Source organism: Streptomyces sp. NPDC002328 (assembly GCF_042890065.1).
Classification (GTDB): domain Bacteria; phylum Actinomycetota; class Actinomycetes; order Streptomycetales; family Streptomycetaceae; genus Streptomyces.
Genome location: NZ_JBIARQ010000005.1, coordinates 458,083 through 508,756, shown reverse-complemented (window position 1 = coordinate 508,756; position 50,674 = coordinate 458,083). Strand labels below are relative to the sequence as shown.

Below are 50,674 nucleotides of genomic sequence, written 5' to 3'. Positions count from 1 at the left end.
CCACCCCCCAGGTCATCCGTTCGACAGGGGGACACAGTCATGCCGGGCCCGGAGGCCAGCGGCCCTCTTGCAGGACCGCGGAAAACATAACGGGGGGGGCGCGAAGCCGGACCGCCGGTGGCCGCACGGCGTCGGACGGCTCCACGTCCTTCACTCCAGTCTCCGCCGTCACCCGGACGGCCGCAAATCACCCCGGCTACGGCCGGTCACCCCGGCCACGGCCGCGAAGCACCCTAGCTGGGGTCCAGCCTGACCAGCGGCTCGCCGGACATCGTGCGCACCTCGTACCAGGCGACCTCTTCGGGGTGCCGGGCCCCGCCGCCCTGCATCGTGTTGGGGCGGGCGTCCTGCCGGGGCACGTTCCAGCTGGTGATGGTCTCCTCCGTGCCGTCGTGGCCGACGGCGATCAGGTGGCAGGCGCGCGGGCCGGCCGCGTCCTTGACCTTCAGCTCGACGTGGCTGCCGTAAGCCTCGTCCTCGATGGTGACCTCGGCCCACACGCCGGTCTTCTCGTCGGTGGCCGTCACCCGTACGGTGTCGTCGCCGCCGCCTCCCGCCATCATGGCCAGCGCGGGCGCGGCGAGCGCGACCACCACCGACGCGGCGACGGCGAACAGCAGCCGGCGCCGGAAGGCCCGGTGCCGGGCGGCCACCTCGCCCAGGAGCTTGTCGAGCATCCTGGGCCCCGGCCCGGCGAAGGGGTGCACCGTGCGGGGCGTCGCCCGCCGGTACAGCATCAACTGCCGGGTGGTGGGGCCGAACTCGGTTACCTGAGCCGCGCATTGAGGACACTCCATGAGGTGGTCCTCGAAACGGAAGGACTCCGCCTCGTCCAGCACGCCGAGCGCGTACGCGGCGACGTCGCGATGCCTCTCCAGGGACCTCATGCCGAAACCTCGTGCCGTTGAGTGCCAGTGGGGTTACTCCTTGCTCCCACCGGTACGCACCCGACAGCCGAATCACTCAAGGCCCGTACCAAATCGTGACCGAGACGTTCGGAGCGGTCGGGCCCCCGGATTGGTCGGAATCTAAAAAAGATGGATGGCGAGGTGCCCGAGGGGGAGTCCGAGCTGCCAGGCGGGGGTCCAGACTTTGGGTCCCTCGTCCTCGCCGACGCCCGGAGCGCCGCCCGGGACCGCGTTGAGATCGGGGGCGAGCAGCTCGGTCTCCTCCAGCCAGCGCCAGGCCGCCGCCGCGAGTTCGAGATCGGGTGCGGGACCGCCCGACTCGGCTGCCTCGGCGGCGAGTTGGGCCATCCGCTCGGCCACCCAGTCCTGCCAGGGCTGGTCGTACGCGGTCAGGGAGAGCCAGGTCTCCAGCTGCGTGACGACGCGGATGCCGGAGAGTTCGCCGTCGGTGTCGGACAGGAAGACGGTCAGCGCCAGGGCGTCGCGCCCGGCACGGAACTCGAAGGACGTCGGCGGCATCAGATCGCCGGTCCGCAGCAGTTCGTCGGCGATGTACTCGGCGTACAACCAGGCCATGGGGACGGTGAGTTCGCCGTCGGCGCCGTCCGTGCTCTGATGACCTCTGTGCTGCATCCCTTCCTGCCTTCCTCCGGTGCGAGCGCGTCACCCGATGCCGGGGTGCGGGGCGACGAGGGCCCCATCCGGAACACGGATAAGGACACCCGATTACTCAACCGGGGTCCTCGGCAAGGCGCTTTACGGAGGCTTGACCCGCCTTTGCGTTTCAGCGCAGGTCGGCCGCGTATCCCGGAAGCACCCGGCGCAGGGCGCGCAGCGCGTAGTACGCGCGGGACTTCACGGTACCGGGCGGGATGCCGAGGGCTTCGGCGGCCTCCGCCACACTGGCCCCATGGAAGTACACCAGCACCAGTACTTCACGATGCTCCGGAGTGAGTGTCTTCACAGCCTCGCGCACGTCGAGGGCGGCGGCGGCCCGCTCGGCGTGGTCGGCGCACACCGGCGCGTTCTCCAGCACCGCGTCCCCGACCTCGGCCGGCCGGGCCTGCCGGGCCCGCCGTGCGTCGATCGCGAGCCGCCGGCCGACGGTGAGCAGCCAGGGCCGCACGGAGTCGAAGGCGTCGGCGCGCAGGGCCTCGGGGTGCTGCCAGGCGCGCACCAGCGTCTCCTGGACGAGGTCCTCGGCGCGCTGGCGGTCGCCGTCGCACAGCCTCAGCAGCAGCGCGAAGAGCGGCCTGCCGTGCTCGCGCTGGAGCGCGGCCAGCTCGTGCTCGGCGGTCGTCGTCCTGGCGGTGAGGGTCGTTCCGGCCGTCATGCGCGTATGGCACCGCAGGGCGGCCGGAAGGGACAGGCCGCGCGCACGGATCTGCGACGGACGGTCGATCGCGTCGACGAACGGTTCGACGAACGGTCCGGGCTACGCCGATCGCGCGCATCGCGGCGGACGCCGGGAGTGCCGGACCCTACGCATCCCGTACATGAATTACTAGTAATACGTGCTCACATATGACGAATCATGGGAAACGGGGTGAACCGGTGATCGCCCGCAGACATCTCGTGGCGCTCCTCCTGACAGGAGTCCTCACGGCGGCGGCCGCCTGCCAGGCCGAGGACGACGGGCCTGCCGCACGGTCAGGACAGCCGGCCCCCTCCGCCGCCCGCGCCTTCACCCTCGTCGCCTCCGGGGACGTCATCCCGCACACCTCGGTCATCGAGCGGGCCCGCGCCGACTCCGGCGGGAGCGGCTACGACTTCCGGCCGATGTTCGAGGGCGTCCGCGCCCTCGTCTCCGGAGCGGACCTGGCGCTGTGCCACATGGAGACCGTGTACGGCGCGAACGGCGCGTACTCCGGCCACCCCGTGTTCAGGTCCCCGCCCGAGATCGCCGACGCCCTCGCCGCCACCGGCTACGACGGCTGCTCCACCGCCTCCGAACACAGCCTCGACGACGGCGCCGACGGCGTCCGCCGCACCCTGGACGCCCTCGACGGCGTCGGTGTACGGCACGCCGGCACCGCCCGCAACGAGGCCGAGGGCAACGGGATCACCTTCCTGCGCGCCGGGCCCGCGCAGGTCGCCCACCTCGCCTACACCCACGACACGGGCGGCACCCCCGTCCCGCCGGACCGGCCCTGGATCGTCGGCCGCACCGACGAGAACCGGATCATCGCCGACGCCAAGGCCGCACGGCGGGCCGGCGCCGACGTGGTCGTCGTCTCCCTGCACTGGGGCACCGAGTGGCAGAACGCGCCGGACCAGCAGCAGACCGCCCTCGCCCGGGCCCTCACCGCCTCCCGCACCGACGGCCGCCCCGACATCGACCTCATCCTCGGCACCCACGCCCACGTCCCGCAGCCCTACGAGAAGGTCAACGGCACCTGGGTCGTGTACGGCATGGGGGACCAGATCGCCGGCGAGATGTTCCGCGACGGCGTCCCGGACCCGCGCGGCAACCTGTCCAGCCTGGCCCGCTTCACCTTCACCAAGCCCGCCCGGCCCGGCGGTCGCTGGGAGGTGACCAAGGCCGCGTTCTACCCGCTCCAGTTCGACATCGACGCCGGCCGCGTCGTGGACCTCGACCGGGCCCTCGTCCAGGGCGCCGACGTCCGCGGCGTCCGCGACCGCATCCGGGACGTCGTCCTCAGCAGGGGCGCGGCCAAGAACGGCCTGACGACGGACTGACGACGGGTCAGCGCCCCCCACCGCCCCTGCCCCCACCGCCACCGCCTGCCCCCGCCGTCCACCCCGTCACGGCACCACCGTCACCGGCCAGCGCCCCGCCTTCACCAGTCGCACCGCCACCGACCCCACGAGCCGGTGGCCGGCCTGCTCGGAGGCGCCCACCACCACCGCGTCGGCCTTCAGCTCGTCCGCGGCCCGCACCAGGCCGGAGTAGGGGTCGCCGCGGAACGTGTGGAACTCCCAGCGCACCTCGAACGTCCCCCGGTGCCGCTCGGCGGCCTCCCTGATCTGCGCCACGAGATCCTCGGCGATCTCCTCGGTGACCTCCGCGACCGGCGCCCCGAGCACCGCGCCCGCCGCCGTCACCGGCTGCACGTACACGACGGCGAGCAGCGCGTGCTGACGCCGGGCCAGCCCCCCGGCGTAGGCGGCGGCCCGCAGCGACGAGTCGGAGCCGTCCACCCCCACCACGATCACCTTCGGCCCGTCCGTACCCCGCTCGAACCCCTGCTCCCGCTGCTCCGTCACCCCCCGAGGCTACCGAAACCCCCTCCCCGCCCCTCCGTGGGCTGCCGTGGGCCACCGTGGGTCTCGGGTGGGTCCGGGTTGGGCCGGGCGGGTGGAAATTCGGGGGTGGGGCGGTGTCGTCGGGGTGGGGCGGGAGGCGGGCGGGCGACTGATGGGGCATGCAGAAGGATCAGTTGTTCACGCGGCGCCGGCTGCTGGTCGCCGGGTTCGCCGCCGTCGGGGTGGCCGGCGCGGCCGGACTGTTCACGGGGGGAGCCGGCGACGAGCCGGTCCGTCCGACCGCTCCCGTCGGCGGAGCCCCCGCCCGCCGCCCGCCGGCGAAGCCCTCCGCCCACCGTCTCCAGCCGCTCACCGGCTACGGCCCGCCGAGCACCGGGCCCCGCCGCCCGCCCGTGCGGAGCACACCGCTGCTGAGCGTCCCCGGCCGCGGCCGGACCATGGTGCTGACCTTCGACGACGGCCCCGACCCCCGCTACACCCCCGACATCCTCGACACCCTCGCCGAGTACGAGGTCCCCGCCATGTTCTTCGTGTGCGGGGAGATGGCCGCCCAGCACCCCGGCCTGCTGGCCAGGATGGCCGACGAGGGCCACGTCGTCGGCAACCACACCTGGTCCCACCCCCTCCTCACCCGGCTCGGCCGCCGCCGCATCCACTCCGAGATGTCCCGCACCTGCGACGTCATCGAGGACGCCTACGGCCGACGCCCCCGCTGGTTCCGCGCCCCCTACGGCGCCTGGAACCGCGCCGCCTTCCAGCTCGGCGCCGAACTCGGCATGGAACCCCTCGCCTGGACGCTCGACACCCTCGACTGGGCGGGCCCCGGCGCCCGCACCATCGTGGACCGGGTCGAGGACGGCGCCGCCTCCGGCGTCGTGGTCCTCTCGCACGACGCCGGGGGCGACCGCACCGCCAGTGTCCGCGCCCTGCGCACCTACCTCCCGCGCCTCCAGGACGACGGCTACCACCTCTCCGTGCCCCGCCGCCCCCACGCCTAGCGGGACGGGCCCCGCCCGCCCGGCCGGGGACCGCTCAGCGGACCTCGACCAGGCGGGCGAAGGCGACCACGTTCCCTTCGTAGCCGTTCGCCTTGGAGAAACCGCCGCCGCAGGTGATCACCCGCAGTTCCGGAGAACCCTTGGACGCGTACACCCGGTCGCCGGGGAAATTGTTCTTCTCGAACACCTCGACGCCGTAGATCTCGAACACCGCGGTCCTGCCGTCCCGCCGCGGAATCTCCACGCGATTGCCCTGCTTCAGCGCGCCGAGCCCGTAGAAGACGGCCGGGCCGTGCTGGTTGTCGACATGGCCGACGACCACCGCGGTCCCCTTCTCGCCCGGCGAGACGGCGCCGGTGAACCAGCCGGCCAGGTTCGGGTCCTCGGGCGGCGGCGCGCCGACCCAGCCGTCCTGGTCCAGTCCGACCGGCATCACCGGGGCGTCGACGCTGATGGCCGGGATCCGCACCCGGTCGGGCTCGGCGTACGGCAGCGCCTGGGGAGCGAGACCGTAGGCGCCCTGGGCGCTGCCCTCCGCGGCCGCCGCCGACGCGGGCTGCGGCGGGCCGGCGTCGAACTCCCCCGAACCGTTCCGGATGAGCGCGAGGCCGGTCAGCAGCACCAGCGCTATCACGCCCCACGGGGCACGCTTCTTGGGCGGCCGCTCCTCCTCTTCCGCCATCTCGGACAGCTCGTACCCGTACATTCGCCATCCCCTTTCGACGCGGCCGTCGCCACGTCCTTTCGCGCATACGAGAACGCGCATACCGGAACGCTAAATGCCGCTCGGGAAACCGGCGACGGGGCGAAAGCGAACGGGTGGCGTCCCTCTTCCCCGGTGCGCCATCCGAGTTGCCGCGGAGAGGAATTTTCTGACGGTCCGTGACCTGCGGCGATATCCGATTGTGTGCTTTTCCCTCGGCGTGTCCTCTCACCAGGACGGACCATTCCCGAAATGCGGGTGTCCGCACGGCATCTGAGGGTCTATTCGGGAGGCGTTCTCTCGCCGACAGACCGGGGACGGGCCCCGGGGCGCCTTCCGCGGAGGAGCACATGCGTACGACTCGTCTTCTGCGGGCCTCGGCGGTCTCGGCCGCCGCGGCCGCCGCCCTCTCGATGGCCGCCCCCGCGGCCGTCGCGCGGGACGGCATGCCCATCAGCCCGAGCAACATCGTCGCCCTGCCCAGTGTCATCGCCCGCGGCGGCCAGCTGACCGTCACCGTCGACGGCTGCCCCAGCGGCGGAACCATGAGCTCCAGCGCCTTCCGGACCGCCAACCTCACGCCGATCAGCGGGGCCCGGGGCACGGCCAAGGGGATCGCGACCGTCAACCCGAACGCGGGCCCCGGCACGCACGGCATCACCGTCAACTGCAACGGACGCACCCTGACCAATCCGGCCGCCTTCACCGTCATCGGCGGCGTCCGCGGCGGCATCGGCGGCAGCACCTCCAACGGGGCGACCCCGACCGACGTGGCGATCGGCGGCGGGCTGGTCGCCGCGGCCGTCGTCGGCGGCGGACTGTTCTGGATGCGCCGCCGGGCCGAGCGCCGCGCCTGAGGCCCGCGCGTTACCCCGGCCGGGGACGGCGGCGGCGCGGAGCCCGCGGCCGTCCCCGGCCGTCCCCGGCCGTCCCCGGCCGTCCCCGGCCGTCCCCGGCCGTCCCCGGCCGTCCCCGGCCGTCCCCGGCCGTCCCCGGCCGGACGTCAGCCGGTCGGCCCGGTCGGCCTGGTCAGCCCTGGGCGTCCGGGAAGAGATACAGGAAGGGCTCGGCCGAGGCGGTCACGCCCCGGCTGTAGGGGGCGTCGAAGTCCCAGATCAGGAAGAGCAGAAAGGCGATCAGCGCGGAGAACAGCCCGGCCAGGACCAGTTCCCGGGCGGTGCGCCGGATCTGTAGTGCGAAGACCATGCCGATGGTGATCACGCCGCCGGCGATGAGCCCGAACCACACCACGCCCGGCATCGTCGGCCCGGTGGAGTCCGCGCGGATGTTGCGCGCCTGGTCCGCGGCGGCCATCTGGTCGAGGAGCGGCTGGTAGGCCTGCGCCTCGAAGTCCGACGCGGGCCGGTAGTCGGTGAGGTCCACGCGGACCTGCCGCAGCAGCGTGTCGCCGCGCTCGCTCATCCGGCCCTCGTCGGCCATCGTCCGCCACTCGGTGGTGACGACGTGTCCGACATAGGAGTTGACATCCTCCCGAATCCGGTCACGGACTTCGGCCGGGTACACCCGGACCCGCTCCGAGATCTCGTGCAGCGCCTGCGCCTCCGCCTGCACCTGGTCCTGGGCGGCGCTGCGGGCCTCCCAGACGCCCGCGATGGCCAGACCCAGGACGATGGCGTAGACCACGCCGATCCACATCGTCATGTACTCGATGACGTCCGGGGTCTCGGAGGGATCCTCGTCCTCGGCCGCCCTGCGGTGCCGGACGAGGGTGATGACGACCACCACCGCGCAGGCGGCGAGCATCGCGAGGGTGAGAACAAGCCATTCCGGCAAGAGAAGCCTCCTGGAGGGGCGTCAGCGGGGCCGCAGGGCGGCGACGGCGATCAGCGCGGGCACGGTGACGAGCAGCAGATAGGTGACCGGCGACTTGCCGCCGCGGGTGGGCCGCTGGCGCGCCGGGGCGTGGTACGCCGGGTAGTTCACGGGGGTGATGGAGGGGCGGGGGGTGGGCTTCGGCGGGGGCTTCGGGGCGGGGGCCGGTGGCTTGGGCTTCGGGGTGGGGGCCGGCGGCGGGGGCGGGGGAGTCGGCGCGGGAGGCGCGGGCGGTGCGGGTGCGGGTGGTGGTGGTGCGGGCGGAGGTGTCGGCCGGGCCTTCGGCGGAGGGGCCGGCTTCGGCGGTGGCGGCGGTTTCGGGGGCGTCGGCTTCGGCGTCGGCTTGGGTTTCGGCGGGGGCGGCGGCTCCGGTGCGGGCGGGGGCGGCGGCTCCGGGGGAGGCGGTGGCGGGGGTTCGGGCTTCGGCGGTGGCGGGGGTGTCGGGCACGCGGGCGGAACCGGCCACGGGGGGCTGCCCGCGACGGCCACCGCTCCGGAGCCCGCGACCGCCACCGCCCCGGCGCCGTCCGGGCCCGTCGAGGCGTAGGCGCAGGCGTCGGCCACGGCCGTCCCGGCCGGCGCGCCCACGAGGATCCAGGCCGCGGTCACCAGGGCCAGGGCCCTGGCAGTCCGTGCGGCCCCCGCGGCACGGGCGGAGCGGGTCGTTTCGGGTCCATGCACGACGGAGATCATGAGGCCTTCCGCACGGGTGCACGCCCGCGGGCGGAGGTGATTGCCCCGAACGGGGGAAGCCCCGCTCCCCGCGGATCCGCCGAGGGCGCTCGCCCGTCCGGCTTGTCGTACATGCGTGCGAAATGTGCCGCCCGGGGGTGGCTTGAAGGGGCCCCGTCACAGGTGGCGAAAAGAATTTTGTGCCGCGTTTGAACACAACACCCACCGACATGCGTACTCATGGCCGTGCGGCGGCGCAGCAGGGCGCTGCAACACCCTTGTGATGATCGGGGAGTTGTTGACGATGAAGACCTCCTGGCGGAGCGCCTCACTCGTGGCGAGCGCCGTGTCCGTGCTGGCGCTGACGACGGCGTGCGGCCAGGAAAGCGGCACGTCGGCGTCGAGTCAGAACGTGGGCGTCACGGCACCGGCGGGCGGTATCGCGGGCGTCGGGGCCGGTATCGGCGGTGTCGGCACGGGCGTCAGCCCGAGCGCCAGCACCCCGGCGGTCGGCGGCGGCGTCGGCGCGGGAACCGGTACCAACACCGGGAACGGCGCCGGCACCCAGGGCTCGGCCGGTGAACTGGCCGTCTCCGCCAACGCCGAGCTCGGCAAGGTGCTGATCGACGGCGACGGCAAGACTCTCTACCGCTTCGACGCCGACCTGGCCGAGCCGCCGAAGTCGAACTGTGACGGCGACTGCGCGAAGGCCTGGCCGCCGGTGCCCGCCGACGACGCGACCGCCGGCGACGGCATCGACAAGTCGCTGCTCGGCGAGGTCACCCGCTCCGACGGCAGCAAGCAGCTGACCGTGGACGGCTGGCCGGTCTACCGCTACGCCAAGGACGCCAACTCCGGTGACGTCAACGGCCAGGGCGTGGGCGGCAAGTGGTTCGCGCTGGCCCCCGACGGCAAGAAGGCCAAGGCCGATTCCGCGCTGCCGGGCCTGTCCGTCCGCAAGGACCCCAACCTCGGTGACATCGTCGTCGACAAGAACGGCATGACGGTCTACCGCTTCCTGAAGGACAAGGCCTGGCCCGAGCCGGTCTCGAACTGCAACGGCGCCTGCCTGGAGAAGTGGCCCGTCGTCGCCCCGGTCGCCACCAACGACACCGAGGGCGTCCAGAAGAAGGGCCTGATGAGCTTCACCCGCGGCGACGGCACCAAGCAGATGACGGTCAACTGCTCGCCGATCTACACCTTCTCCGGTGACAAGGCGCCGGGCGACATCAACGGTCAGGGCGTCGGCGGCACGTGGTACGCCGTGGCCCCCGACGGAAAGCTGGTCGGCGCGCCCAAGCAGTAGAGATCACCTCCCCAGGGCTGATCCCCGCATACTGCGACGGCACGTCCGGCCCCCGGTCCGCCCCCTCCGCGCCGCACGGAGGGGGCGGACCATTGTGCTGTCGCGCCCGCCGCGCTTCGGGTACTTTTCCACGGGCTCCGACAGGGGCGCCGATTCGGCACGTGCCGCAGGCAGTGACCGGGAACGGACGGTCAATTTCCGGTTCCGCTCGCCCGTTTGGCAGGCGATCAGTAGCCTCTGCTCGAACACCGGATCGCCTACGCCGGAACGCCCGGTCCGGCTCGCCCGAGCCGGACAGCCCGAGCCGGATCGCCTACGCCTTGGAGAGTCAGATGGATCGTCCCGCCTGGGCCCCACGGAGCATCGACGTCTCCGTGCCCAGTGTCTCGCGGATCTACGACTACTACCTGGGCGGTTCGCACAACTTCGAGGTCGACCGGCAGGCGGCCCGCAGGGCCATGGAGTTCATGCCGGGCCTGCCGAAGATCATGCAGGCGAACCGGGCGTTCCTGCGCCGCGCGGTGCGGTACGCGGCCGGCGAGGGCATCACCCAGTTCCTGGACGTCGGTTCGGGCATACCGACCTTCGGCAACGTCCACGAGGTGGCCCGGGCCGCCGCCCCCGGAGCCCGCGTCGTCTACGTGGACCACGATCCGGTCGCCGTCGCGCACAGTCAGGCCGTCCTGGAGGGCGACGCGGACACGGGCGTCGTCGCCGCCGACCTGCGCAAGCCGCGGGAGATCCTGGCCAGCCCGCAGGTGGAGCAACTCCTCGACCTGGAGCGGCCGGTGGCGCTGCTGCTCGTTGCCATACTGCACTTCGTGGAGGACGAGGACGACCCGTACGCGGCGGTGGCCGAGCTGGCCCGCGCGCTCGCGCCCGGCAGCCTGCTCGTCCTCACGCACGCCTCGTACGAGGGGATCCCGCTGCCGCAGCAGCGGGCCGAGGGCGCGGTGGACGTGTACAAGGACATCCGCAACCCGCTGATCATGCGCTCGCGTGACGAGATCGCGCGGTTCTTCGAGGGGTACGACATGGTGGAACCGGGACTGGTGCCGATGCCGCTCTGGCGGCCGGAGACAGCACCGGAGGACGAGGATCCGTACGCCTTCTCCGGGTTCGCCGGCGTGGGACGCACCTCGTGATCGCCGAGCCGGACGGACCGGAGGACAGACTGCGGCGGTTCGCGACGATCTGGAGCCGGGCCGTGTTCCCGGTGACGTCCACGTCGCTGACCCGGCCGGAGTTCGAGGAGCAGCTGCTGCCGCTGGCCCGACGGCTGAGCGAGGCCCTGCTGGCCAGGACCTTCGACGCCGGCGCCCCCAGGCAGGTCGGGGCCGCGCTCGTCGACGTGCACTGCACCGACCCGGACGCGCTCAGCCACAGCCTGGACTGCGTCGACGCCTACCTGGTGCTGTACTGCGGCGAGGACGGCTCCCCGGAGGACCTGCGGGCCCGCTGCTCCCGCCTACAGCACGCCATGGCGGCCGGCTTCGCGCAGGCGCTGCGCGAGCGGACGCTGGCCGAGCAGGAGGCCATCGCCCAGGCCGCGTTGCGGGCGCAGGGCGTGGTGGCGCAGGCGCTGCACACCAGCGAGGCCCGCTTCCGCGCCGTCTTCGAGGGCGCGGCGATAGGGATCGGCATCGCCGATCTGGAGGGCAACGTCCTCCAGGTCAACGGGGCGATGCTGCGCATGTTCGGCGGCGGCGAGCAGGCGGTGCGCGGCCGCAACGTGCGGGCGTGGACGCACGCGGAGGACGCCCCGCAGGTGTGGCGGCTCTACGAGGAGCTGGTGCGCGGCGAACGCGAGCACTACCACGTGGAGAAGGCGTTCTACCGCCCCGACGGAACGGCCCTGTGGACCAATCTGACGGTCTCCCTGCTCCGGGACGCGGACGGTGAGCCGCAGTACCAGCTGGCGCTGATGGAGGACACCACCGAGCGCCGGCTGCTCAATCTGCGGCTGCGCTACGAGGCCACCCACGACGCCCTCACCGGGCTGCCCAACCGCACCCTCTTCTTCGAGCGCCTGGAGAAGGTGCTCGCCGCCGGCGGGGACCAGCGCTTCGGCCTGTGCTACCTGGATCTGGACGGCTTCAAGACCATCAACGACAGCCTCGGCCACGCGGCCGGGGACCGGCTGCTCGTCGAGGTCGCCGACCGCCTCCAGGGCTGCGCGACCGCGCCGGGGGAGATGGTCGCCCGGCTCGGCGGCGACGAGTTCGTGGCGCTGACCACCGGCCCCGACACCCGCCGCGAGGTCGACGACCTCGCCGCGCGCATCCAGAACGCGTTGCTCGCGCCCGTGCGCATCGACGGCCGTGAGCTGACCGTGCGCGGCAGCATCGGCATCGTGGAGGGCCCGGCGGCCGAGCGCAGCCCGGCGGAGGTGCTGCGCAGCGCCGACATCACGATGTACCGGGCCAAGTCGGCGGGCGGCAACCGCTTCGAGCTGGCCGACCCCGAGGCCGACGCCCGCGCCATCACCCGGCACGGGCTGACCACCGCGCTGCCGGCCGCGCTGGAGCGGGGCGAGTTCTTCATCGAGTACCAGCCGCTGGTCCACCTCGGCGACGGCAGCGTGCGCGGCGCGGAGGCCCTGGTGCGCTGGCTGCACCCGCAGCACGGCGTTCTCGGCCCCGACCGCTTCATCCCGCTCGCCGAGCACACGGGGCTGATCGTGCCGCTCGGCCGCTGGGTGCTGGAGCAGTCGGTGCGGCAGGCCCGCGACTGGCGGGAGCGCGACGGCCGGACGGGCCCGCTCCGGGTCAACGTCAACCTCTCTCCGTGCCAGCTCACCCATCCGGGGCTGGTGCAGGAGACCGTCGACATCCTGGAACGCGCGGGCGTCGAGCCGCAGGCGCTCTGCCTGGAGGTCACCGAGTCGGCCCTGATCGGCGCCGACGACGATCTGCTCAAGCCGCTGCGCCGGCTCGCCGAGATGGGCGTCGACATCGCCCTGGACGACTTCGGCACCGGCTACTCCAACCTGGCCAACCTGCGCCGGCTGCCGGTGAGCGTCCTCAAGCTGGACCGCTCCTTCACCCAGAGCATGCAGCAGTTCCCGGCCGACCCCGTCGACCTCAAGATCGTCGAGGGGATCGTCTCCCTGGCCCACAGCCTGGACCTCGCGGTCACGGTCGAGGGCGTGGAGACCGGCGCCCAGGCCGACCAGCTGCGCATACTCGGCTGCGACACGGCCCAGGGCTGGTACTACGCCCGCCCCGGCCCCCCGGACCGCCTGCACGAACTGACCTTGGTGGACGCGACAGGATGAACCGGATGCCGGAAGAGACGACCGTGGCAGACAGGACGGAAGAGGCGGACGAGCCGGACGAGGCGATCAGGGAGGCCATCCGGGGCGAACTCGCCCTGATGGACCCCGCCGTCCGCGCCTCCCGCGCCGCCACCGTCCGCCTCCTCGACCCCGAGTTCATCGAGGTCGGCTCCTCCGGCCGCCGCTACACGTACGACGAGATGGTCACCGAGCTGCCCGACCACCCGGGCAGCGCGGCGACGGGCCCCCACTACGAGCCGTCGACGATCACAGGCGTACTCCTGGCCCCCGACCTGGTCCACCTCACCTACGAGACGCACTTCGACGGCCGCAGGGCCCGCCGCAGCTCGATCTGGCGCAAGCGAGACGAGACGACAGGCTGGCGCATGTACTACCACCAGGGCACCCCGGTACCCCCGAACACACCCTGACGAATTCGACCCACGGGACTGCACCCCCCCAAGGGGCGCGGGGAACTGCGCGCCCAGCCACAACGAACCCGCACCCCGAAGACCACCCCCGCCCAAAACGGCGCGACCGCCCGGCAGCCCCCTTACCGCTCGAGCAACATCCGCTGCAACTCCCTAGCCGCCCGAGGCGGAGCCACATCGCTGCGATGGGCCAACCCGATCCGCCGATGCAACCCCGGCCGAGCCAACGGAGTGACCCTCAGGCCCCGCCCGGATCGTGCCGCCACCATCCGGGGCACGACCGCGATCCCCAGCCCCGCCCGCACGAATCCCAGCACCGCGTCCATCTCCCCGCCCTCCACGGCGAAATCCGGCTCGAACCCCGCGGAGCGACACGCGGCGACGGTGAGTTCACGCAGGTCGTAGCCGTGCCGGAACATCACCAGCCGTTCCCCCTCCAGATCGGCGATGCGCACGGGCCGCCGCCCGCCGTCCCCCGGCTTGGGCGCCTCCGGCGAGGACACCACGACCAGGTCCTCCCGCAGCAGCTCCACCGTCGTCAGCGCCGGCGACGGGGACGGCAGAGGCAGCACCACCAGCGCGAGGTCGAGCGCGCCCCGCGCCAGCTCACGCACCAGGTCGTGGGATCCGCTCTCCTCGATCAGCAGCCGGATGCCGGGATAGCGGTCGTGGAAGGCGCGCAGCACGTCCGGCAGCAGACCCGTGCACAGACTGGGCGTGGCGCCCAGCCGCACCCGCCCGCTGCGCAGCTGCACCAGCTCCTGCACCTCGTACCGCGCCGTCTCGGTGTCCGCGAGGATGCGGCGGGCCAGCGGCAGCAGCGCCTCCCCGGCGTCGGTGAGCGTGATGTTGCCCCGCGCCCGCAGGAACAGATCCGCCCCCAACTCCCTTTCCAGCGCCCTGATCTGCTGCGACAACGACGGCTGCGCCACATGGACGAGCTCGGCGGCCCGGGTGAAGTGCCGGGTCTCGGCGACCGCCACGAAGTACTGGAGCTGCTGGAACTGCATCCCGCCATGATAGGCCGCTCCTATCGAAACAAGCCGGACCATGTCTTGGACCGATGGGGTGAGCGCGCTCTAGCGTCTTGAGACATGGCTCTGGCAACGAGGGCGGACCGACGGCCGTCCATGGCGCGTACCGTGTGGGACTCGTCCGTCGGCAAGAAGACGGTGATGGCCGTCAGCGGCATGATCATGCTGCTGTACCTGGTCGTCCACATGATCGGCAACCTGAAGATCTTCTTCGGGGCGACGGAGTTCAACCACTACGCCCACTGGCTGCGCACGGTCGGCGAGCCGTTCATGCACTACGAGTGGACGCTCTGGCTCGTTCGCGTGGTGCTGGTCGTGGCGGTCGTCGCGCACGCCGTCTCCGCCTACCAGCTCAGCCGCCGTGACATCAAGGCACGCCCGAGCAAGTACGTGCACAAGAAGCGCCGGGCGAGCTACGCGACCCGCACCATGCGCTGGGGCGGGATCATCCTCGCCCTGTTCATCGTGTGGCACATCCTCGACCTGACCACCGGGACCGTGCACACGGGCGGCTTCCAGGAGGGCCGCCCCTACCAGAACGTGGTGGACACCTTCTCCACCTGGTACGGGAACGCCGTCTACATCGTGGCGATGCTCGCGCTCGGCCTGCACGTCCGGCACGGCTTCTGGAGCGCCGCCCAGACCCTCGGAGTCGGCAGCCGCAGCCGCGACCGCGCGCTGAAGATCACCGCCGACGTCCTCGCGCTGCTGCTCACGGCCGGCTTCATCGCCGTGCCCGTGGCCGTCATGACCGGAGTGGTGAGCTGACATGAGCACCTATGCCGACTACCCGACCGGTGAGCCGGTCGTCGACGCCAAGGCCCCGACCGGGCCGGTCCAGGAGCGGTGGGACAAGCGCCGGTTCGAGGCCAGACTCGTCAACCCGGCCAACCGGCGCAAGCACACGGTGATCGTGGTGGGCACCGGCCTCGCGGGCGGCTCCGCCGGCGCGACCCTCGCCGAACAGGGCTACCACGTCGTCCAGTTCTGCTATCAGGACTCCCCGCGCCGCGCCCACTCCATCGCCGCGCAGGGCGGCATCAACGCGGCGAAGAACTACCGCAACGACGGCGACTCCGTCCACCGGCTGTTCTACGACACCGTCAAGGGCGGAGACTTCAGGGCCCGCGAGTCCAACGTCCACCGCCTCGCGCAGATCTCCGTCGAGATCATCGACCAGTGCGTGGCCCAGGGCGTGCCCTTCGCCCGCGAGTACGGCGGTCTGCTCGACACCCGCTCCTTCGGCGGGGTCCAGGTCTCCCGGACGTTCTACGCCCGCGGCCAGACGGGCCAGCAACTGCTGCTCGGCGCCTACCAGGCGCTCTCCCGCCAGATCGCCGCCGGGAACGTCGAGATGCATCCGCGCACCGAGATGCTCGACCTGATCGTCGTCGACGGCCGGGCGCGCGGGATCGTGGCCCGGGATCTGATCACGGGGCGGATCGACACCTACTTCGCGGACGCCGTCGTCCTCGCCAGCGGCGGGTACGGGAACGTCTTCTACCTGTCGACCAACGCCATGAACTCCAACGCCACCGCCGTGTGGCGGGCGCACCGGCGCGGTGCGTACTTCGCCAACCCGTGCTTCACCCAGATCCACCCCACCTGCATCCCGCGCACCGGCGACCACCAGTCCAAGCTGACGCTGATGAGCGAGTCCCTGCGCAACGACGGCCGCATCTGGGTGCCCAAGGCCAAGGGCGACACCCGCCCGGCGCACAGGATCCCCGAGGACGAGCGCGACTACTACCTGGAGCGCATCTACCCCTCCTTCGGCAACCTGGTCCCGCGCGACATCGCCTCCCGCGCCGCGAAGAACGTCTGCGACGAGGGCAGGGGAGTGGGCCCCGGCGGACAGGGCGTCTACCTCGACTTCGCCGACGCCATCGGGCGCATGGGGCGCAAGGCCGTCGAGGCGAAGTACGGCAACCTCTTCGACATGTACCAGCGGATCACCGACGAGGATCCGTACCAGGTGCCGATGCGCATCTACCCCGCCGTGCACTACACGATGGGCGGCCTGTGGGTCGACTACGACCTCCAGACCACCGTCCCGGGCCTGTTCGCGATCGGCGAGGCCAACTTCTCCGACCACGGCGCCAACCGGCTCGGCGCGTCCGCCCTCATGCAGGGCCTGGCCGACGGCTACTTCGTCCTCCCGGCCACCATCAACGACTACCTCGCACGCAACCCGCACCAGAGCGAGGTCACCGACGAACACCCCGTAGTTCAGGAGGTGTTGGCGGAGACCCAGGACCGGCTCAACCTGCTCCTGTCCGTCGACGGCGACCGCACCCCCGACTCCTTCCACCGCGAGGTCGGCGAACTCATGTGGGAGTTCTGCGGGATGGCCCGCTCCGACGCCGGACTGCGCAAGGCCCTCGAACGCATCCCGCAGATCCGCGAGGAGTTCTGGCGGCGCATCAAGGTCCCCGGCAGCGGCGAGGAGTTCAACCAGTCCCTGGAGAAGGCCAACCGCGTCGTCGACTACCTCGAACTCGCCGAGCTGATGTGCCTCGACGCGCTGCACCGCGCCGAGTCCTGCGGCGGCCACTTCCGTGAGGAGTCCCAGACGCCCGACGGCGAAGCCGCCCGCAGGGACGACGAGTTCTCCTACGCGGCGGCCTGGGAGTTCGCCGGCACCGGCGAGGCCCCGACCCTGCACAGGGAAGACCTGGTCTTCGAGTACGTCCATCCCACCCAGCGGAGCTACGCATGAAGCTCACCCTGCGCGTCTGGCGGCAGAAGAACGCCGACGCCGACGGCACGATGTCCACGTACGAGGTGGACGGCGTCTCACCCGACATGTCCTTCCTGGAGATGCTCGACACGCTCAACGAGGACCTCATCCTGCGCGGCGAGGACCCGGTCGCCTTCGACCACGACTGCCGCGAGGGCATCTGCGGCGCGTGCTCCCTCGTCATCAACGGCGACGCGCACGGCCCCGAGCGGACGACCACCTGCCAGCTGCACATGCGCTCCTTCCGTGACGGCGACACGATCGACGTCGAGCCGTGGCGGGCCTCGGCCTTCCCCGTGATCAAGGACCTGGTCGTCGACCGCTCCGCCTTCGACCGGATCATCCAGGCCGGCGGCTACGTCACCGCGCCGACCGGCTCCGCGCCCGAGGCCCACGCCACCCCGGTGCCGAAGCCGGACGCCGACTTCGCCTTCGAGCACGCGGAGTGCATCGGCTGCGGGGCGTGCGTGGCGGCGTGCCCCAACGGCGCGGCGATGCTGTTCACCTCCGCCAAGGTCAACCACCTCAACGTGCTGCCGCAGGGGGCGCCCGAGCGAGAGACGCGGGTGCTGGACATGGTGGCGCAGATGGACGAGGAGGGGTTCGGCGGCTGCACGCTCGCCGGCGAGTGCGCGGTGGCTTGTCCCAAGGGGATTCCGCTCGTTTCCATCACCGGGATGAACAAGGAGTGGCTGCGGGCCACCCGGAAGGTCAAGCGGTAAACCAGACGTTCGCCGAGGGTGCGGACGGGCGGGGCCGGGAGTGGTGCTCACCGGCCCCGTCTGGTTTTTCCGGAGCGCCTGGCATTCAGCATTCCCACATCCGTTCTCCCGGCGCAGGTCACGTGCACGCCAACCGGCGTCGGGAGAAACAGGGGGAGCGCCACCGTCCCCGAAGTGGCCCGTGCCCAGGAGAGAGCCATGACCGGCGTTTCCACCCTCGCTCGTCCCCCGCAGTCCACGGCCCCCGTCCGCTACACCGTCACCCTCGCCCGCGACGAGGCCGACGTGCGGGCCGCTCAGCGGCTGCGGCACGACGTGTTCGCCGGGGAGATGGGCGCCCTGCTCACCTCCGCGCAGCCCGGCCTCGACGTCGACCCCTTCGACGCCTACTGCGACCACCTGCTGGTGCGCGACGCCGACACCGGGCAGGTCGTCGGCACCTACCGGCTGCTGCCGCCGGAGCGCGCCGCGGTCGCCGGACGACTTTACTCCGAGGGCGAGTTCGACATGACCCGGCTGGACGGGATCCGGCCGGGACTCGTCGAGGTCGGCCGCTCCTGCGTGCACCCCGACCACCGCGACGGCGCCGTCATCGGCCTCATCTGGGCCGGGATCGCCCGCTACATGGTGGACCGCGGCCACGAGTGGCTGGCCGGCTGCTGCTCCGTCCCGCTCGCCGACGGCGGCGTCCTCGCGGCCGGCACCTGGGACCGGGTGCGCGACAAGTACCTCGCGCCGCAGGAGTTCCGCGTCCGGCCGCTGCTGCCGTGGTCCCCGCCGGCGGACCTCGCGCCGCCCGCCCGCACCGAGCTGCCCGCGCTGTTGCGCGGCTACCTCCGCCTCGGCGCGTGGGTGTGCGGCGAGCCCGCCCACGACCCGGACTTCGGCGTCGCCGACCTGTACGTGCTGCTGTCCATGCGCCGGGTCGACGCGCGCTACCTGCGGCACTTCCTCTCCCTCGTCCCGGCCTGATGAGCGTCTGGCTGCCCGGCGCGCCCTGCACCCCGCGGGCGTGCGTGGAGCCGGCGGGGTCGCGCGCCGCCGTCCCCCGGGCGGTGCTGCGGCTCACGGCGGTGCTGGCGCTCGTCCTCGGCGGGGTCCTGCTGTCGCCGCTCGGGGGCCGGATCCCGGCGGGGGCGGTACGAGGGTGGAGCCGGACGGTCGTGCGGGCGGCGGGCGTCCGGGTCCGCACGACCGGCGCCGCCGTACCCTCCGGCGGGCTGCTGCTGGTGGCCAACCACATCTCCTGGCTGGACATACCGCTGCTCGCCGCCGTCCGCCCGGCCCGGATGCTCGCCAAGGCCGAGATACGGCGCTGGCCCGTCGCGGGCGCCCTCGCCGCGCGCGGCGGCGTGCTGTTCATCGACCGCGACCGGCTGCGCGCCCTGCCCGGGACGGTCGCCCGGATCACCGAGGCACTGCGGGCAGGGCAGGCGGTGGGGGTGTTCCCGGAGGGCAGCACCTGGTGCGGCCGTGCCCAGGGCCGCTTCCGCCGGGCCGTCTTCCAGGCCGCGCTGGACGCCGGAGTCCCGGTCCAGCCGGTGCGCATCCGCTACCGGTCGACGACGGGCGCGTCCAGCACCGCGCCCGCCTTCGTCGGCGAGGACTCCCTCCTCGCCTCGCTGTGGCGGGTGGCGACGACCCGGGGCCTGGTCGCCGAGGTGGAGGTGCTGCCGGCGCTCGCGGCGGGGGACCACGCCGACCGGAGGGACCTCGCCACCGCCGCCGGCGCCCGGGTGCTCGGCGGGACCGGGGAGCGCCGCGAGGCGTACGCCGTACCGGACTCCCATCCCCGACTGGCCGCCTGATCGAGGAAATCCCGCTGTACGGCGGGCAGTTGACGGTCCTGGTGGGATCATGACAGCTCTCGATCCCACCTCCCGAGGAGAGCGCGTGAGCGGAAGACCCGACGGCGTAACGGTCCTGGTCACGGGCGGCAGCGGCTTCGTGGCCGCCCATCTCGTACGGCAGTTGCTGGAGCGCGGGTACCGGGTGCGCGCCACCGTCCGCAGTACGGCGAGCGCGGCGAAGACGCGCCCGCTGCGCGCGCTGGGCGACGCCCACCCGGGGCGGCTCGACCTGTTCGAGGCCGATCTGCTCGTGGCCGGCTCCTTCGACGAGGCGATGAAGGGCGCTTCCGTCGTCTTCCACGTGGCGTCGCCCTTCCTGATGCCGGAGAAGATCAAGGACGGGCGGCGGGACGTGGTGGAACCCGCCCTTGAAGGCACCCGGAACGTGCTGGCGGGCATCGAGCGCACGGAGACGGTCGAGCGGCTGGTGTTCACGTCCACCGTCGGCGCGGTCTTCGGCGACTACGCCGACGTCCTGGAGATGGACGACCGGATCCTGTCGGAGAAGTACTTCAACTCCACGAGCACGGTGGACAACAACCCGTACCACTACGCCAAGACGGTGGCCGAGCAGGCCGCTTGGGACGCGGCTGCCGCCCAGGACCGCTGGGACATGGTCTCCGTCAACCCCGGCCTGATCCTCGGTCCTTCCCTCACCCCCGCCTCGGACTCCGGCAGTCTGTTCCTCCTCGACGAGCTGTTCAAGGGCTACTTCTTCTACGGCGCACCTGACTTCAGCTTTACGACCGCCGACGTACGGGACGTGGCCGCGGCCCACATCGCGGCGGCGGAACGGCCCGAGGCGCACGGCCGTTACCTCGTCGCCGCCGAGGAGATGACGTCGTTCCACCGGATGTCGGCGATCCTGCGCGCCCGGCACCCGGGCAGCCTCCGCCTGCCCCGAACGGCCTTGCCGCACTGGCCCGTTCGCGTCCTCGGCCCCGCCTTCGGCCTCAGCCAGGACTACATCCGCGGCCACCTCGGCATCCGCTTCCGCGTCGACAACCGCAGGAGCGTCGAGGAGTTGGGCGTGGTGTACCGGCCGGTCGAGGAGACGCTGCTCGACCACTACGAGACGTGGAACGCGCAACGCCGGGCCCGCAGTTCACGCGCCCGACCGGCCTGAGAGGATGGCGCGGGCCGCGTGGATCACCGGGAGACGCGGGGAGGAGAAAGGGGACGGGCATGGCCTTGCTCGTACTGACGGGCGTCCTCGTGCTCGTCGTCGGAGGGTGCGTGTGCGTCGTCTGGGCGGCACGGGGCGGCCCGCGCTGGGTGCGTGTGGCAGCCGCCGTCACCGTCGGCCTGGGACGGCTGGTCAGCGCGTCCGGGCGCGGCGGCCGTGGCTCCGGCGGCTCGGGCGACGGCTCGGACGGCTGACCCCGGCCTTCCTGGTCTCCTCGTCAGCCTCTCCCCGTCAGCCGAGCCGGAAGCGCCGATCAGCGGAGCCGGACGAGGTCGGCCAGCCGGCGGTAGGAGTCCAGCAGCGCGCGCCGGTCGTAGGTGCTCGTCGTGACGAGGACCTCCTGCGCCCCCGTCTCCTTCAGCACGGTCTCCAGCTCCTCGGCGACCTGCTCCTCGGTGCCCGCGAGCTGCCCGGCGAGGCCGGCCTCGTAGAACCCGCGCTCCTTCGCGGTCATCTCCAGCGCCTCGACCCGCTCGGCGGGCGGCAGCGGCGGGAAGGACCCGTGGGTGCGCGAGTACGCCATCGACCAGGCCTCCGGCACCAGCAGCCGCCGGGCCTCCTCGGGCGTCCCCGCGACGGCGACCGTGCCGGACACGACGACGTACGGCTCGGACGCCCAGGCGGAGGGGCGGAAGCGGGCCCGGTAGAGGTCGATGCCGCGCCGCATCCGGTCGCGGTCGCGCAGATCGCCGACGACCATCGGCAGTCCCGCCTCCGCCGCGATCCGCGCGCCCTCGCCCATGGCCAGCACGAACGGCGGCACGGACAGCCCCTCGGCGGGACGCGCGTGCACGCCCGTCGGGGACGCGCCCCGGAACCAGTCCAGCAGCTCGCGCAGTTGGGCTGCGAAGTCCTCGGCGTCGTCCTTGCCGCGCCCGAGCGCCCTGCGCACCCCGTCGGTGAAGCCGACGGACCGGCCGAGGCCCATGTCGATCCGGCCGGGGAAGAGGGACTCCAGCACCCCGAACTGCTCGGCCACCACCAGCGGCCGGTGGTTGGGCAGCATCACCCCGCCCGTGCCGACCCGGATCGTGGCCGTCGCGGCGGCCACGGCGGCGGCGAGGACGGTCGGCGCGGAGCCGGCGACGCCGGGCACACCATGGTGTTCGGACACCCAGAACCGGTGGAACCCGAGCGCCTCCGCCTCCCGGGCCAGCGCCACGGTGTCGCGCAGCGCGGAGGCGGCGGAACGCCCCTCGCGGACCCGGGAGCGGTCCAGGACGGAGAAACGGACGCCTTCGATCACAGAGCTCACACGGTGTTCAACGCGAGCGGACCGCCGTGATTCCCCTGCCTCTAAGGTGGTGATGTGACCGACAGCAGCAACCGCCCGCTCGCCGTGTTCGACCTGGACAACACGCTCGCCGACACCTCCCACCGGCAGCGGTTCCTGGAGCGCAGCCCGCGGGACTGGACCGCCTTCTTCGCCGCCGCGCCGCAGGATCCGCCGATCCCGGAGGGCGTGGCGCTGGCGGTGGAGAGCGCGCGGGAGTGCGAGGTCGTCTATCTCACCGGCCGGCCCGAGCGCTGCCGGCGGGACACGCTGGAGTGGCTCGCCCGGCACGGGCTGCCGGACGGGCCCGTGCACATGCGGCGCAACGACGACCGCCGGCCCGCCCGCCGCACCAAGCTGGACGTGCTGCGCCGGCTCGGCCGCAACCGGGAGGTGCGGGTCCTGGTCGACGACGACGAACTGGTGTGCGACGACGCCGAGCGCGCCGGTTTCGCCGTGCTCCGGGCGCGCTGGACCCTCCCCTCGGCCGCGCTTCGGGTGGCGCAGGAGCGGGAGGGGCGTACCTGAGTCGTACCGCCCGGCGGGCGGGCGTCAGTCCGACCCCTCCAGGCGGAAGCCGACCTTCAGTCCCACCTGCCAGTGGGCGATCTCGCCGTCCTCGATCTGCCCCCGCACCTGGGTCACCTCGAACCAGTCCAGGTTGCGCAGGGTCTGCGAGGCCCGGGTGACGCCGTTGCGGATCGCCTGGTCGACGCCGTCCGGCGACGTTCCGACGATCTCCGTGACCCGGTAGGTGTGGTTCGACATCGGGTGCTCCTCTCGTGGGTCACTCCACCGTGCCCCAAGTCGCCTCGGACCGCGAGACGTCGGGGCGCGGGGGAGGGTGCCGCACGGGTGTCGTGTCCAATATTCCCGATATTCGTATCTATCGGATGATATAAGGATCACGATGTCAGGGGTGCGGCGGCGCGCGTCGATGGTCCGCGCGGTCGCACCCGCTCTGTGCGACTGGGGGTTTGAAGGAGACCATGCGGCGGTTCAGAATCGCGATGTCCCGGCAGGCGCCGGTACCTGTGGCGCCCCGCCCCGTCCACCGTGAGGAGACGAGGGCGCGTTGGTACGTTCCCCTCTCGGTATCCGTAGACTTCCTCGGCGCGGCCCTGCCGGTCGCCGCGACGATCGTGGAAGTCCAGGAGCCCCACCCGCTGCGCCTCGCGGCGGCCGCGGCCCTGCTGTGGCCGCTGATCGGAGTGGTGAGCAAGCGGTACACCCCCCTGGCCTGGGGGGACGGCGGCGGCCTCCGGGCCGTCATACGGGACTGGCTCGTCCTGGTCGGCGCGCTGGCGACGCTCCGCGTGGTCTGCGGACTGGGCAGCGTGCCCGCCGAGGCGTTCACGGCCCTCATCCCCGCGCTGGTCCTCACGGGCGTCTGCCAGAAGGTGATCCACCGTCATCTGCTGGCCGCCCGCCGGGACGCCCGCGCGCTGCGCCATGTGGTGGTCGTGGGCGAGACGCCGACGATCGACGCCGTGGTCGAGCAGCTCGCCCAGCGCACCGACCACGAGTACGTGATCGTCGGAGCCTGCCCGGTCGGCGACGGCGAGGTCAGCTCCGGGGTGCCGGTGTGCGTACGGCTGCCCTGCGAGGTCCCCGAGGCGCCCGACGCGGACGCCGCGGCGGTGCTCGCGGCGGCCGACGACCTGGCGGCCGACCTCGTCTTCGTGGCGCCGGGCCGCCACATGTCCGGCGAGCGCGTACGCAGGCTGTCCTGGATCCTGCACGACCAGGGCCGCTCGCTGATGGTGCTGCCCGGCATCGTCGAGGTCGCCCGCCGGCGCGTACGGCTCACCTCGGCCGCCGGACTCACCCTGCTGCACATCGCCCCGCCCCCGCAGCGCGGTGTGCACACCGTGATGAAGTCGGCCGTCGACCGGGCGGGCGCGCTCGCGCTGATCGCCCTGCTCTCGCCGCTGCTGGTGGTGCTGGCGCTGGCCGTCCGGCTCGGCTCGCCCGGCCCGGTCCTGTACCGGCAGACCAGGGTGGGCCGCAACACCGAGCCGTTCCCCATGTGGAAGTTCCGCACGATGGTGGTCGGCGCGGACCGCCTCAAGAGCGGGCTGGAGGCGGAGAACGAGAACGACGGACACATGTTCAAGATGCGCCGCGACCCCCGGGTGACCCCCGTCGGACGGGTGCTGCGCCGCTACTCGCTGGACGAGCTGCCCCAGCTGTTCAACATCCTCTTCGGCCACATGTCCCTGGTCGGTCCCCGCCCGCCGCTGCCCGAGGAGGTCGTCAAGTACAACAACGTCGAGATGCGCCGGCTCAACATCAAGCCGGGGCTCACCGGGCTGTGGCAGGTGAGCGGGCGGTCGGACCTCTCCTGGCGCGAGACGGTCGCGCTCGACCTGCGCTACGTGGACAACTGGTCGCTGGCCGGGGACATGAACGTCATGGCCCGCACCCTGCGCGCCGTGCTGGACGGTCAGGGCGCCTACTGAGCGAGGGATGTGGCCCCGCGGGGCCACATCCGCCATCCGGGCAAGTCTGCCGCCAACACGCGGCCATCGCGGGTGCTCCCTCCCGGACGGCGTGAAGGATCGCGGCGTGGACGTCTTGGGCCCCCGGAAAGGGACACCGTCATGGCACAGACAGATGCCGCACAGACCGCATCCGCACAGACCGCATCCGCGCAGTTCACCTCCGCGCACATCAGCCCCGCGCACACCGAAGCCGCGCAGCGTTCGCTGCGCGGCTTCACGGGCGCCGGGTACGACAAGGGGCGCCCCCTCCTGCACCAGGCCGCCTGGTACGCCGCCCTCCATCTGCTCTTCGTGAAGTGGTGGTTCCCCGCCCGCTGGCGGCCCCGCCTGCTGCGCGCCTTCGGCGCCCGGGTCGGCGAGCGGGTGCTGATCAGGCGGGGGGTGCGGATCCACTGGCCGTGGAAACTGGACGTCGGCGACGACGTGTGGATCGGCGAGGACGCCTGGATCCTCAACCTCGAACCGGTCACGATCGGCAGCGACTGCTGCGTCTCCCAGAGCGCGCTGCTGTGCACCGGCAGCCACCGCCGCCGCTCCGCCACCTTCGAGTTCGACAACGGCCCCATCCGGCTGGAGCCGGGCAGCTGGGTCGCCGCCCGCGCGGTCGTGCTGCGCGGCGTCACGGTCGGCCGGGGCGCGGTCGTGGGCGCCGGCGCCATCGCCCACCGGGACCTCGCCCCGGGCGCGGTCCTGACGGCCGCCGCACCTGCCGCGCCGACCGCGACCACCATGCCAGTCAAGGGAGTTGCACCGTGAGACTCGTCCATGTGGTCACCCTCGTCAGCGACGACGGGGCCTTCGGCGGACCCACGAGCGTGGCCGTCGCCCAGCTCCAGGAGTGCGCCGCCCGCGGTCACGACGTGACGCTGGTGTCGCTGTGGCGGGGCGGGAAGCGGGCCGCGCCGCGCATCGGCGGCGTCCGGTTCGTCTCCCGCCCGGCCCGGTCCCTCGTGCGGAGCCGGGGGCTGCTCGGCCTCATGCACCCGCTCCTGCTCCGCGACCTGTGGCGGGCCATGGGCGGCGCCGACACCGTTCATGTGCACGCCGGACGCGACCTCGTCTCCCTCGCCGCGCTCACCGTGGCCCGGCTGCGGCGCGCGGACTTCGTCGCCCAGACCCACGGCATGGTCGAGCCCCGCACCGGCACGGTCGCGCGGCTCTTCGACCGTCTGTACGTGCCGTTGCTGCGCCGCGCCCGCTGCTGTCTGGTGCTGACCGATCATGAACGGCGGTCCCTGGCCGCGGTGTTGGGGCCGGACGGGCCGCCGCTGCTGTCCCTGCCCAACGGCCTGCGCACCTCCGGCGACGAGGCGCTGACGCGCCCCCGCGACGACCACGAGGTGATCTTCCTCGCCCGGCTGCACCCCCGTAAGCGCCCCGAGGCGTTCGTCGAGATGGCCGCCCTGGTCCACAAGGAGATCCCCGAGGCGCGCTTCACGCTCTACGGCGCGGACGAGGGCTCCCTCCCGACCGTCAACCGGCTCGTCGCGGAACGGGGGTTGACCGACGTCGTCACCTACGGAGGCGCGCTCGACCACCCCTCGGCGCTGGAGGCCTACCGCCGTGCCGCCGTGTACGTCCTGCCGAGCGTGCGCGAGCCGTTCCCGATGACGGTCCTGGAGGCCCTCGCCGAGGGAACGCCGGTCGTGTGCACGGACAGCAGCGGCATCTCCGATGAACTGGAGCGCCGCGAGGCGGCGTTGGTCACCGACGGCAGTCCGGAGTCACTCGCCGACGCGGTGGCCGCGCTGCTCGTCGACGAGGACCTGCGCCGCCGTCTTGCCGAGGCCGGCCGGCGCGCGATCGACGAGGTCTTCTCCATCCGCGCGGTCGTGGACCGCCTCGAAGGCGTCTACGGGGACCGCGAGCCGCGTCGCGGCTGACGAACGCGCGGGCTGCCGGCCCCGTCGAGGCGGCCGGCAGCCCGGATGCGGACCCGCTTCAGCGCGCGGTGTGGCGCACCGACCGGAGGATGTCCTCGAAGCGGGAGGCGCAGTCCTCCAGGGCGAACTCCCGCTCGGCCAGGGCCCGGCTCTCCTTGCCCAGCGACTCGGCCAGCCCCGGTTCGGACAGGACCTCCCGGACCCAGGCGGCGGCGTCCTCGATCGAGGACTCCTCCGGCGGGAACACCGCCGAGCCGGCCTGCCGCAGCAGCCCCGCGGCCAGGTTGTCGGCGGGCATCAGACCGAGCACGGGCCGCCCGGCGCACAGGTACGACAGGGTCTTGGACGGCACCGAGAACCCGCCCGCGTCCGCCGCCAGCAGGACGACGAGGACGTCACCCGAGCCCAGCACCTGCGGAAGCCGCTCGTAGGGCTGGAAGGGCAGCAGCGTCAGCTCCACCCCGCGGGCGGCGGCGGCCTCCCGGAGGACGGGCACGGCCGGGCCGTCGTTGACGACGACCAGCCGCACCGGAGTGCCGCTCTCCCGCAGCCGCTCCGCCAACCGCACGAGCAGCACCGGGTTGTGCTTCAGACCCAGAGTCCCCGAGTACAGCACCGTCCGCACGCCGTTCAGACCGTGCCCCGTGGACCAGGCGTTGGCCCGGTCCACCGGGACGATCTCGTCCAGCGGCGCCCAGTTGGGGATGACGGAGACCTTCCCGGCGGTGCCCCACTCCTCGTGGATCCGCACGAAAGACTCCGCGATCACCACGATCGCCGAGGACCTGCGCGCCGCCCACTTCTCGCCCGCCCCGAACACCTTGGCGGCGATGCCCATCGCCGGCGCGACGTCGGCGGCGGCGAAGTTGCGCAGCGCCACGGCGGTGACGTCCTGGTGCCACAGCACCCAGGGGACGCCCATCCGCCGCAGCACGGCCGCCGCCACCACCAGCACCGGGACGGGCAGGTTGGACAGCATCGCCACGTCGGGCTTCTCGCGCCGTACCTGGCGGGCCAGTTCGAAGCCGAGCAGGGTCTCCTGGCTGAGCCGCCGGACGTACGCCTCCTTCTTCAGCGCGGTGCCGTTGCCGATGGTGACGAAGCGGAGCCCGGGGGCGTCCCCGGCGAGGTTGCCCTTGCCGGAGACGTAGGCCGTGCACGTCGAGTGGACGACGTCATGACCGCGGCGGGCGAGCTCGCGGCTCAACTGGGCCTGGAAGGGATGCCCGCTGTAGTCGTGTACGAGAATCCTCATCGGCTCTCCCCGCCCCCCTTCTCGTCGGTGTCGGCGCCGGTCACTGCTGGGCGCGCTTGACCTGGTCGTAGACCCACGCGTAGGTCTTCTCCAGGCCGTCGGCGAGGGCCACCGACGGTTCCCACCCGTAGATCTCGCGGATCAGGGCGTTGTCGGAGTTGCGGCCGCGCACCCCCTGCGGGGCGTCGAGCCGGTAGGTGCGCTCGCAGCGGACACCGGCGATCTCCTCGACGATGTCGACGAGCTGATTGATCGTCACCAGTTCCGACGAGCCGAGGTTGACCGGGACGCCGCTGTCGCCGTTGAGGATCGTCTGGCTGCCGCGGACGCAGTCGTCGATGTACATGAAGGAGCGGCTCTGCTGCCCGTCGCCCCAGATCTCCAGCCGGTGCTCCCCGGAGACGGCCGCCTCGGCCACCTTGCGGCACACCGCGGCCGGCGCCTTCTCCCGGCCGCCGGTCCAGGTGCCGTGCGGGCCGTACACGTTGTGGTAGCGGGCGACGCGGGTGACGAAGCCGAAGTCCTCGGCGTAGTGGCGGCACATGCGCTCGGAGAAGAGCTTCTCCCAGCCGTAGCCGTCCTCCGGCTGCGCCGGGTAGGCGTCCTCCTCGCGCAGCGCGGTGAGGTTGGGGTCGGTCTGCTTGGCGGCGGCGTACACGCAGGCGGAGGAGGAGTAGAAGTAGCGCTCCGCACCGGCCTCGTGCGCGGCCTGGAGCATGTGGGTGCTGGTGAGCACCGACATCATGCAGGCGGCCTTGTTGTTCTCGATGAAGCCCATGCCGCCCATGTCGGCGGCGAGCATGTACACCGTGCGGGCGCCCTCGACGGCCGTGCGCGCGCTGTCGAGGAGCGACAGGTCGGCGACCGTGTTCTCGGCGTCCTCGTGGGCCTGGTACCACTCGTGCCGCGGCTTGATGTCGACACAGCGGACGGTCAGTCCCTGGGCAAGCAGGTCGCCCACGAGATGACCACCGATGAATCCGCCGCCTCCGGCGACGACGACGTCGACCTGCTGGCTCATGCGCACAACTCCTCTGAGGTCACGGGGATGTGATGTGCGATAAGTTATGCAGATTTGTCATGATTTGGGACAAATGGCACGCCGTCGGAATATCCACAATCACCCGATGATGTTCCGTGCGCGCCTGGGGCGAATTGCGCAGTATGGGCGCTATATATCTTTCAGTGATGTTTCAGCCTGAATACTCGCTCGGCAGAGAGGTCGGGATGCAGGACGCTCGCGTCCGCAGTGTGGCTGCGGTCTCCCTCTGGGCCGTGGTGCTGACCGTCCTGCTGCCGGGGCTGATCCTCCAGTCGCAGCCCGTGCAGATGTCGGTCGCACTCGCTCTGCAAGCCGTCGTCGTGGCGCACACCGGCGGCGCGCTCGCCCGGGTGCTCACCGCGCCCACGGTGCGGCTCGTCGCCTTCGGCTTCTGGGTCTTCGCCTACATCTGGCTCGGTCTCGCGCCGGTGGCCATGCTCGCCTCCGACGTCTACCCCTGGCCCTACCGGACCGGCGAGCGCACCGCCGTCGCCGCCGTGGCCGTCGTCGAACTCGGGCTCCTCGCCTACAGCGCGGGCGCCGCCCTCGCCGCCCGGCGCGAGCGCGACCTCGCCGCCCGCCCGGTCCCCGCCCCGCCGGGGCTCCTCGAACGCGGCCTCTCCCGCCGGATCGCGCCCTGGCGGCTGCTGGCGCTCTGCGTGCTCGCCCTCGCCGGCACGGCCCTGCTCATCTCGGGCCAACCCGGCCGCCTGGCCGCCTACTTCACCAGCCGCCAGGCCATCACCGAAGTCGGCGCGATGAACAACGGGCAGGACGCCTTCATGCAGTCCCTGCTCAGCTGGTCGCTGTCCGTGCCCGCCTTCTGGGCACTGCTCGGCCTGCTGCGGATCCCGCGCGCGCCCGGCGGCGACCGCTGGCTGCGCGGCGCGCGGTGGCTGCTGCTGCCCGCGCTCGTCGCCCTCAACGTCGTCGTCAACAACCCCATCAGCAAACCGCGGTTCTGGGCCGGCATGGTCCTGCTCGCCCTGCTGTTCACCGTCCCCCGGCTGTGCCGGACGCGGCCCTTCCGCGTCACCGCGGCCGGACTGCTCGCCGTCCTGCTGTTCGTCTTCCCCTACAGCGACTACTTCCGCTACAGCGACCGTGAGGACGTCGCCGTCGTCTCGCTGGCCGAGCAGTTCACCGTCAACGGCGACTACGACGCCTTCCAGCAGGTGCAGACCGGCCTCGACTACGCGGGGGAGCACGGGTTCTCCCCCCAGGACGTCCTCGGCCCGCCGCTGTTCATGGTGCCCCGCTCGATGTGGCCGGGGAAGCCGGACGACACCGGCAAGACCCTGGCGGAGTACGCGGGCTATGAGTTCCTCAACCTCTCCGCGCCCCTGTGGGTCGAGAGCTACCTGTGGGGCGGCCCCCTCGCGGTGGTCGTCGTGTTCTCCCTGTTCGGCGCGGCCGCACGGCGGGTGGACGACATCCGCCACCGGCTGCGCGACCGGGCGGGCACCGTCGCCGCGCTCCTGGTCCCCGCCTTCGCCTTCTACCAGATGGTCTTCCTGCGCGGCAGCCTGCTCGGCATCGCGGGCCCGCTGACGCTGCTGGTGGTCATCCCGCTGCTCATCAGCACCCCCACCGCCCGGGCATCCCGGCTTCCCTCATCGGCGGTGCCGAGCGCACCCATCCGTCAAGCATCGATCCCCGGAACAGGAGGGCACCCGTGACCGGCCCCATCCACCTCGACGACCGGTACGACGAGCCGGACCAACTACGCGATCAACTGCGCCGGCTCCTGCGCCACCGCGGCCTGATCGCGCTGGGCGTCCTGCTGGGACTGGCCGGCGGCTCGGCCCTGTCCCTGGACCGCGCCCACACCTACACCTCCACCAGCGAAGTCCTCGTACGCTCCACCACCGACCCGTTCGGCTCGGTCGGCGTGGCCGCCGACAACCAGGTCAGCATGAGCACCGAGCAGCGGATCGCGTCGAGTGCGACCGTCGCCCTGCGCGCGGCCCGCGTCCTCGGCCGGCCGGAGAGCGACGCCGGCACGCTCGGGGCCCGGCTGCGGGTCACCAACCCGCAGAAGTCCCAGGTGCTGCGCTTCGAGTTCACCGCCCAGGCGCCCGCCCGCGCCGCGCGCGGCGCCAACGCCTTCGCCGAGGCCTACCTCGCCGACCGCAAGACGCGCAACGACGCCACCGTGCAGCGGGCCACCGAGGCGCTGGAGCAGCAGATCACCGTGCTGAACCAGCGGCTGGCGAAGGAGCAGCTGGACAAGGCGACGGCGAAGCCCGCCGCGCAGAACCAGCTCTACAACCTCCAGAAGCGCGTCCTGGACATCCGCGCCCGCGACACCGACGGCGGCGACGTCGTCCGCCGGGCCGCGGTCCCCGCCATGCCCGCCGGGCCCGGTCTGCGGACCCTGCTCGGCCTCGGCCTGGCCTGCGGCCTCCTCCTCGGCATCGTGCTCGCCTGGGTGCGCAGCGCGCTGGACACCCGCGTCCGGACGGTCGGCGAGGTACAGGCCGCGCTGCGCGCTCCCGTGCTCGGCCTGCTGCCCTCCGGCGACGGCGCGGACGACGCGCTGCTGACCGTCGGCCGCTCGGGCGGCGCCCGCACCGAGGCGTACCGGGCCCTCGCCTTCCGGCTGCGGCAGCTCGGCGGCCACGCCGGTCCAGGTCACGTCCTCGTCGTGTCGCCCCGGCGCGGCGGCGCAGCCGAGGAGGTCGGCGCCAACCTGGCCGCCGCCCTCGCCGAGAACGGCGGCGACGTGCTGCTGCTCGACGCCGCCCCCGACACCTCGGGCCTCGCCGGCCAGCTCCCGCTGATGCCGTACGAGGCGCCCACCCTGGAGGAGGCGTTCCTGCCCGCCGGAAGCGTCCTCGTCGACGCCGACGTCGCCGGCCGGCTCGCCTTCTCGTCGAGCGGCGGCACCTCCGCGCGCACCCGCAGGATCACGACCGCCGAGGCCGGCGGACTCACCGAGGCCGACTCGTCGACCGTCGTCGTCACGGGCCCGTTCCTCGCGCAGGCCGACGCCCTGGCGATCGCCCAGCGCGTCGACGGCGTCCTCGTGGTCGTCGGCCTGGGCCGCACCCACCGGGACGAGCTGAAGCAGGTGCAGGAGCTGATCGAGTGCTCCGGCGGGCGGCTCCTCGGAGCCGTCCTCGACGCCGGGCGCCCGCGCCGCGGTCTGCGCGCCCTGCGTCGCCGTCCGAAGTACGCCGCCCCGTCGCACGCCGACACCTCCACCATGGAACTCCCCGCGCAGGACGGCTCGCTCACGGTCTCCCGCCGGTGACCGCCCCCGCAGCGCCCGCGACCGCCCGCTCCGGGGCCCCGGCCCCGAGCGGGGTGGCCGCGGCCGCCAGGGGCGGATGGTGGGGCATGGCGGGCTCCCTCGCCAACGCCGTCTTCTCGTTCCTCCTCGTCGGCCTGATCACCCGGGCCGTCGGGGCGAGCGGGGCGGGAGCCGTCTTCACCGGCGTCGCCCTGTTCACCATCCTCAGCAACACCTGCAAGCTCGGCGCGGACACCGGCCTCGTCCGCTTCGTCCCGCGCGACCTGGCCGTCGACGACGGCCGCTCGGTGGGCGCGCTGCTGCGCACCGCCGTCCTGCCGGCGGCCCTGGCCTCCACCGCGGCCGCCGTGCCGCTGGTGCTGTCGCCGGCCGTGGCCACCGCGCTCCTGCCCGACCTGCCCCCCGCCGACGCCGTCGCCCTGGTGCGCCTCTTCGGGCTCTTCCTGCCCGCCGCCACCGTCGGCATGATCCTGCTCGGCGCCACCCGCGGCTACGGCACGGTGGTGCCGTTCGTCGGTGTGGAACAGATCGGCAAACCGGTGCTGCGGGTGCTGATCGCGCTCCCCCTGGCCTTCCTCGCCCCCGGGCTGCTCTCCCTCGCCGCGGCCTGGCTGCTGCCCGCGCTGGCGGGCTTCTTCGCCGCCTGGGTCACCCTGCGCCGCTGCCGCGCCCGCCGCCCCGTCCCGGACCGCGACGCGCCCCGCGCTCCCGTGTCCTGGCGCGCCTTCTGGGGCTTCGCCGCGCCCCGCGCGGTCTCCTCCGTCTTCGACATCAGCGCCGTCTGGGTCGGCGTCCTGCTGCTCTCGGCCCTGGCCACGGCCGACGAGGCCGGCGTCTACACCGCGATCGGCCGCGTCGTCACCGCCTGCACCCTCGTCCAGCTCGCCGTCCGGCTCTCGGTGGCCCCCGAGGTCAGCCGGCTGCTCGCCGTCGACGATCTGACCGAGGCACGGCACCTGCACCGGGTTTCCACCGGCTGGATCGTGCTCTTCTCCTGGCCCCTGTTCCTCCTCGTCGCCGGCTTCCCCCGCACCGTACTGTCCGTGTTCGGGCCGGAGTTCGCCGTCGGCGCGTCCGCCCTGGCGGTGCTGTGCGCCGCCTCCATGGTCAACGTGGCGGTCGGCAACGCCCAGACCGTGCTGCTGATGGCGGGCCGCAGCTCATGGCATCTGGCCGTCACCGCCGTGGCGTTCACCGTGCAGCTGACCGTCGGACTGCTCGCCGTGCCGGCCTGGGGCGTGCTCGGGGCCGCCGTGTCCTGGGGCGCGGCCATCGTCGTGGAGAACCTCGCGGCCGCCGTGCTCATCCGCCGGCGGCTCGGCTTCACCACCGTCGACGGCGGCTACACGAACGCCGTCGTCATCGCCCTGGTGGTCTCCGTGGCCGCGGGAACCGGCCGGATGGCGGCAGGTGACACTCCGTCAGGACTCGCCGTCGGGATGGTCTTGGGAATGTGTGTATTTGCTACTACTTTGTGGCGTTATCGGACGTCGCTGAGGGTGAGCGAACTGGTCGGAGTGCTGCGCCGCCGCGCCGCATGAGACCGGACACGGTCGCACCGTCCGAACGAACCCAGCGGCGCCATTCCCCTCGTACCACTCACACCACTGCCATCCGGGGTTCGCCTTGCACCTGAGAAAGCTCCGTACGAAACCGGTCACCCGGGCTGCCGCCGTCACCGCCCTCGCGTGCACCACCGCCCTGCTGGACGCCTCCCTCGCCGTGGCCGCCGACGTCACGCCCCCGGTCTCCGCCGACGCGCTGGACACCTGGCAGACCAACGGCATCGTCTGGTCGATGGCCGCCGCGAACGGCGTCGTCTTCGTCGGCGGGACCTTCGACTCGGTCCGCCCGCCGGGCGCCGCGCCCGGCCAGGGCGAGGTGAGCCGCCGCAACTTCGCCGCGTTCGACTCCAGGACCGGCAAACTCCTGCCCTGCGCACCGGCGTTCACCGGCCTCGGCCGCACCGTGCGGGCCCTGAAGGTCTCGCCCGACAGCAAGGTGCTGTACGTGGGCGGCTCCTTCAACCGCGTCGGCTCCGCCACCGCCGCCAGCGCCGTGGCCTTCGACACGAAGAGCTGCACGCTGCGCAAGGACTTCCGGCCGACGGTGTCCGCCACCGTCCGCGCCATCGACGTCACCGACCGCACGGTCTACCTCGGCGGCGACTTCGGGCGCGTCGGCAGCCAGGTCAGGAACCGCGTCGCCGCCCTCACCACCAAGGGCGCGCTGCTGCCGTTCAAGGCGCAGATCGACCACCCGGTGCGCGCCCTGTCCGCCGCGACCTCGCACAACCGGGTCTTCGTCGGCGGCGACTTCGAGGTCGTCAACGGCCGGCCCGCCCGCTCGCTGGTCGCCCTGCACGCCACCAGCGGCCAGACGCTTCTCACCTACCCGGGCTGGTTCCCGCGCGAGTCGTCGGTGAAGGCGATCGCCCGCGACAAGACCCGCTTCTACGTGGGCGCCGAGGGCCACGGGCCGGGCATCTTCGACGGACGCATCGCCGGCCTCCTCGCCAACGGCACCATGGTCTGGAAGGACACCTGCCGGGGCGCGACCCAGGCCCTGGTGCCCTGGAAGGGCGTCCTGCTGAGCGCCTCGCACGCGCACGACTGCCACGAGACGCCGGGCGGCTTCCCCGAGCGCGGCGACCGCCAGCACCTGCTGGCCCAGTCGCTGAACGACCGGCACATCCTGCACTGGTTCCCCGACACCAACGACGGTCTGGGCGAGCAGGTCGGGCCCCGTGCCCTGGCGGTGTCGAAGGGCCACCTGTGGGTGGGCGGCGAGTTCACCCGGGTCAACGACGTGCCGCAGCAGGGCATCACCCGCTTCGGCCCGCGCGACATCGGTGCGCCCGCCGTCCCGGCCCTCACGGTGGCCGACACCGACCCCGGCCGGGTCACCCTCGCCTGGCGCGCCGCCTGGGACCGGGACGACGCCGCGCTGACGTACCGCGTCTACCGGGACGGCAAGCTCGTGGCCCGCAAGACCGAGTCGTCCACCTACTGGCACCGCCCGCAGCTGACCTACACCGACTCCGTGAACGACGGCGCCCGCCACCAGTACACGATCGAGGTGACGGACGGGACGAACACCTCGGCCAAGTCCCGCTCGGTGTCCGCGACCGCGCCGAGGACCGCGCAGCGGGCGGCGGGCGAACCGTCGCCGACCGCGCCGTCCGAGGCGGCCACCGCCGACCGGAAGACAGGGGAGACGCGATGACCCGCATCGGATTCGCGCCCGGCGTATACGACCTGTTCCACATCGGGCACCTCAACATCCTGCGGGAGGCGCGCCGGCACTGCGACCGCCTCGTCGCGGGGGTCACCTCCGACGACCTGACCGTGCGGCTGAAGGGCAAGGTCCCCGTCGTCCCGCTCGCCGAGCGGCTCGACATCGTCCGCAGCGTGCGCTACGTCGACGAGGTCGTCGTGGAGTCGGAGGTCGACAAGCTGATGACGTGGAAGCGGCTCGGCTTCCACGTCATCTTCAAGGGCGACGACTGGCAGGGGACGCCCAAGTGGGAGGAGTACGAGCGCCGTTTCGCCCAGGTCGGCGTCGAGGTCGTCTACTTCCCCTATACCGCGCACACCTCCAGCACCCTGCTGCGCGGAGCGCTGAAACTGCTCTCCGCGCACGAGCCGCCGACGATTCCCTCAGCGCAGCTCCCGGAACCACTTCACGAGAAAGGCGGCCATGAACACCACGTGGGCGAGCAGCAGCGCGCAGTACACCGCAAGGAAGACGTCCTGGCGTCCAAGGAGTAGGAACGCGAGGCAGGTCAGCCCGTAGTCGACCGGCAGCAGCAGCACGGAGCGCAGCGCCGGGGGCGATCCGGCCGGATCGCCCCCCGACGTACGCCACTTGAGCTTCTCCGTCAGGATCCCGGCGAAGAAGATCACCACGGCCGCGAGCTGGAAGAGCATCGGCGCCAGCAGGAAGGCCGGGCTGGGCAGGGTGAAGAAGCGGTAGAACGACACCAGCACCACCAGGTGCAGGGCGACGATCTTGACGCAGTCCAGGACATGGTCGAGCCATTCGCCCGACGGGCTCCCCGAGCGCTGCCCCCGCGCCAGCTGACCGTCCGCCGAGTCCAGGAAGAACCCCACCGCCAGGGCCGCCCCGACGCAGAGCGCCATCGTCGGCCCGGGCGGCACCAGGGCCACCGCGGCCAGCGCCGGGAAGGTGAACAGCGCGCTGAGGACGGTCAGTTGATTGGGCGTCGCCCCCACTCGGTAGGCCAGCGCGGCCAGGACCCGGCCGGCCGGACGGTTGACGAACAGGGTGTAGAGCGAGACCCCTTTCGCGGGCTTCTGTGCCGCCGACAGATGTCTGAGCGCCTCGGCAAACTCGGTCATTTATCTCCTTTAGCAAGAAATCGCTGGAAAGAAGGCAATTATGGCAGAACGGGGAGGCGGGATGTCCCCTGTCAGCCGTCGGCAGCTTCTGCGTGGCGGGGCGTCGGTCCTGGCCGCGACCGCCCTGACCGCCACGAGCGCCTCCGCCGCCGCCGCGCCGGGGCACCGCCCCGTGGCCCCGCCCGACGTCGTCGTCGGCGGCGGCGGGCGGGAGGTCTCCGCCACCGCCCGGCGGTCCCGGGTGATCAACGTCGCCGACCTCGGCGCGGTCGGCGACGGACGGACCGACGACAGCGGGGCGTTCATCGCCGCCTACACGCTGGCGGCCGCCCGGGTCACCCGCGGCGTCGGACGCACCGTGATCGAGATCCCCGCGGGCGAGTACCTCATCACCCGCCCGCACGCCCTGCTGAACGGCGTCCCGCCGCTGGGGCCGGCCAGCGGGCTGCGCTTCTCCGGAGCCGGCAAGCGGATGACCACCCTCGTCTTCCGCCCGGCCCAGGGGCCCGGCTCCTACCTGTGCCGCAACGAGGACATCTGGTCCAACGTCTCCTTCGAGCGCATGCAGTTCCGCTCGGCCACGCCGGGCGCCTCCTTCTTCGACTCGTACTCCACCGGCAAGGCGCAGGACTACCGCTTCTCGGAGTGCGAGTGGATGGGGGAGTGGGAGTACGGGATCGCCCTGTCCGGCACCAACACCAACTCCGAGATGCGGTGGGAGGCCTGCCGCGTCGGCGGCGGCTACCGCAAGGCGTTCCTCTACTCCGGCCTCACCCGGCGCGGCCAGGCGGACCCCAACGACCAGGACCAGTTCCTCAACTACTGGTTCACCGACATGAAGGTGGAGTACGAATGGGGGAACTTCCTGGAGTTCCCCTACGGCGGGTCGATCACCTGCCGGGGCGGCTCGTACATCATCACCGGTACCCGCCCCCAGAGCACCGAGGAGTACGGCACCACCAGCACGTTCTTCCGCTTCCCCGTCACCGGCCACCATGACTCGGTGCAGCGCTTCCACGCCCAGGACATCCGGTTCGAGGTGCGCAACCCCGATGTGCGGATCATCGACAGCGCGTGGCGCAGCGGCACCGTCCACTTCAGCGACTGCGACGACACCGGGATCGCCTTCAAGGACTTCTCCTCCGAAGTCCGCGCGCACCGCTACACGGTGGGGCCGCGAGGCCCGCTGGTCCGTTACGAGTCCTGCCAGTTGGCGGGCCGGCACGAGTACCGGACGAGCGAGGAGCAGGACTCGCTGCCGACGGTCGCCCGCTACGACATGTGCCTGCTCCGCAGCCACTCGCAGGACGAGTTCCTGGTCGCCGAAGGCCTGGAGCGGTCCGGGTTCGTCGACTTCGTCGACTGCCTGGACGTGGCCGGCGACGACGACCGGCTCGCTCCGTCGACGCCGAGAGGCCCGGGGCCCGCGACCGGATCGCAGGCCCCGGACGGTCAGCCGCCCTCGCTCAGCGCGCCACGCTGAGCGACAGCGCGAAGCGCCCTTCGCGGTCGGTCCACCAGTGGCTCAACTCCAGGCCGGCCGCGAGCAGTTCGGCCCGCACCCCGTCCTCCCGGAACTTCGCCGACACCTCCGTGCGCAGATCCTCGCCGGCCGCGAAGTCCACGGCCAGGTCCAGCGCGTGGATCTTCACGGTCTGCTCGGTGAGCGAGCGCAGCCGCATCTCGATCCACTCGTTCTCCGCGTCCCACAGCGCCACGTGCTCGAAGGCGCCGGGGTCGAAGTCGGCGCGCAGCTCGCGGTTGACGACGGCCAGGACGTTCTTGTCGAACGCGGCCGTCACCCCGGCCGCGTCGTCGTACGCCCGGACCAGCACCCCCTCGTCCTTCACCAGGTCGGTGCCGAGCAGCAGCGCGTCGCCCGGCGCCAGCAGCGAGCGGACCGAGGCCAGGAAGGCGGCCCGCTCGTCCGGGAGGAGGTTGCCGATGGTGCCGCCGAGGAACGCCAGCAGGCGCGGGCCGGGGGTGTCCGGCAGCGACAGCGGGGCGGTGAAGTCGGCGACGACGGCGTGGACTTCCAGGCCGGGCCGCTCGGCGGCCAACGCCTGTCCGGCCCCGGTGAGGGCGCTCTCGCTGACGTCGACGGGCACGTACGCCCGCAGATCCGTCAGCGCGTCGATCACATGGCGGGTCTTCTCCGAGGAGCCCGAGCCGAGTTCGACGAGCGTGCGCGCGGCGGTCGCGGCGGCGATCTCGCCGGCGCGGTCGACGAGGATCTCCCGCTCGGCGCGGGTCGGGTAGTACTCGGGCAACTCGGTGATCCGTTCGAAGAGTTCGCTGCCGTGCGCGTCGTAGAACCACTTCGGCGGGAGCGTCTTCGGGGTGCTGGTCAGGCCGTGGAGGACGTCGGCGCGCAGGGCGGCGTCCGTGGCGTCCTCGGGGAGGGTGCGGGTGATCTGGAACGGGCTCACGTGCCGGTCTCCTTGGATGGTGCGGTCGCGGCGTCCGCGCCCGGGTCCTTCAGCGGGGTGAGGAGGACCTCGGTGCGGGTCGCCGTGAGCAGGGTCCGGTCCGGGACCTCCTGCCAGCGCGGATCGTCGTCGTGGGGTTCGGAGGCGACGACCGTGCGGCCGGGCTCCGTCAGGTGCCAGAGGGTGTCGCCCCAGGCCGTCGCGGTGATCGTGTCGCCGTCGGTGAGCAGGAGGTTGAGGCGGGAGCCGGGCGCCGCCGCGGCGACCTCCTGCACGGTGTCGGCGAGCGCCTGGGCGCCGGTGTCCCCGGCGCGCAGCCGGGCGAGGACCAGCGCCCACACGAACGCCGAGTCGTTGCGGGCCTCCATCGACAGCACGTCCGCCGCCGGCAGGGTCCGCACGAGCCGCTCCAGGGAGCGCGGCCAGCCCTTGACCGCCCCGTTGTGGCTGAACAGCCAGGTCCCGGCGGCGAACGGGGCCGCGGCGGCCTCCGCGTCGGCCCCGGCCAGCGTCGCGTCCCGCACGGCGGCCAGCACCGCCCGGCTGCGCACCACGCGCGCCAGGTCGGCGAAGGACAGGTCCGCCCAGATGGGACCGGCCCGGCGGTAGCGCGCCGGCGCCGGATCGCCCTCGGCGTACCAACCCACGCCGAAACCATCGGCGTTGACCGTGCCGTACCGCTGTCGCCGGGGGGCCCAGGACTGCCGGTACAGGGCGTGCGGAGGGTCCACGAGAAGCCGGCCGAGCGGCTCCTCGTCGCCCACGAAGGCAAGGTGACGGCACATCAGACGGTCCCCGAGCGGGCCGTGCGGAAGCCGGCGAAGATCTGCCGCCGGATCGGGTAGTCCCAGTTGCGGAACGTGCCCCGGCAGGCCACCGGGTCCACCGCGAAGGAACCGCCGCGCAGCACCTTGTGCTCGGGGCCGAAGAACACCTCCGAGTACTCCTTGTACGGGAACGCCCGGAAGCCCGGGTACGGCTGGAAGTCGCTCGCCGTCCACTCCCATACGTCGCCGATCAACTGCCGTACCCCGAGCGGCGATTCTCCCTCCGGGTAGCTGCCGGCCGGGGCGGGGCGCAGATGGCGCTGGCCCAGGTTGGCGTGCTCGGGCGTGGGATCGGCGTCGCCCCACGGGTAGCGCCTGGAGCCGCCCGTCATCGGGTCGTGGCGGGCGGCCTTCTCCCACTCGGCCTCAGTGGGCAGCCGGCGTCCGGCCCAGCGGGCGTAGGCGTCGGCCTCGTACCAGCACACGTGCAGCACCGGCTCGTCCGGCGGGACGACCTCGGTGACGCCGAAGCGGCGGCGCAGCCACTGCCTGCCGTCACGGCGCCAGTACAGCGGGGCCCGGACGGAGTGGGCGCGTATGTGGGACCAGCCCTGAGGCGTCCACCAGCGTTCGTCGTCGTAGCCGCCGTCCTCGATGAACGCCTGGTAGGCGGCGTTCGTCACCGGGGTGGTGTCGATGTGGAACGGGGCCACCTCCCGTTCGTGCGCGGGCTGTTCGTTGTCCAGCGCCCATGGCTCGCCCGAGGTGCCCATCATGAACGGGCCGCCGGGGACGAGGACTTCGGCCGGGCCGGTGAACAGCGGGGCCGGGTCCGGGTCGGGCGCGGTCAGCGCCGGCGGGCCGGTGCGCAGCTGATGGGTGATCAGCATCGTCTCGTCGTGCTGCTGTTCGTGCTGGGCGATCATCCCGAAGGCGAAGCCCGCCTCGGTCAGCCGCGTGCCGTGGAAGTCGGCGGACTCCAGCACGTCCAGGGCCCGGCCGCGCACCTCCGCCGCGTACGCGCGGGCCTCGGCGGGCGGCAGCAGCGGCAGCGAGGGCCGTTCGGAGCGCGGGTGCTCGAACGCGTCGTACAGGCCGTCGATCTCCGGGCGCATCGCGTCCCGGCCGGCCACCGCGCGCAGCAGCCACAGCTCCTCCTGGTTGCCGATGTGGGCGAGGTCCCACACCAGCGGGGACATCAGCGGGGAGTGCTGCGCGGTGAGGTCGGGCTCCTCGACGCAGCTCGTCAGGAGCGTGGTGCGCTCGCGGGCGGCGATGAGGGAGCCGAGCGCCCGCTCACGCAGCGCCTCGGCGTCGGCGGGCTCGGGGGATCCGGCCGCGGGGGACGCGGGCGCGGGGGACCCGGGCGCGGGGGACCCGGGCGCGGGGGAGTCGGGCGCGGCGGGCCGGGAGGCGGAGGACCGGGAGACAGGGGCGGTCATGCGGGGGTGTCCTTCCCGTGCGCGCGGCCCGTGCCACGCAGTCGGTCGAGCTGGTCGTCGGCGGGACAGCGGCCCCGCAGGACGAGGCGGTCCAGGTGCGCGGCGACGGCGTCCAGGACGGCGTCCGACGCGCCGAGCCGGGGCAGCGCCTCCAGGGCCGTCGTGAAGCAGGCGACGGCGGCCTCCCGCAGCTCGGGGTCGGCCAACCCGTCCCGGGCCGCGTCGGTCCACAGCGGGTTGTGCGGGGCGGGCAGGGACAGCGCCCGCTCCTCCAGCGGCTTCACCACGCGGTAGGCGCTCTCGGCGGCCTCCAGGTCGTCGAACAGGGCCGTCGTCACCGCCACCGGCACGATCCAGCCGTCCTCGCCCGGCTGGGCGTCGATCATGCGCAGTTCCAGGTGCCCGCGCGGCCGGACCGGCGGGAACAGTGTGGACAGGTGGTAGTCGAGGTCCGCCCGGGTGGGCGTCCCCGTCCGCGTCCACTCGCGGAACGTCAGTCCGTGGGGCACCTCCCAGGGGCCGTCGTCGCGGCGGACGCACATGACCGGGGCGTCCAGGACGCGCCGGGACCACGCGGCGCGCGGTTCGGCGTGCGGGGCGGGCGCGCCCGCCCGGCCCGGACCGATCCGCGTCCACAGCAGCTGCCGGGTGGAGCGCCAGCCGGTGGGCGAGCCGCACAGCAGCGGGGAGTTGGCGAATGCGGCGACCAGGACCGCGCCCAGTGTGTGGGCCAGCCGCCAGCGCCGTCCGTGTCCCAGCGGGCCGGGTTCTTCGTGGCCGGCGTCCAGACAGACCTGGACGGAGGCCGAGGTGCACATCATGGCCCGGCCGGCCGGGCCCGCGCGGTCGAGGTGGGCCTCCATCGCGTCGTAGCGGGGTTCGTGCAGGAACCGGCGGGGCGGGTGCCAGGGGTCGGTGCCGAGTCCGGCGAGGGCCAGTCCCTCCCGGTCCAGGACCGCGCGGACGGCTGCCAGGTCGGCGCGGAGGGTGTCGACGCACTCCATGAGGGAGGCGGCGGGCGGCGAGCTGAGCTCCAGCTGACCGCCGGGTTCGACGGTGAGCGCCGAGCTCAGGGGCAGGGGCCGCAGTGCGGCGTAGGCCGCTTGGAGTCGATCGGGTGCCACGGGGAGCCGTGGCTCCCGCCCGTCGTGGACGAGCCATTCCAGCTCGGCCCCGACCGTGCGGGGCGGTCCGGTCTTGAAGCAGATGCCCCTGACGAGGGCCTCCACCTCGGCTTCGGTGAGGGATGTACGGGGCTTCGTACAGTCGCCCACCGAAGCGGCGCTTGATATGTCGGACATGTCGGGATCCTCCTGAGATTCCACCATGCCACCGGTCCGGCGTCGGTGGGGCCCGACCGGCATCACTCCGTCCCACCCAAGACCCTCGGGCTCATTCGCACAAGGGTGCAAAGCGGCGCATCGGGGACTCGGAATCTCTCCTTCCGGGCAGTTTCCGGGGCGTTCCCGGTCTGTTGTCGAGCTGTGGTCGAGGTGTTCTCCTGCCCGGAAAACTCGGTTGCACCGCCCGTCAAGCATCGCTGACGATGCGTGCATGAGCACGACGGGGGAGACGGGCGGGGCGGGGACGACCGCGCGGTACGCGGCTGTGGCGTCCACGGGGGTGGCGCCATGAGCGCGCGGCTGCGCGGTATCGCGCGGGACACGGAGGCCATCGTCGCGGCGGGCTCCTACCGCGCGTCCGACGGGCGCGAGGTGTCCCTCGCGGCGGCCGTCGAGGCGGCGCGGGCCGGGACCCGGATGACGGGCCCGGACCCTGTTCCCGTCCCGTCGACCGAGGGGGCTCCGCCGGTCGGGCGGGGCGTTGGGCAGGGCGTCGGGCACCGGGTCGGGCCGTCCGTCGGGCAGGGCGTTGAGCCGTCCGTAGAGCCGCAGGTCGGGCACCGGGGCGAGCCGTCCGTCGGGCAGCGCGTCGAGCCGTCCGTCGAGCAGGGCGTCGGGCAGCGCGTCGAGTCGCCCGTCGGGCAGGGCGTCGGGCGGCGCGTCGAGTCGCCCGTCGGGCAGGGCGTCGGGCACTGGGTCGAGTCGCCCGTCGGGCAGGGCGTCGGGCGGCGCGTCCAGTCGTCCGTAGAGCCGCACGTCGGGCCGTGTCTCGAGGTCACCGGTGAGAGCAGTCTGGAGGCCGCCCGCCGTCTGGCGCACGCCCCCGTCGCCGTCCTCAACTTCGCCTCCGCCCGGAACCCCGGCGGCGGCTACCTCAACGGCGCCCAGGCCCAGGAGGAGGCCCTGTGCCGCGCCTCCGCGCTGTACGCCTGTCTGCTGGAGGCCCGGGGGTTCTACGACCACCACCGGGCACACCGGGACCCGTTCTACTCCGATCGGGTGATCCACTCACCGGCGGTGCCCGTCTTCCGCGACGACCGGGGCCGCCTGCTGGACGAGCCCTGGACCGCCGGCTTCCTCACCGCCGCCGCACCGAACGCCGGGGTGGTGCTGCGCACCGCGCCGGAGCGGGCGGCCGAACTGCCGCGCGCCCTCGCCGTCCGCGCGGAACGCGTCCTGGAGACGGCCGCGGCGCACGGCTACCGCCGGCTGGTCCTCGGCGCCTGGGGCTGCGGGGTGTTCCGCAACGACCCCGCGCAGGTCGCGGGCGCGTTCCGGACGCTGCTGGGCCCCGGCGGACGCTTCGAGCGGACCTTCCAGCACGTGGTGTTCGGGGTGCTGGACCGCACCCCCGGACAGACGGTGCTGGGCGCTTTCCGGCGCGCGTTTCAGGTCCAGCCGTAGCGCTCGTGCAGGCGGTGGCGGACCAGGTTGAAGCGCATACGGTCGAGCGCGCAGGCCTCACGGCGCATACCGTCCTCGTGCAGCCGCAGGACGCGCTCCACGGCCACCCACGACTCCCGCCCGGACCGGTCCCACGGCCCGCTCCCGATCGGCACCCACTCCCGGTCGCCGTCATGCCGCTTGCTGGACAGCTGCACGGCGAGGAAGGTCCCGGCCGCCTCGCGGGCGACGACCAGCACCGGGCGGTCCTTGCCCCGCCCGTCGTTCTCCTCGTACGGCACCCACGTCCAGACGATCTCGCCGGGATCGGGGTCGCCGTCGTGCGCGGGGGAGTACTCGGTGCGCACACGGCCGACCTCGCGGGGGTCGGCCTCGACGGTGGCGGAGACGCCGAAGCGCCCGGGAACGTTCTCATCGGTAGACGCGGTCACGGGGGCACCCTAGACGGTCGTCGAGGCCGCCCCCGTAGTGCGTCGCGTTCGGCCGAGCCGCCCTGGGGTCACAGGGCGCCCGCGTGCTGCGTCAACTCCCGTCCACCGGCACCTTCCGCGCGGCCGGCGCGGGCGGCGGCGCCGGGACCCCGTTGAGGGGGCCGCCCTGCGCGGCCGTCCCGGTCTGGTTCATGGACGCCAGCAGCTGACGCGCCAGCCCCAGTCCGGTCCCGCCCATCGTCAGCGCCTTGGCGAACAACTCGGCCATGCCGTCGGCCCCGTTGAGCAGCACCATGTTGTCGACGTTGCCGAAGGCGGACGCGCCCGCGCGCACGATCTCCGGCCAGTTCTCGGCGAGTTGCTGGGCGACGACGGCCTCCTGGTTCTCTGCGAGGGCGGCGGCCCGCGCCTTGATGGCCTCCGCCTCCGCGAGGCCCTTGGCCTTGGTCGCCTCGGCGGCCGCGAGGCCCTTGGCCTGGGCGGCGGCCGCCTCGGCCTCGCCGGTGGCCCGGGTCGCCGAGGCCGTGGCCGCACCCCGGGTCTTCGTCGCCTCGGCCTCCGCGCCCGCCGCCGCCTTGACCCGCGTCGCCTCCGCCGCCGCCGCGAGCTCCGTCTCCTTCGCCTTGGCCTGCGCCGCCGAGATCCGGGCGTCGCGCTCGGCCTCGGCCAGGGTGCGCTTCTCGTACGCCTGCGCGTCCGCGGGCTTGCGGACGTCCGCCTGGAGCTGCTGTTCGCGCCGGTGCGCCTCCAGTTCGGCGACCCGCGTCTCCTGGACGACGACCTCCTGGCGCGCGCCCGCCTCGGCGAGAGGCCCCGCCTGCCGGGCCGACGCCGCCGCCTTGTCCCGCTCGGCCTGGTAGCCGGCCTGGAGGATCTCGCTGTCCCGGGTGGCCTCCGCCATCCGCGCGAACGACGCCTGCTCGGCCTCCGTGGCGAGCCGGTTGGCCTCCGCCTGCGCGATGCGCGCGTCCCGCTGCACGGCCGCCGCGTGCGGCATCGCCAGGTTCTGGATGTAGCCGGTCGGGTCCTCGATCTCGTGGATCTGGAGCGAGTCCACGATCAGCCCCAGCTTCTCCATCTCGGTGCCGCACGCGGCACGGGTCTGCCCGGTGAGCTTCTCCCGGTCGCGGATCATGTCCTCGACCGTCAACCCGCCCACGATGGACCGCAGATGACCGGCGAAGACGTTGTGCACCCGCTCCGACATCAGCTTCTGCTGGTCCAGGAAGCGCCGAGCGGCGTTGGCGATCGACACGAAGTCGTCGCCCACCTTGAAGATGACCACGCCCCGCACCTTGAGCGGGATGCCCTGGTGGGTCACGCAGTCCACGTGCAGCTCCGTCTCGTTGAGGTCGAGCGAGAGCTTGCGCACCACCTGCACGCCGGGCAGCACCAACGTGCCCCGGCCGGTGACGATACGGAAGCCCATGCCCTCCTCCAGGCCCTCCGTACGGTGGGTGGAGCCGGAGATGACGAGTGCCTCGTTGGGTTCCGCGACCCGCCACATCATCTTGAACAGACCGATCAGCACGAGGACGGCGACAACCGCCGCCCCCGCCACGACGCCGACGACCATCGGCATTCGCCCCCTTTGCATGGCGCCCTTTCGGCACCGAACGAAGGGAGTGTGCGCCTGCGCGAGCCCGTTATGAAGCCGCTGACGGATCCTTGTCGCAGTCTTGACGATCGGCTCAACCGTCGTACGCCTCCGTGACGTAGACCGTCCTCGGCGGCAGGTACTCCACGATCATCACCACGGTGCCGGGCGCGATCCGGCCGGTCCCGTGCGCCGGGTGGGCCAGGAAGTGCTCCGCGCCGCCGCGCACCCGGACGATCACCTCGCCCACCAGCCCCGGCCCGACCGTCCCGGTGACCCGCCCCATCAGCCCGACCATCGACGCATCGCCCATACCGCCAGCGTACGGGCGGAACGCGGTCATCCGGCCGTGGAGTTCACGATCACCCGGCCGTGGCGTTCACGACCGGCTCCGGCTCCGGATGCGGCGGCCACAGCTCGTGCCAGCGCAGCTCCGTCTCCAACTGGGCGGCGAGCGACAGCAGCAGCGGCTCGCTGTTCGCCGGCCCGAGAAGCTGCGCCCCGACCGGCAGCCCGCCGGGCGTGAAGCCCGCCGGCACGTTGACGCCGGGCCAGCCCAGCACGTTCCACGGCCACGCGTACGGGCAGGCGGCGATCATGGCGCGGTCGGTGGCGAAGCCGCTCAGCTGCGCCATGGCCCCGATCCGGGGCGGCGGCGCGGCCGTCGTCGGCGCGAGGACGACGTCGTACGTCGTGAAGAACCCGCCGATACGGCGGTGCAGGACCGCCTCCGCGCGCCGGGCCGCCCGCAGCGGCGCGCCGCCGAGGAGCCGGCCCAGCCGGGCCGCGCCGTGGGTGCGCCGGTCGAGCAGCGCGGGGAAGGGCGAGTCGGTGACGAACTCGGCGATTCCCGCGGTGGCCCGCGGCACGAACGCCAGCCCGATCTGTCCGTACGGCGGGTCGGCCTCCTCGACCGTGTGCCCCAACCCCGCCAGTTTCTCCGCGAGTTCGAGGATCCGGGCGCGGATCTCGGGGCGCAGCCGGGCCGGCACGGCGGTGAACGGCGGCTTCAGCGCGAGCGCGACGCGCAGCCGGCCGGGGTCGCGGCCCACCGCGGCGAAGGCGTCGACGGCGGGCGGCCGGTGCGGGTCGTGCGCGTGGTTGCCGCTCGCCGCGTCCAGGAGCAGGGCGGCGTCGGCCACGGTCCGGGCCAGCGTGCCGTTGACGGTGATGCCCTGGAAGGACTCGCCGCGCGGCCAGGTCGAGATACGGCCCCGCTGCGGCTTGACGCCGACGAGATGGGTCCAGGAGGCCGGGATGCGCACCGATCCGGCCCCGTCCGAGCCGAGCGCGGCCGGCACCAGGCCCGCCGCCACCGCGGCGGCCGAACCGCCGGAGGAGCCGCCCGGGGTGTGCTCGGTGCTCCACGGGTTGCGGGTCGCGCCGAAGGCAGGGCCCTCGGTGAACGGCCACTGTCCGAGCTCGCAGGTGTTGGTCTTGCCGACGATCACCGCGCCGGCCGCGCGCAGCCGCCGTACCGCCTCGCCGTCCTCGGCGACCACCGGGTGCTCGCCCTGGCAGCCGAACGCCGTCGGCTCGCCCGCCACGTCCATGTCGTCCTTGACGGCGAGGGGCACCCCGAGCAGGGGCTTGCGCACTCCCTCCGCCAACTCCCGGTCGGCGGCCTCGGCTTCGGCGAGCGCGGCCTTGGCGCGGACGACGCGGAACGCGTTCAGGGTGCCCTGGGTCGCCTCGATCCGGGCCAGCGTCTGCTCGACCAGCGTGCGGGAAGACACCTCGCCGTCCGCCAGCGCACGGGCAGTGTCGATCAGGCCTGCGGAACGGTCGAGCGTCATTGCGGGACACCTCCGGGAGCGCGTTGTCTACCGAACGGTAACGTCTGACGGGCGGTAGGGGGAGCGTCCCACGCGGTATTGACGGGCCATGGTCCCGCCCCTACTTTCTGACCGACTTTCCGAACTCTGTTCGGCATGTCGACCCCTCGGGCCCCTGAACCCCGGACGCCCGAATCCCCCCTCCGACCCCACGCAGTCGTCGGGAGAGCCGCACCATGACCTCACGTCCCCCCACCCCGTCCCGCCGCGCCCTGCTGCGCGCCACGGCCGCCCTGCCCCTTTCGGCGCTCGTCCTCGGCGAGTCGCCCGGTCTGCTCGGCACGGCCCTCGCCGCCGCCCCGCCCAGCGGCTCGGCCACCCGCTACACGATCGTGCCCTTCCTCGACAGCGACGACGGCACCGTCGACGTCTACCAGTCCGACGACGCCACCGACTTCCGGCTCGCGAAGGCCTCCGCCTACACCCCGCCGAGCAACCGCATCCGCGACACGAGCGTCCTCAAGCACACCGACGGCTACTACTACCTCACCTACACCACCCACACCTGGCAGGACGTCAGCACCACCATCGGCTTCGCCCGCAGCGCCGACCGGCTCAACTGGACGTTCCTGTACGACCACCCGGTCCCGATCGCGAACCTGTCCCGCGCCTGGGCGCCGGAGTGGTTCGTCGACGCCGACGGCAGTGTCAACGTCATCGTGTCCTGCTCGACCGCCGACAACGAGTGGATCTTCACGCCGTATCTGCTGAGAGCCGCCGACTCCACGCTCACCGCCTGGAGTTCACCGGTCGCCCTGTCCGGCATCGGCGCGAACCACATCGACACCTTCATCGTGCGGCTCGGCTCGACCTACCACGCCTTCACCAAGAACGAGACGACCAAGTACATCGAGTACGGCACCGCGTCCCGCCTCACCGGCCCGTACACGATCTCCCGCACCGGAGACTGGGCGGGCTGGGGCAGCTACCGGGAGGGACCGGCCCTCGTCCAGCTCGACAACGGCGCCTGGCGCCTCTTCTTCGACGGCTACGGCGACGGCTCCTACTACTACAGCGACAGCTACGACACCTTCGCCACCTGGAGCGCGCCGAGGGCCCTGCCCGTCGTCTCCGGAACGGCACGCCACTTCACCGTCGTCAAGGAGACGGTGACCGGCGGGGTGAGCGTCACGAAGAACGTCACCCGCTCCCTCCGGTCGGCCAACTACCCCACCCGCTACTGGCGGACGCAGTCCTCGCTGGTCGACCTCCCGGTGGTGACCGGCTCCAGCGCGACCGCCGTCAAGCAGGCGGCCACCTTCACCGTCGTGCCCGGCCTCGCCGACCCGGGCGGCTGCTCGTTCCGCGACGCGGCCGGCAACTACCTGCGCCACTACTCCTTCCGCGCCCGCCTCGATCCCCAGGACGGCAGCTCGACGTTCGCCCGGGACGCCACGTTCATCGCCCGCACCGGCACGGCGAGCGGCTCGGCGCGCTTCGAGTCGTACAACTACCCGGGCCACTACCTGCGCCACTACGACTACCAACTCCGGCTCGAGCGGGCGGACGGCACGGACCTCTGCCGGCAGGACAGTTCGTTCCTGCCGGTGACGCCTTGGGTCTGACCTGCACCCTAGCTGACCCGTCAGACCCTTGGCGCGCGGCGAAAAAGAAGATCAGCCACCGCAGTTCAGTGTCTCCACGGAGCAGAACTTGACTTCGGGGTAGTGGGGTGACGGCTGGTCCAGCAGCCCCAGCACACCGCCGTCCCTCTACGGCACCAACGCCCGTCTTGGTCGCCCCGTGCACGGCCCTCATGCCTGGCAGCGGACGGTCAGGCGTCAGGGTCGACTTCGGGGTGTGTGAACCGCACGGGCTTGCCCAGCGACCGGGCACAGGCGATTTCGGCTCGGGTGCTGTCTCCGGTGTGGTCGCCGACCAAAGCGCCTAAGTTCGCGATTTCTGAGGCGCCGGCACCACGAACTTGGCTCTGGCGGCCGGGATCCTCGGCTGTGCACGGCTCGGTTCCGACTGATTCGGTGTCGAAGTGCATGACGTTTTCGGTGCCCGGTGAGCCGATCCGTGGTCAGCCGACTTCAGGTACCGCGCCAGGCGGAGCAGGCTCCTCCGCGGTGACACGCCGGACCTCCTTCGACAGGCCCACCGAACCTCCCGAGCTGGCACACCGCGAGCGGAAATAGGATCGCCACCAGTGGAGTTGGTGAGGGAAGTCTGCCGTTTCAGGAGGGGTCATGCGAGCGATTCAGGTGTCCGAAGTGGGCGGTCCCGAGGTGCTGCGACTGGTCGATATCGATCAACCGACGCCGGGCCCGGGCCAAGCGGTCGTGGAGGTCGCCGCGTCCGGCGTCAACTTCCTCGACGTATACCACCGCCAGGGCCGGTACACTCTCCCGCTGCCCTTCACCCCGGGCACTGAGGGCGCGGGCACGGTCCTCGAGGTGGGACCCGGCGTCACCCACGTCGCTGTGGGAGACCGGGTCGGCTGGGTGGAGATTCCCGGCACCTATGCCGAGCAGGCCGTCGTGGACTCCTCCCGGCTCGTGCCCCTGCCCGACGGCGTCGACTTCGAGGCCGCCGCCGCCGTGCTGTTGCAGGGCATGACGGCGCACTACCTCGTCAAAGACGCCTACCCGGTCCAGCCAGGCGACACGGTGCTCGTGCACGCTGCTGCCGGCGGCATGGGACTTCTGCTGACTCAGCTCATCACCCATCTCGGCGGCAGAGTGATCGGCACGACCTCGACACCGGAGAAGGCCCAGCTGGCGCGGCGCGCCGGGGCCGCCGAGGTGATCCTCTACTCAACAGTGGACGATCTCGCGGCCGAGGTGAAGCGGCTCCATAGCGGCCAAGGCCTGCCTGTCGTCTTCGACGGCGTTGGCAGGGACACCTTCGATGCGAGCCTCGCCAGCCTGCGAACCCGCGGCCACCTGGTGCTCTTCGGCGCCGCGAGTGGTGCAGTGCCGCCCTTCGACCCCATCCGGCTCGCCCAGGGCGGTTCGCTGA

47 protein-coding genes and 1 pseudogene (1 of these 48 cut by a window edge) are annotated in these 50,674 nt (G+C 72.7%); 27 read left to right on the top strand and 21 right to left on the bottom strand.

The window, feature by feature from the left end:
• Window positions 1-233: 233 nt before the first annotated feature.
• The 3 genes from ACFYX4_RS17310 to ACFYX4_RS17300 form a co-directional block, all read right to left on the bottom strand.
• Window positions 234-887 carry a zf-HC2 domain-containing protein gene (locus ACFYX4_RS17310; RefSeq protein WP_389332986.1) on the bottom strand — a complete coding sequence of 218 codons (654 nt, stop codon included), beginning with the start codon at window positions 885-887 and terminating at the stop codon, window positions 234-236.
• A 141-nt stretch (window positions 888-1,028) separates the two neighbouring features.
• Window positions 1,029-1,541: a hypothetical protein gene (locus ACFYX4_RS17305; RefSeq protein ID WP_389332983.1), complete on the bottom strand. Its 513-nt coding sequence runs from the start codon at window positions 1,539-1,541 to the stop codon at window positions 1,029-1,031.
• Between the two features lie 151 nt (window positions 1,542-1,692).
• Window positions 1,693-2,241 (bottom strand): sigma-70 family RNA polymerase sigma factor, encoded by a 549-nt coding sequence (locus ACFYX4_RS17300; protein WP_389332980.1) that lies wholly within the window; start codon window positions 2,239-2,241, stop codon window positions 1,693-1,695.
• Window positions 2,242-2,462: 221 nt separating this feature from the next.
• On the opposite strand from ACFYX4_RS17300, the gene ACFYX4_RS17295 reads away from it, so the two are divergent.
• Window positions 2,463-3,608, top strand: a complete 1,146-nt coding sequence (locus ACFYX4_RS17295) for a CapA family protein (protein ID WP_389332977.1) — start codon at window positions 2,463-2,465, stop codon at window positions 3,606-3,608.
• A 66-nt stretch (window positions 3,609-3,674) separates the two neighbouring features.
• Here ACFYX4_RS17295 and ACFYX4_RS17290 read toward each other — a convergent pair whose 3' ends face one another.
• A complete protein-coding gene (locus ACFYX4_RS17290; protein WP_389332974.1) occupies window positions 3,675-4,136 on the bottom strand; it encodes a universal stress protein in 462 nt (153 codons plus the stop codon).
• A 158-nt stretch (window positions 4,137-4,294) separates the two neighbouring features.
• Here ACFYX4_RS17290 and ACFYX4_RS17285 point away from each other — a divergent pair, with 158 nt between their 5' ends.
• A complete protein-coding gene (locus ACFYX4_RS17285; RefSeq protein ID WP_389332971.1) occupies window positions 4,295-5,134 on the top strand; it encodes a polysaccharide deacetylase family protein in 840 nt (279 codons plus the stop codon).
• A gap of 34 nt (window positions 5,135-5,168) precedes the next feature.
• On the opposite strand, the gene ACFYX4_RS17280 is transcribed toward ACFYX4_RS17285, so the two are convergent.
• Window positions 5,169-5,840 (bottom strand): class F sortase, encoded by a 672-nt coding sequence (locus ACFYX4_RS17280; protein ID WP_389332968.1) that lies wholly within the window; start codon window positions 5,838-5,840, stop codon window positions 5,169-5,171.
• Window positions 5,841-6,187: 347 nt separating this feature from the next.
• On the opposite strand from ACFYX4_RS17280, the gene ACFYX4_RS17275 reads away from it, so the two are divergent.
• A complete protein-coding gene (locus ACFYX4_RS17275; RefSeq protein ID WP_389332965.1) occupies window positions 6,188-6,694 on the top strand; it encodes a hypothetical protein in 507 nt (168 codons plus the stop codon).
• A gap of 172 nt (window positions 6,695-6,866) precedes the next feature.
• On the opposite strand, the gene ACFYX4_RS17270 is transcribed toward ACFYX4_RS17275, so the two are convergent.
• On the bottom strand, window positions 6,867-7,631 hold the full coding sequence (locus tag ACFYX4_RS17270) for a hypothetical protein (protein ID WP_389332962.1): 765 nt from the start codon (window positions 7,629-7,631) through the stop codon (window positions 6,867-6,869).
• A gap of 21 nt (window positions 7,632-7,652) precedes the next feature.
• A complete protein-coding gene (locus ACFYX4_RS17265) occupies window positions 7,653-7,781 on the bottom strand; it encodes a hypothetical protein (RefSeq protein ID WP_389332959.1) in 129 nt (42 codons plus the stop codon).
• Window positions 7,782-8,646: 865 nt separating this feature from the next.
• On the opposite strand from ACFYX4_RS17265, the gene ACFYX4_RS17260 reads away from it, so the two are divergent.
• From ACFYX4_RS17260 to ACFYX4_RS17245, 4 genes are all read left to right on the top strand, one after another.
• Window positions 8,647-9,648 carry an SCO0930 family lipoprotein gene (locus ACFYX4_RS17260; RefSeq protein ID WP_389332956.1) on the top strand — a complete coding sequence of 334 codons (1,002 nt, stop codon included), beginning with the start codon at window positions 8,647-8,649 and terminating at the stop codon, window positions 9,646-9,648.
• A gap of 332 nt (window positions 9,649-9,980) precedes the next feature.
• Window positions 9,981-10,793, top strand: a complete 813-nt coding sequence (locus ACFYX4_RS17255) for an SAM-dependent methyltransferase (RefSeq protein WP_389332953.1) — start codon at window positions 9,981-9,983, stop codon at window positions 10,791-10,793.
• Window positions 10,790-12,925, top strand: coding sequence for a putative bifunctional diguanylate cyclase/phosphodiesterase (locus tag ACFYX4_RS17250; RefSeq protein WP_389332950.1), 2,136 nt, complete (start codon window positions 10,790-10,792; stop codon window positions 12,923-12,925). The genes ACFYX4_RS17255 and ACFYX4_RS17250 overlap by 4 nt, the downstream gene beginning before the upstream one ends.
• Before the next feature lie 98 nt (window positions 12,926-13,023).
• Window positions 13,024-13,356, top strand: coding sequence for a DUF4440 domain-containing protein (locus ACFYX4_RS17245; protein ID WP_389333053.1), 333 nt, complete (start codon window positions 13,024-13,026; stop codon window positions 13,354-13,356).
• 122 nt (window positions 13,357-13,478) lie between these two features.
• Here the strand turns inward: ACFYX4_RS17245 and ACFYX4_RS17240 are convergent, their stop codons facing one another.
• Window positions 13,479-14,366 carry a LysR family transcriptional regulator gene (locus ACFYX4_RS17240; RefSeq protein WP_389332947.1) on the bottom strand — a complete coding sequence of 296 codons (888 nt, stop codon included), beginning with the start codon at window positions 14,364-14,366 and terminating at the stop codon, window positions 13,479-13,481.
• A gap of 120 nt (window positions 14,367-14,486) precedes the next feature.
• On the opposite strand from ACFYX4_RS17240, the gene ACFYX4_RS17235 reads away from it, so the two are divergent.
• The 7 genes from ACFYX4_RS17235 (at window position 14,487) to ACFYX4_RS17205 (ending at window position 21,082) form a co-directional block, all read left to right on the top strand.
• Window positions 14,487-15,158 (top strand): succinate dehydrogenase, encoded by a 672-nt coding sequence (locus ACFYX4_RS17235; RefSeq protein ID WP_389333050.1) that lies wholly within the window; start codon window positions 14,487-14,489, stop codon window positions 15,156-15,158.
• A 1-nt stretch (window position 15,159) separates the two neighbouring features.
• Complete coding sequence (locus tag ACFYX4_RS17230) at window positions 15,160-17,109, top strand: fumarate reductase/succinate dehydrogenase flavoprotein subunit (protein ID WP_389332944.1); 1,950 nt, start codon at window positions 15,160-15,162, stop codon at window positions 17,107-17,109.
• Window positions 17,106-17,852, top strand: coding sequence for a succinate dehydrogenase/fumarate reductase iron-sulfur subunit (locus ACFYX4_RS17225; RefSeq protein ID WP_389332941.1), 747 nt, complete (start codon window positions 17,106-17,108; stop codon window positions 17,850-17,852). Before ACFYX4_RS17230 ends, ACFYX4_RS17225 begins: the two co-directional genes overlap by 4 nt.
• 198 nt (window positions 17,853-18,050) lie before the next feature.
• Window positions 18,051-18,824 carry a GNAT family N-acetyltransferase gene (locus ACFYX4_RS17220; protein WP_389332938.1) on the top strand — a complete coding sequence of 258 codons (774 nt, stop codon included), beginning with the start codon at window positions 18,051-18,053 and terminating at the stop codon, window positions 18,822-18,824.
• Window positions 18,824-19,660 (top strand): lysophospholipid acyltransferase family protein, encoded by an 837-nt coding sequence (locus tag ACFYX4_RS17215; RefSeq protein WP_389332935.1) that lies wholly within the window; start codon window positions 18,824-18,826, stop codon window positions 19,658-19,660. The genes ACFYX4_RS17220 and ACFYX4_RS17215 overlap by 1 nt, the downstream gene beginning before the upstream one ends.
• 49 nt (window positions 19,661-19,709) lie before the next feature.
• Window positions 19,710-20,828: an NAD-dependent epimerase/dehydratase family protein gene (locus tag ACFYX4_RS17210; protein ID WP_389332932.1), complete on the top strand. Its 1,119-nt coding sequence runs from the start codon at window positions 19,710-19,712 to the stop codon at window positions 20,826-20,828.
• Window positions 20,829-20,887: 59 nt separating this feature from the next.
• Window positions 20,888-21,082, top strand: a complete 195-nt coding sequence (locus tag ACFYX4_RS17205; RefSeq protein WP_389332929.1) for a hypothetical protein — start codon at window positions 20,888-20,890, stop codon at window positions 21,080-21,082.
• Between the two features lie 59 nt (window positions 21,083-21,141).
• Here ACFYX4_RS17205 and ACFYX4_RS17200 read toward each other — a convergent pair whose 3' ends face one another.
• Window positions 21,142-22,143 (bottom strand): LLM class flavin-dependent oxidoreductase, encoded by a 1,002-nt coding sequence (locus tag ACFYX4_RS17200; protein WP_389332926.1) that lies wholly within the window; start codon window positions 22,141-22,143, stop codon window positions 21,142-21,144.
• 54 nt (window positions 22,144-22,197) lie between these two features.
• Between ACFYX4_RS17200 and ACFYX4_RS17195 the strand changes: the two genes are divergently transcribed.
• Window positions 22,198-22,689 (top strand): hypothetical protein, encoded by a 492-nt coding sequence (locus ACFYX4_RS17195; RefSeq protein WP_389332923.1) that lies wholly within the window; start codon window positions 22,198-22,200, stop codon window positions 22,687-22,689.
• 24 nt (window positions 22,690-22,713) lie between these two features.
• On the opposite strand, the gene ACFYX4_RS17190 is transcribed toward ACFYX4_RS17195, so the two are convergent.
• On the bottom strand, window positions 22,714-22,929 hold the full coding sequence (locus tag ACFYX4_RS17190; protein ID WP_389332920.1) for a dodecin: 216 nt from the start codon (window positions 22,927-22,929) through the stop codon (window positions 22,714-22,716).
• Window positions 22,930-23,150: 221 nt separating this feature from the next.
• Between ACFYX4_RS17190 and ACFYX4_RS17185 the strand changes: the two genes are divergently transcribed.
• The 3 genes from ACFYX4_RS17185 to ACFYX4_RS17175 all read left to right on the top strand — a co-directional run bounded on the left by ACFYX4_RS17185 (window position 23,151) and on the right by ACFYX4_RS17175 (window position 26,548).
• A complete protein-coding gene (locus ACFYX4_RS17185) occupies window positions 23,151-24,623 on the top strand; it encodes a sugar transferase (protein WP_389332917.1) in 1,473 nt (490 codons plus the stop codon).
• A gap of 141 nt (window positions 24,624-24,764) precedes the next feature.
• Complete coding sequence (locus ACFYX4_RS17180) at window positions 24,765-25,421, top strand: DapH/DapD/GlmU-related protein (RefSeq protein ID WP_389332914.1); 657 nt, start codon at window positions 24,765-24,767, stop codon at window positions 25,419-25,421.
• Window positions 25,418-26,548, top strand: coding sequence for a glycosyltransferase (locus ACFYX4_RS17175; RefSeq protein ID WP_389332911.1), 1,131 nt, complete (start codon window positions 25,418-25,420; stop codon window positions 26,546-26,548). Before ACFYX4_RS17180 ends, ACFYX4_RS17175 begins: the two co-directional genes overlap by 4 nt.
• A 58-nt stretch (window positions 26,549-26,606) precedes the next feature.
• Here the strand turns inward: ACFYX4_RS17175 and ACFYX4_RS17170 are convergent, their stop codons facing one another.
• Both ACFYX4_RS17170 and ACFYX4_RS17165 read right to left on the bottom strand, forming a co-directional pair.
• The gene (locus ACFYX4_RS17170) at window positions 26,607-27,803 is read right to left on the bottom strand and encodes a glycosyltransferase family 4 protein (RefSeq protein ID WP_389332908.1); all 1,197 of its coding nucleotides are present in this window, start codon (window positions 27,801-27,803) and stop codon (window positions 26,607-26,609) included.
• Window positions 27,804-27,843: 40 nt separating this feature from the next.
• Window positions 27,844-28,824 carry an NAD-dependent epimerase/dehydratase family protein gene (locus tag ACFYX4_RS17165; RefSeq protein ID WP_389332905.1) on the bottom strand — a complete coding sequence of 327 codons (981 nt, stop codon included), beginning with the start codon at window positions 28,822-28,824 and terminating at the stop codon, window positions 27,844-27,846.
• 167 nt (window positions 28,825-28,991) lie between these two features.
• Between ACFYX4_RS17165 and ACFYX4_RS17160 the strand changes: the two genes are divergently transcribed.
• The 5 genes and pseudogenes from ACFYX4_RS17160 (at window position 28,992) to ACFYX4_RS17140 (ending at window position 35,804) form a co-directional block, all read left to right on the top strand.
• Window positions 28,992-30,524, top strand: coding sequence for a hypothetical protein (locus tag ACFYX4_RS17160; RefSeq protein ID WP_389332902.1), 1,533 nt, complete (start codon window positions 28,992-28,994; stop codon window positions 30,522-30,524).
• Entirely contained in the window at window positions 30,521-32,101 is a 1,581-nt protein-coding gene (locus ACFYX4_RS17155) for a hypothetical protein (RefSeq protein WP_389332899.1), read from the top strand. The genes ACFYX4_RS17160 and ACFYX4_RS17155 overlap by 4 nt, the downstream gene beginning before the upstream one ends.
• Window positions 32,098-33,642 carry a lipopolysaccharide biosynthesis protein gene (locus tag ACFYX4_RS17150; RefSeq protein ID WP_389332896.1) on the top strand — a complete coding sequence of 515 codons (1,545 nt, stop codon included), beginning with the start codon at window positions 32,098-32,100 and terminating at the stop codon, window positions 33,640-33,642. Before ACFYX4_RS17155 ends, ACFYX4_RS17150 begins: the two co-directional genes overlap by 4 nt.
• Before the next feature lie 85 nt (window positions 33,643-33,727).
• A complete protein-coding gene (locus ACFYX4_RS17145) occupies window positions 33,728-35,326 on the top strand; it encodes a fibronectin type III domain-containing protein (protein WP_389332893.1) in 1,599 nt (532 codons plus the stop codon).
• Window positions 35,323-35,804 (top strand): annotated as a pseudogene (locus ACFYX4_RS17140) (adenylyltransferase/cytidyltransferase family protein). The gene ACFYX4_RS17145 and the pseudogene ACFYX4_RS17140 overlap by 4 nt, the downstream one beginning before the upstream one ends.
• Here ACFYX4_RS17140 and ACFYX4_RS17135 read toward each other — a convergent pair.
• Window positions 35,761-36,462: a CDP-alcohol phosphatidyltransferase family protein gene (locus tag ACFYX4_RS17135; RefSeq protein WP_389332890.1), complete on the bottom strand. Its 702-nt coding sequence runs from the start codon at window positions 36,460-36,462 to the stop codon at window positions 35,761-35,763. The pseudogene ACFYX4_RS17140 and the gene ACFYX4_RS17135 sit on opposite strands and share 44 nt — an antisense overlap.
• 61 nt (window positions 36,463-36,523) lie before the next feature.
• Between ACFYX4_RS17135 and ACFYX4_RS17130 the strand changes: the two genes are divergently transcribed.
• The gene (locus ACFYX4_RS17130) at window positions 36,524-37,945 is read left to right on the top strand and encodes a glycosyl hydrolase family 28-related protein (protein WP_389332886.1); all 1,422 of its coding nucleotides are present in this window, start codon (window positions 36,524-36,526) and stop codon (window positions 37,943-37,945) included.
• On the opposite strand, the gene egtD is transcribed toward ACFYX4_RS17130, so the two are convergent.
• Genes egtD through egtA form a run of 4 tightly spaced genes read right to left on the bottom strand, consistent with a single transcriptional unit; the run spans window position 37,929 to window position 42,401 of the window.
• Complete coding sequence (gene egtD, locus ACFYX4_RS17125) at window positions 37,929-38,891, bottom strand: L-histidine N(alpha)-methyltransferase (protein WP_389332883.1); 963 nt, start codon at window positions 38,889-38,891, stop codon at window positions 37,929-37,931. The genes ACFYX4_RS17130 and egtD overlap by 17 nt on opposite strands.
• On the bottom strand, window positions 38,888-39,676 hold the full coding sequence (egtC, locus tag ACFYX4_RS17120) for an ergothioneine biosynthesis protein EgtC (protein WP_389332880.1): 789 nt from the start codon (window positions 39,674-39,676) through the stop codon (window positions 38,888-38,890). The genes egtD and egtC overlap by 4 nt, the downstream gene beginning before the upstream one ends.
• On the bottom strand, window positions 39,676-41,100 hold the full coding sequence (gene egtB, locus ACFYX4_RS17115; protein ID WP_389332877.1) for an ergothioneine biosynthesis protein EgtB: 1,425 nt from the start codon (window positions 41,098-41,100) through the stop codon (window positions 39,676-39,678). The genes egtC and egtB overlap by 1 nt, the downstream gene beginning before the upstream one ends.
• Window positions 41,097-42,401 carry an ergothioneine biosynthesis glutamate--cysteine ligase EgtA gene (gene egtA, locus ACFYX4_RS17110; protein WP_389332874.1) on the bottom strand — a complete coding sequence of 435 codons (1,305 nt, stop codon included), beginning with the start codon at window positions 42,399-42,401 and terminating at the stop codon, window positions 41,097-41,099. Before egtA ends, egtB begins: the two co-directional genes overlap by 4 nt.
• 330 nt (window positions 42,402-42,731) lie before the next feature.
• Here egtA and ACFYX4_RS17105 point away from each other — a divergent pair, with 330 nt between their 5' ends.
• Window positions 42,732-43,847 (top strand): TIGR02452 family protein, encoded by a 1,116-nt coding sequence (locus ACFYX4_RS17105; protein ID WP_389332871.1) that lies wholly within the window; start codon window positions 42,732-42,734, stop codon window positions 43,845-43,847.
• Here ACFYX4_RS17105 and ACFYX4_RS17100 read toward each other — a convergent pair.
• The 4 genes from ACFYX4_RS17100 to ACFYX4_RS17085 all read right to left on the bottom strand — a co-directional run bounded on the left by ACFYX4_RS17100 (window position 43,832) and on the right by ACFYX4_RS17085 (window position 47,671).
• Window positions 43,832-44,278 (bottom strand): type II toxin-antitoxin system PemK/MazF family toxin, encoded by a 447-nt coding sequence (locus tag ACFYX4_RS17100; protein WP_389332868.1) that lies wholly within the window; start codon window positions 44,276-44,278, stop codon window positions 43,832-43,834. The genes ACFYX4_RS17105 and ACFYX4_RS17100 overlap by 16 nt on opposite strands.
• A gap of 91 nt (window positions 44,279-44,369) precedes the next feature.
• Entirely contained in the window at window positions 44,370-45,860 is a 1,491-nt protein-coding gene (locus tag ACFYX4_RS17095; RefSeq protein WP_389332865.1) for an SPFH domain-containing protein, read from the bottom strand.
• Window positions 45,861-45,969: 109 nt separating this feature from the next.
• Window positions 45,970-46,188, bottom strand: a complete 219-nt coding sequence (locus ACFYX4_RS17090) for a hypothetical protein (protein WP_389332862.1) — start codon at window positions 46,186-46,188, stop codon at window positions 45,970-45,972.
• 49 nt (window positions 46,189-46,237) lie between these two features.
• Complete coding sequence (locus ACFYX4_RS17085) at window positions 46,238-47,671, bottom strand: amidase (RefSeq protein WP_389332859.1); 1,434 nt, start codon at window positions 47,669-47,671, stop codon at window positions 46,238-46,240.
• A 215-nt stretch (window positions 47,672-47,886) separates the two neighbouring features.
• On the opposite strand from ACFYX4_RS17085, the gene ACFYX4_RS17080 reads away from it, so the two are divergent.
• Complete coding sequence (locus ACFYX4_RS17080; RefSeq protein ID WP_389332856.1) at window positions 47,887-49,275, top strand: glycoside hydrolase family 43 protein; 1,389 nt, start codon at window positions 47,887-47,889, stop codon at window positions 49,273-49,275.
• 627 nt (window positions 49,276-49,902) lie between these two features.
• Window positions 49,903-50,674: the 5' portion of a quinone oxidoreductase family protein gene (locus ACFYX4_RS17075; protein ID WP_389332853.1), read on the top strand. The gene runs 200 nt beyond the window's last position; 772 of the gene's 972 nt are visible here — the first part of the coding sequence; the start codon lies at window positions 49,903-49,905; the stop codon falls past the right edge of the window.

What these genes read in the sequence shown, in the direction of transcription:
- ACFYX4_RS17310 (WP_389332986.1), bottom strand. Translation starts at nt 887, where the DNA reads ATGAGGTCCCTGGAGAGGCATCGCGACGTCGCCGCGTACGCGCTCGGC.
- ACFYX4_RS17305 (WP_389332983.1), bottom strand. Translation starts at nt 1,541, where the DNA reads ATGCAGCACAGAGGTCATCAGAGCACGGACGGCGCCGACGGCGAACTC.
- ACFYX4_RS17300 (WP_389332980.1), bottom strand. Translation starts at nt 2,241, where the DNA reads ATGACGGCCGGAACGACCCTCACCGCCAGGACGACGACCGCCGAGCAC.
- ACFYX4_RS17285 (WP_389332971.1), top strand. Translation starts at nt 4,295, where the DNA reads ATGCAGAAGGATCAGTTGTTCACGCGGCGCCGGCTGCTGGTCGCCGGG.
- ACFYX4_RS17280 (WP_389332968.1), bottom strand. Translation starts at nt 5,840, where the DNA reads ATGTACGGGTACGAGCTGTCCGAGATGGCGGAAGAGGAGGAGCGGCCG.
- ACFYX4_RS17275 (WP_389332965.1), top strand. Translation starts at nt 6,188, where the DNA reads ATGCGTACGACTCGTCTTCTGCGGGCCTCGGCGGTCTCGGCCGCCGCG.
- ACFYX4_RS17260 (WP_389332956.1), top strand. Translation starts at nt 8,647, where the DNA reads ATGAAGACCTCCTGGCGGAGCGCCTCACTCGTGGCGAGCGCCGTGTCC.
- ACFYX4_RS17255 (WP_389332953.1), top strand. Translation starts at nt 9,981, where the DNA reads ATGGATCGTCCCGCCTGGGCCCCACGGAGCATCGACGTCTCCGTGCCC.
- ACFYX4_RS17245 (WP_389333053.1), top strand. Translation starts at nt 13,024, where the DNA reads ATGGACCCCGCCGTCCGCGCCTCCCGCGCCGCCACCGTCCGCCTCCTC.
- ACFYX4_RS17240 (WP_389332947.1), bottom strand. Translation starts at nt 14,366, where the DNA reads ATGCAGTTCCAGCAGCTCCAGTACTTCGTGGCGGTCGCCGAGACCCGG.
- ACFYX4_RS17235 (WP_389333050.1), top strand. Translation starts at nt 14,487, where the DNA reads ATGGCGCGTACCGTGTGGGACTCGTCCGTCGGCAAGAAGACGGTGATG.
- ACFYX4_RS17230 (WP_389332944.1), top strand. Translation starts at nt 15,160, where the DNA reads ATGAGCACCTATGCCGACTACCCGACCGGTGAGCCGGTCGTCGACGCC.
- ACFYX4_RS17225 (WP_389332941.1), top strand. Translation starts at nt 17,106, where the DNA reads ATGAAGCTCACCCTGCGCGTCTGGCGGCAGAAGAACGCCGACGCCGAC.
- ACFYX4_RS17220 (WP_389332938.1), top strand. Translation starts at nt 18,051, where the DNA reads ATGACCGGCGTTTCCACCCTCGCTCGTCCCCCGCAGTCCACGGCCCCC.
- ACFYX4_RS17215 (WP_389332935.1), top strand. Translation starts at nt 18,824, where the DNA reads ATGAGCGTCTGGCTGCCCGGCGCGCCCTGCACCCCGCGGGCGTGCGTG.
- ACFYX4_RS17210 (WP_389332932.1), top strand. Translation starts at nt 19,710, where the DNA reads ATGACAGCTCTCGATCCCACCTCCCGAGGAGAGCGCGTGAGCGGAAGA.
- ACFYX4_RS17205 (WP_389332929.1), top strand. Translation starts at nt 20,888, where the DNA reads ATGGCCTTGCTCGTACTGACGGGCGTCCTCGTGCTCGTCGTCGGAGGG.
- ACFYX4_RS17190 (WP_389332920.1), bottom strand. Translation starts at nt 22,929, where the DNA reads ATGTCGAACCACACCTACCGGGTCACGGAGATCGTCGGAACGTCGCCG.
- ACFYX4_RS17185 (WP_389332917.1), top strand. Translation starts at nt 23,151, where the DNA reads ATGCGGCGGTTCAGAATCGCGATGTCCCGGCAGGCGCCGGTACCTGTG.
- ACFYX4_RS17180 (WP_389332914.1), top strand. Translation starts at nt 24,765, where the DNA reads ATGGCACAGACAGATGCCGCACAGACCGCATCCGCACAGACCGCATCC.
- ACFYX4_RS17170 (WP_389332908.1), bottom strand. Translation starts at nt 27,803, where the DNA reads ATGAGGATTCTCGTACACGACTACAGCGGGCATCCCTTCCAGGCCCAG.
- ACFYX4_RS17165 (WP_389332905.1), bottom strand. Translation starts at nt 28,824, where the DNA reads ATGAGCCAGCAGGTCGACGTCGTCGTCGCCGGAGGCGGCGGATTCATC.
- ACFYX4_RS17160 (WP_389332902.1), top strand. Translation starts at nt 28,992, where the DNA reads ATGTTTCAGCCTGAATACTCGCTCGGCAGAGAGGTCGGGATGCAGGAC.
- ACFYX4_RS17135 (WP_389332890.1), bottom strand. Translation starts at nt 36,462, where the DNA reads ATGACCGAGTTTGCCGAGGCGCTCAGACATCTGTCGGCGGCACAGAAG.
- ACFYX4_RS17130 (WP_389332886.1), top strand. Translation starts at nt 36,524, where the DNA reads ATGTCCCCTGTCAGCCGTCGGCAGCTTCTGCGTGGCGGGGCGTCGGTC.
- egtC (WP_389332880.1), bottom strand. Translation starts at nt 39,676, where the DNA reads ATGTGCCGTCACCTTGCCTTCGTGGGCGACGAGGAGCCGCTCGGCCGG.
- egtB (WP_389332877.1), bottom strand. Translation starts at nt 41,100, where the DNA reads ATGACCGCCCCTGTCTCCCGGTCCTCCGCCTCCCGGCCCGCCGCGCCC.
- egtA (WP_389332874.1), bottom strand. Translation starts at nt 42,401, where the DNA reads ATGTCCGACATATCAAGCGCCGCTTCGGTGGGCGACTGTACGAAGCCC.
- ACFYX4_RS17105 (WP_389332871.1), top strand. Translation starts at nt 42,732, where the DNA reads ATGAGCGCGCGGCTGCGCGGTATCGCGCGGGACACGGAGGCCATCGTC.
- ACFYX4_RS17095 (WP_389332865.1), bottom strand. Translation starts at nt 45,860, where the DNA reads ATGCCGATGGTCGTCGGCGTCGTGGCGGGGGCGGCGGTTGTCGCCGTC.
- ACFYX4_RS17090 (WP_389332862.1), bottom strand. Translation starts at nt 46,188, where the DNA reads ATGGGCGATGCGTCGATGGTCGGGCTGATGGGGCGGGTCACCGGGACG.
- ACFYX4_RS17085 (WP_389332859.1), bottom strand. Translation starts at nt 47,671, where the DNA reads ATGACGCTCGACCGTTCCGCAGGCCTGATCGACACTGCCCGTGCGCTG.
- ACFYX4_RS17080 (WP_389332856.1), top strand. Translation starts at nt 47,887, where the DNA reads ATGACCTCACGTCCCCCCACCCCGTCCCGCCGCGCCCTGCTGCGCGCC.